This window comes from Lederbergia wuyishanensis (assembly GCF_022900255.1).
Classification (GTDB): domain Bacteria; phylum Bacillota; class Bacilli; order Bacillales; family Bacillaceae_C; genus Lederbergia; species Lederbergia wuyishanensis.
Genome location: NZ_JALIRM010000002.1, coordinates 173,014 through 229,033 on the forward strand (window position 1 = coordinate 173,014; position 56,020 = coordinate 229,033).

Annotated in this window: 68 protein-coding genes, 1 pseudogene and 1 riboswitch (2 of these 70 running past the window's edge); of the genes and pseudogenes, 30 read left to right on the forward strand and 39 right to left on the reverse strand. The window is 35.6% G+C overall.

The features are described from left to right. Positions 1–1,035, forward strand: partial view of a cytochrome P450 family protein gene (locus tag MT489_RS06980; protein ID WP_244680815.1) — the 3' portion only. The gene continues 153 nt to the left of window position 1, outside the view; only the last 1,035 of its 1,188 coding nucleotides appear in the window; the start codon falls outside the window, past its left edge; its stop codon occupies positions 1,033–1,035. Between the two features lie 211 nt (positions 1,036–1,246). On the opposite strand, the gene MT489_RS06985 is transcribed toward MT489_RS06980, so the two are convergent. From MT489_RS06985 to MT489_RS06995, 3 genes and pseudogenes are all read right to left on the reverse strand, one after another. Then, on the reverse strand, positions 1,247–1,948 hold the full coding sequence (locus tag MT489_RS06985; protein ID WP_244680816.1) for an MBL fold metallo-hydrolase: 702 nt from the start codon (positions 1,946–1,948) through the stop codon (positions 1,247–1,249). 103 nt (positions 1,949–2,051) lie between these two features. Continuing rightward, positions 2,052–2,585 (reverse strand): dihydrofolate reductase family protein, encoded by a 534-nt coding sequence (locus MT489_RS06990; RefSeq protein ID WP_244680817.1) that lies wholly within the window; start codon positions 2,583–2,585, stop codon positions 2,052–2,054. 103 nt (positions 2,586–2,688) lie between these two features. Then, positions 2,689–2,793, reverse strand: a pseudogene (locus tag MT489_RS06995) (GNAT family N-acetyltransferase); the annotation flags it as partial. Between the two features lie 417 nt (positions 2,794–3,210). Here MT489_RS06995 and MT489_RS07000 point away from each other — a divergent pair. Beyond that, positions 3,211–3,996: a TraX family protein gene (locus MT489_RS07000; RefSeq protein WP_244680818.1), complete on the forward strand. Its 786-nt coding sequence runs from the start codon at positions 3,211–3,213 to the stop codon at positions 3,994–3,996. Positions 3,997–4,006: 10 nt separating this feature from the next. Continuing rightward, positions 4,007–4,135, forward strand: coding sequence for a hypothetical protein (locus MT489_RS22130; protein ID WP_280518537.1), 129 nt, complete (start codon positions 4,007–4,009; stop codon positions 4,133–4,135). A 42-nt stretch (positions 4,136–4,177) separates the two neighbouring features. Here the strand turns inward: MT489_RS22130 and MT489_RS07005 are convergent, their stop codons facing one another. From MT489_RS07005 to MT489_RS07020, 4 genes are all read right to left on the reverse strand, one after another. Next, positions 4,178–4,372, reverse strand: a complete 195-nt coding sequence (locus MT489_RS07005; protein WP_244680819.1) for a hypothetical protein — start codon at positions 4,370–4,372, stop codon at positions 4,178–4,180. A 209-nt stretch (positions 4,373–4,581) separates the two neighbouring features. Beyond that, positions 4,582–5,043 carry a hypothetical protein gene (locus tag MT489_RS07010; RefSeq protein ID WP_244680820.1) on the reverse strand — a complete coding sequence of 154 codons (462 nt, stop codon included), beginning with the start codon at positions 5,041–5,043 and terminating at the stop codon, positions 4,582–4,584. A gap of 155 nt (positions 5,044–5,198) precedes the next feature. Beyond that, a complete protein-coding gene (locus MT489_RS07015; protein WP_244680821.1) occupies positions 5,199–5,384 on the reverse strand; it encodes a hypothetical protein in 186 nt (61 codons plus the stop codon). A 146-nt stretch (positions 5,385–5,530) separates the two neighbouring features. After that, positions 5,531–6,004, reverse strand: a complete 474-nt coding sequence (locus tag MT489_RS07020) for a GNAT family N-acetyltransferase (RefSeq protein ID WP_244680822.1) — start codon at positions 6,002–6,004, stop codon at positions 5,531–5,533. Between the two features lie 866 nt (positions 6,005–6,870). On the opposite strand from MT489_RS07020, the gene MT489_RS07025 reads away from it, so the two are divergent. After that, positions 6,871–7,293, forward strand: a complete 423-nt coding sequence (locus tag MT489_RS07025) for a collagen-like protein (RefSeq protein ID WP_244680823.1) — start codon at positions 6,871–6,873, stop codon at positions 7,291–7,293. A gap of 169 nt (positions 7,294–7,462) precedes the next feature. Here the strand turns inward: MT489_RS07025 and MT489_RS07030 are convergent, their stop codons facing one another. From MT489_RS07030 to MT489_RS07045, 4 genes are all read right to left on the reverse strand, one after another. Further along, positions 7,463–7,927 (reverse strand): GNAT family N-acetyltransferase, encoded by a 465-nt coding sequence (locus MT489_RS07030; protein ID WP_244680824.1) that lies wholly within the window; start codon positions 7,925–7,927, stop codon positions 7,463–7,465. 628 nt (positions 7,928–8,555) lie between these two features. Beyond that, a complete protein-coding gene (locus MT489_RS07035; protein ID WP_102345949.1) occupies positions 8,556–8,843 on the reverse strand; it encodes a hypothetical protein in 288 nt (95 codons plus the stop codon). Positions 8,844–9,830: 987 nt separating this feature from the next. Then, positions 9,831–10,139, reverse strand: coding sequence for a hypothetical protein (locus MT489_RS07040; protein ID WP_244680825.1), 309 nt, complete (start codon positions 10,137–10,139; stop codon positions 9,831–9,833). 134 nt (positions 10,140–10,273) lie between these two features. Continuing rightward, positions 10,274–10,765 carry a GyrI-like domain-containing protein gene (locus MT489_RS07045; protein WP_244680826.1) on the reverse strand — a complete coding sequence of 164 codons (492 nt, stop codon included), beginning with the start codon at positions 10,763–10,765 and terminating at the stop codon, positions 10,274–10,276. A gap of 412 nt (positions 10,766–11,177) precedes the next feature. Here MT489_RS07045 and MT489_RS07050 point away from each other — a divergent pair, with 412 nt between their 5' ends. After that, positions 11,178–11,312, forward strand: a complete 135-nt coding sequence (locus tag MT489_RS07050; RefSeq protein ID WP_244680827.1) for a YjcZ family sporulation protein — start codon at positions 11,178–11,180, stop codon at positions 11,310–11,312. Positions 11,313–11,601: 289 nt separating this feature from the next. On the opposite strand, the gene MT489_RS07055 is transcribed toward MT489_RS07050, so the two are convergent. The 4 genes from MT489_RS07055 to MT489_RS07070 all read right to left on the reverse strand — a co-directional run bounded on the left by MT489_RS07055 (position 11,602) and on the right by MT489_RS07070 (position 13,591). Beyond that, positions 11,602–11,925: a hypothetical protein gene (locus tag MT489_RS07055; protein WP_244680828.1), complete on the reverse strand. Its 324-nt coding sequence runs from the start codon at positions 11,923–11,925 to the stop codon at positions 11,602–11,604. Between the two features lie 298 nt (positions 11,926–12,223). Further along, complete coding sequence (locus tag MT489_RS07060) at positions 12,224–12,514, reverse strand: hypothetical protein (RefSeq protein ID WP_244680829.1); 291 nt, start codon at positions 12,512–12,514, stop codon at positions 12,224–12,226. 248 nt (positions 12,515–12,762) lie between these two features. After that, a complete protein-coding gene (locus tag MT489_RS07065; RefSeq protein WP_169099235.1) occupies positions 12,763–12,963 on the reverse strand; it encodes a cold-shock protein in 201 nt (66 codons plus the stop codon). A 208-nt stretch (positions 12,964–13,171) separates the two neighbouring features. Then, positions 13,172–13,591 (reverse strand): YhfM domain-containing protein, encoded by a 420-nt coding sequence (locus tag MT489_RS07070; protein WP_244680830.1) that lies wholly within the window; start codon positions 13,589–13,591, stop codon positions 13,172–13,174. A 433-nt stretch (positions 13,592–14,024) separates the two neighbouring features. Here MT489_RS07070 and MT489_RS07075 point away from each other — a divergent pair, with 433 nt between their 5' ends. Then, a complete protein-coding gene (locus tag MT489_RS07075) occupies positions 14,025–14,489 on the forward strand; it encodes a low molecular weight protein-tyrosine-phosphatase (RefSeq protein WP_244680831.1) in 465 nt (154 codons plus the stop codon). Between the two features lie 236 nt (positions 14,490–14,725). Here MT489_RS07075 and MT489_RS07080 read toward each other — a convergent pair whose 3' ends face one another. The 3 genes from MT489_RS07080 to MT489_RS07090 form a co-directional block, all read right to left on the reverse strand. Continuing rightward, a complete protein-coding gene (locus MT489_RS07080) occupies positions 14,726–15,115 on the reverse strand; it encodes a hypothetical protein (RefSeq protein WP_244680832.1) in 390 nt (129 codons plus the stop codon). Positions 15,116–15,158: 43 nt separating this feature from the next. Next, on the reverse strand, positions 15,159–15,815 hold the full coding sequence (locus MT489_RS07085) for an HAD family hydrolase (RefSeq protein ID WP_244680833.1): 657 nt from the start codon (positions 15,813–15,815) through the stop codon (positions 15,159–15,161). 121 nt (positions 15,816–15,936) lie between these two features. Then, the gene (locus MT489_RS07090; RefSeq protein ID WP_244680834.1) at positions 15,937–16,800 is read right to left on the reverse strand and encodes a hypothetical protein; all 864 of its coding nucleotides are present in this window, start codon (positions 16,798–16,800) and stop codon (positions 15,937–15,939) included. A gap of 299 nt (positions 16,801–17,099) precedes the next feature. On the opposite strand from MT489_RS07090, the gene MT489_RS07095 reads away from it, so the two are divergent. After that, positions 17,100–17,243 (forward strand): hypothetical protein, encoded by a 144-nt coding sequence (locus tag MT489_RS07095; protein ID WP_244680835.1) that lies wholly within the window; start codon positions 17,100–17,102, stop codon positions 17,241–17,243. A gap of 540 nt (positions 17,244–17,783) precedes the next feature. Here MT489_RS07095 and MT489_RS07100 read toward each other — a convergent pair. The 7 genes from MT489_RS07100 to MT489_RS07130 all read right to left on the reverse strand — a co-directional run bounded on the left by MT489_RS07100 (position 17,784) and on the right by MT489_RS07130 (position 22,319). Beyond that, positions 17,784–18,467: an ABC transporter permease gene (locus MT489_RS07100; RefSeq protein ID WP_244680836.1), complete on the reverse strand. Its 684-nt coding sequence runs from the start codon at positions 18,465–18,467 to the stop codon at positions 17,784–17,786. After that, positions 18,468–19,229 carry an ABC transporter ATP-binding protein gene (locus MT489_RS07105; protein WP_244680837.1) on the reverse strand — a complete coding sequence of 254 codons (762 nt, stop codon included), beginning with the start codon at positions 19,227–19,229 and terminating at the stop codon, positions 18,468–18,470. It abuts the gene before it with no gap. Between the two features lie 179 nt (positions 19,230–19,408). Beyond that, complete coding sequence (locus tag MT489_RS07110; RefSeq protein WP_244680838.1) at positions 19,409–19,750, reverse strand: DUF1048 domain-containing protein; 342 nt, start codon at positions 19,748–19,750, stop codon at positions 19,409–19,411. A gap of 71 nt (positions 19,751–19,821) precedes the next feature. Then, positions 19,822–20,142 (reverse strand): PadR family transcriptional regulator, encoded by a 321-nt coding sequence (locus tag MT489_RS07115; RefSeq protein WP_244680839.1) that lies wholly within the window; start codon positions 20,140–20,142, stop codon positions 19,822–19,824. A 430-nt stretch (positions 20,143–20,572) separates the two neighbouring features. Then, positions 20,573–21,121 carry a dihydrofolate reductase family protein gene (locus tag MT489_RS07120; RefSeq protein ID WP_244680840.1) on the reverse strand — a complete coding sequence of 183 codons (549 nt, stop codon included), beginning with the start codon at positions 21,119–21,121 and terminating at the stop codon, positions 20,573–20,575. A gap of 217 nt (positions 21,122–21,338) precedes the next feature. Next, on the reverse strand, positions 21,339–21,824 hold the full coding sequence (locus MT489_RS07125; protein ID WP_244680841.1) for a hypothetical protein: 486 nt from the start codon (positions 21,822–21,824) through the stop codon (positions 21,339–21,341). Between the two features lie 117 nt (positions 21,825–21,941). Next, a complete protein-coding gene (locus tag MT489_RS07130) occupies positions 21,942–22,319 on the reverse strand; it encodes a hypothetical protein (protein ID WP_244680842.1) in 378 nt (125 codons plus the stop codon). Between the two features lie 284 nt (positions 22,320–22,603). On the opposite strand from MT489_RS07130, the gene MT489_RS07140 reads away from it, so the two are divergent. From MT489_RS07140 to MT489_RS07145, 3 genes are all read left to right on the forward strand, one after another. After that, positions 22,604–23,902 carry an MFS transporter gene (locus tag MT489_RS07140; protein WP_244680843.1) on the forward strand — a complete coding sequence of 433 codons (1,299 nt, stop codon included), beginning with the start codon at positions 22,604–22,606 and terminating at the stop codon, positions 23,900–23,902. A 431-nt stretch (positions 23,903–24,333) separates the two neighbouring features. Beyond that, a complete protein-coding gene (locus MT489_RS22415; RefSeq protein WP_370876373.1) occupies positions 24,334–24,822 on the forward strand; it encodes an FUSC family protein in 489 nt (162 codons plus the stop codon). Between the two features lie 239 nt (positions 24,823–25,061). Then, entirely contained in the window at positions 25,062–25,205 is a 144-nt protein-coding gene (locus MT489_RS07145) for a hypothetical protein (protein ID WP_244680844.1), read from the forward strand. Between the two features lie 436 nt (positions 25,206–25,641). Here the strand turns inward: MT489_RS07145 and MT489_RS07150 are convergent, their stop codons facing one another. Then, on the reverse strand, positions 25,642–26,052 hold the full coding sequence (locus tag MT489_RS07150) for a hypothetical protein (RefSeq protein WP_244680845.1): 411 nt from the start codon (positions 26,050–26,052) through the stop codon (positions 25,642–25,644). A 630-nt stretch (positions 26,053–26,682) separates the two neighbouring features. Between MT489_RS07150 and MT489_RS07155 the strand changes: the two genes are divergently transcribed. Beyond that, positions 26,683–27,258: a dihydrofolate reductase family protein gene (locus MT489_RS07155; protein ID WP_244680846.1), complete on the forward strand. Its 576-nt coding sequence runs from the start codon at positions 26,683–26,685 to the stop codon at positions 27,256–27,258. Between the two features lie 344 nt (positions 27,259–27,602). Beyond that, positions 27,603–28,532, forward strand: a complete 930-nt coding sequence (locus MT489_RS07160) for a VanW family protein (RefSeq protein WP_244680847.1) — start codon at positions 27,603–27,605, stop codon at positions 28,530–28,532. A gap of 193 nt (positions 28,533–28,725) precedes the next feature. Here MT489_RS07160 and MT489_RS07165 read toward each other — a convergent pair whose 3' ends face one another. After that, positions 28,726–29,040: a DMT family transporter gene (locus MT489_RS07165; protein WP_244680848.1), complete on the reverse strand. Its 315-nt coding sequence runs from the start codon at positions 29,038–29,040 to the stop codon at positions 28,726–28,728. Next, positions 29,040–29,381 carry a DMT family transporter gene (locus MT489_RS07170; RefSeq protein ID WP_244680849.1) on the reverse strand — a complete coding sequence of 114 codons (342 nt, stop codon included), beginning with the start codon at positions 29,379–29,381 and terminating at the stop codon, positions 29,040–29,042. Before MT489_RS07170 ends, MT489_RS07165 begins: the two co-directional genes overlap by 1 nt. Before the next feature lie 69 nt (positions 29,382–29,450). Continuing rightward, positions 29,451–29,549: riboswitch (guanidine-I (ykkC/yxkD leader) on the reverse strand. Positions 29,550–29,723: 174 nt separating this feature from the next. Here MT489_RS07170 and MT489_RS07175 point away from each other — a divergent pair. From MT489_RS07175 to MT489_RS07205, 7 genes are all read left to right on the forward strand, one after another. Continuing rightward, entirely contained in the window at positions 29,724–30,050 is a 327-nt protein-coding gene (locus tag MT489_RS07175) for a YnfA family protein (RefSeq protein ID WP_244680850.1), read from the forward strand. Between the two features lie 189 nt (positions 30,051–30,239). Further along, on the forward strand, positions 30,240–30,785 hold the full coding sequence (locus tag MT489_RS07180) for a helicase (RefSeq protein WP_244680851.1): 546 nt from the start codon (positions 30,240–30,242) through the stop codon (positions 30,783–30,785). Between the two features lie 301 nt (positions 30,786–31,086). Continuing rightward, the gene (locus tag MT489_RS07185) at positions 31,087–32,067 is read left to right on the forward strand and encodes an NAD(P)-dependent alcohol dehydrogenase (protein WP_244680852.1); all 981 of its coding nucleotides are present in this window, start codon (positions 31,087–31,089) and stop codon (positions 32,065–32,067) included. Between the two features lie 134 nt (positions 32,068–32,201). Next, on the forward strand, positions 32,202–32,546 hold the full coding sequence (locus tag MT489_RS07190; protein ID WP_244680853.1) for a hypothetical protein: 345 nt from the start codon (positions 32,202–32,204) through the stop codon (positions 32,544–32,546). 312 nt (positions 32,547–32,858) lie between these two features. After that, on the forward strand, positions 32,859–33,602 hold the full coding sequence (locus MT489_RS07195) for an SDR family NAD(P)-dependent oxidoreductase (protein ID WP_244680854.1): 744 nt from the start codon (positions 32,859–32,861) through the stop codon (positions 33,600–33,602). Between the two features lie 452 nt (positions 33,603–34,054). Beyond that, positions 34,055–34,405 (forward strand): YciI family protein, encoded by a 351-nt coding sequence (locus MT489_RS07200; protein WP_244680855.1) that lies wholly within the window; start codon positions 34,055–34,057, stop codon positions 34,403–34,405. A 285-nt stretch (positions 34,406–34,690) separates the two neighbouring features. After that, positions 34,691–35,038 carry a VOC family protein gene (locus MT489_RS07205; RefSeq protein ID WP_244680856.1) on the forward strand — a complete coding sequence of 116 codons (348 nt, stop codon included), beginning with the start codon at positions 34,691–34,693 and terminating at the stop codon, positions 35,036–35,038. 799 nt (positions 35,039–35,837) lie between these two features. On the opposite strand, the gene MT489_RS07210 is transcribed toward MT489_RS07205, so the two are convergent. Together MT489_RS07210 and MT489_RS07215 are read right to left on the reverse strand one after the other, a co-directional pair. Next, entirely contained in the window at positions 35,838–36,350 is a 513-nt protein-coding gene (locus MT489_RS07210) for a DUF3231 family protein (protein WP_244681008.1), read from the reverse strand. Between the two features lie 607 nt (positions 36,351–36,957). Further along, positions 36,958–37,410, reverse strand: coding sequence for a MarR family winged helix-turn-helix transcriptional regulator (locus MT489_RS07215; protein ID WP_244680857.1), 453 nt, complete (start codon positions 37,408–37,410; stop codon positions 36,958–36,960). A 116-nt stretch (positions 37,411–37,526) separates the two neighbouring features. Between MT489_RS07215 and MT489_RS07220 the strand changes: the two genes are divergently transcribed. Then, a complete protein-coding gene (locus MT489_RS07220) occupies positions 37,527–38,792 on the forward strand; it encodes an FAD-dependent oxidoreductase (protein ID WP_244680858.1) in 1,266 nt (421 codons plus the stop codon). A 151-nt stretch (positions 38,793–38,943) separates the two neighbouring features. Here the strand turns inward: MT489_RS07220 and MT489_RS07225 are convergent, their stop codons facing one another. From MT489_RS07225 to MT489_RS07235, 3 genes are read right to left on the reverse strand one after another with little or no spacing between them, the layout of a single operon-like run. Then, complete coding sequence (locus tag MT489_RS07225; protein WP_244680859.1) at positions 38,944–39,615, reverse strand: GNAT family N-acetyltransferase; 672 nt, start codon at positions 39,613–39,615, stop codon at positions 38,944–38,946. A gap of 19 nt (positions 39,616–39,634) precedes the next feature. Then, positions 39,635–40,300, reverse strand: a complete 666-nt coding sequence (locus tag MT489_RS07230) for a GNAT family N-acetyltransferase (RefSeq protein ID WP_244680860.1) — start codon at positions 40,298–40,300, stop codon at positions 39,635–39,637. Positions 40,301–40,310: 10 nt separating this feature from the next. Further along, complete coding sequence (locus tag MT489_RS07235; protein ID WP_244680861.1) at positions 40,311–41,177, reverse strand: carbon-nitrogen hydrolase family protein; 867 nt, start codon at positions 41,175–41,177, stop codon at positions 40,311–40,313. Between the two features lie 255 nt (positions 41,178–41,432). Here MT489_RS07235 and MT489_RS07240 point away from each other — a divergent pair, with 255 nt between their 5' ends. Continuing rightward, entirely contained in the window at positions 41,433–42,065 is a 633-nt protein-coding gene (locus MT489_RS07240) for a LysE family translocator (protein ID WP_244680862.1), read from the forward strand. A 352-nt stretch (positions 42,066–42,417) separates the two neighbouring features. Here MT489_RS07240 and MT489_RS07245 read toward each other — a convergent pair whose 3' ends face one another. Both MT489_RS07245 and MT489_RS07250 read right to left on the reverse strand, forming a co-directional pair. Beyond that, positions 42,418–42,771: a VOC family protein gene (locus MT489_RS07245; protein ID WP_244680863.1), complete on the reverse strand. Its 354-nt coding sequence runs from the start codon at positions 42,769–42,771 to the stop codon at positions 42,418–42,420. Positions 42,772–42,945: 174 nt separating this feature from the next. Beyond that, positions 42,946–45,324, reverse strand: coding sequence for a polyprenyl synthetase family protein (locus MT489_RS07250; protein WP_244680864.1), 2,379 nt, complete (start codon positions 45,322–45,324; stop codon positions 42,946–42,948). A gap of 656 nt (positions 45,325–45,980) precedes the next feature. Between MT489_RS07250 and MT489_RS07255 the strand changes: the two genes are divergently transcribed. The 7 genes from MT489_RS07255 to MT489_RS07285 all read left to right on the forward strand — a co-directional run bounded on the left by MT489_RS07255 (position 45,981) and on the right by MT489_RS07285 (position 51,613). Continuing rightward, positions 45,981–46,430 (forward strand): hypothetical protein, encoded by a 450-nt coding sequence (locus MT489_RS07255; protein WP_244680865.1) that lies wholly within the window; start codon positions 45,981–45,983, stop codon positions 46,428–46,430. Next, a complete protein-coding gene (locus MT489_RS07260) occupies positions 46,418–46,708 on the forward strand; it encodes a YxcD family protein (RefSeq protein WP_244680866.1) in 291 nt (96 codons plus the stop codon). Before MT489_RS07255 ends, MT489_RS07260 begins: the two co-directional genes overlap by 13 nt. 321 nt (positions 46,709–47,029) lie before the next feature. Beyond that, a complete protein-coding gene (locus tag MT489_RS07265; protein WP_244680867.1) occupies positions 47,030–47,974 on the forward strand; it encodes an aldo/keto reductase family protein in 945 nt (314 codons plus the stop codon). A gap of 365 nt (positions 47,975–48,339) precedes the next feature. Continuing rightward, positions 48,340–49,938: a D-alanyl-D-alanine carboxypeptidase/D-alanyl-D-alanine endopeptidase gene (gene dacB / locus MT489_RS07270; RefSeq protein WP_244680868.1), complete on the forward strand. Its 1,599-nt coding sequence runs from the start codon at positions 48,340–48,342 to the stop codon at positions 49,936–49,938. Positions 49,939–50,151: 213 nt separating this feature from the next. Then, entirely contained in the window at positions 50,152–50,754 is a 603-nt protein-coding gene (locus MT489_RS07275; protein WP_244680869.1) for a hypothetical protein, read from the forward strand. 237 nt (positions 50,755–50,991) lie between these two features. Continuing rightward, entirely contained in the window at positions 50,992–51,258 is a 267-nt protein-coding gene (locus tag MT489_RS07280; RefSeq protein WP_244680870.1) for an adhesin, read from the forward strand. Between the two features lie 13 nt (positions 51,259–51,271). Further along, positions 51,272–51,613 carry a rhodanese-like domain-containing protein gene (locus MT489_RS07285; RefSeq protein WP_244680871.1) on the forward strand — a complete coding sequence of 114 codons (342 nt, stop codon included), beginning with the start codon at positions 51,272–51,274 and terminating at the stop codon, positions 51,611–51,613. A 247-nt stretch (positions 51,614–51,860) separates the two neighbouring features. Here the strand turns inward: MT489_RS07285 and MT489_RS07290 are convergent, their stop codons facing one another. Further along, entirely contained in the window at positions 51,861–52,052 is a 192-nt protein-coding gene (locus MT489_RS07290; protein ID WP_244680872.1) for a YwbE family protein, read from the reverse strand. Positions 52,053–52,274: 222 nt separating this feature from the next. Here MT489_RS07290 and MT489_RS07295 point away from each other — a divergent pair, with 222 nt between their 5' ends. Together MT489_RS07295 and MT489_RS07300 are read left to right on the forward strand one after the other, a co-directional pair. Further along, on the forward strand, positions 52,275–52,646 hold the full coding sequence (locus MT489_RS07295; protein ID WP_244680873.1) for a DUF6731 family protein: 372 nt from the start codon (positions 52,275–52,277) through the stop codon (positions 52,644–52,646). Beyond that, positions 52,636–53,076: a hypothetical protein gene (locus MT489_RS07300; protein WP_244680874.1), complete on the forward strand. Its 441-nt coding sequence runs from the start codon at positions 52,636–52,638 to the stop codon at positions 53,074–53,076. The genes MT489_RS07295 and MT489_RS07300 overlap by 11 nt, the downstream gene beginning before the upstream one ends. 361 nt (positions 53,077–53,437) lie before the next feature. On the opposite strand, the gene MT489_RS07305 is transcribed toward MT489_RS07300, so the two are convergent. The 3 genes in view from MT489_RS07305 to MT489_RS07315 are tightly spaced (each overlapping or abutting the next) and all read right to left on the reverse strand, a layout consistent with a single transcriptional unit that may run on beyond the window. Further along, positions 53,438–54,352 carry a PD-(D/E)XK motif protein gene (locus MT489_RS07305; RefSeq protein ID WP_244680875.1) on the reverse strand — a complete coding sequence of 305 codons (915 nt, stop codon included), beginning with the start codon at positions 54,350–54,352 and terminating at the stop codon, positions 53,438–53,440. Continuing rightward, a complete protein-coding gene (locus tag MT489_RS07310) occupies positions 54,349–55,710 on the reverse strand; it encodes a DNA cytosine methyltransferase (protein ID WP_244680876.1) in 1,362 nt (453 codons plus the stop codon). Before MT489_RS07310 ends, MT489_RS07305 begins: the two co-directional genes overlap by 4 nt. Next, positions 55,667–56,020 carry the 3' end of a DUF6339 family protein gene (locus tag MT489_RS07315; RefSeq protein WP_244680877.1) on the reverse strand. It continues 366 nt past the right edge of the window, so the window shows 354 of its 720 coding nt (coding positions 367–720); the start codon falls outside the window, past its right edge; it ends in the stop codon at positions 55,667–55,669. Before MT489_RS07315 ends, MT489_RS07310 begins: the two co-directional genes overlap by 44 nt.

The following is a 56,020-nucleotide window of genomic DNA, read 5'->3' on the forward strand; positions in this document are numbered from 1 at the left end:
GCGGTAGCCGTTTTAAAAGATCAGAGGTTTATAAAAGATATGCGGTCAGTCTTCCCTGACGTGACAGACGAAAATCTGCCGCCTATATCTCAAAGCATGCTTTTTGTTGACCCACCTGACCATCGCCGCCTGCGCAGCCTTGTACAAAGTGGCTTTACACCTAAAAGGATTGCGAGGTTAAGAGGGCGCATTGAGGAAATTGCAAGAGAACAGGCATGGCTCATGAGAAACAAAGGAACGGTTGACTTCATTGAAGAATATGCGTTTCCGATACCAATTAGAGTCATCTGTGAATTGCTTGGCATCCCGTCTGAAGATCGTCTTGATTTCCAGCGGTGGTCCAATGTAATGGTGGAGATGAGCGATAATTCTATATATGATGAGGCTATGATAGAATTTATGGCTTATCTGGAGAAAGTGATTGAAAAAAAGCGTGTATCTCCTAAAGAAGATTTGCTTTCTGATTTAATTCAGGCAGAAGAAGGAGGGGACCGTTTAACTGTAAGCGAATTGTATGGAGTCGTTATGCTTCTTATTGTGGCCGGACATGAAACAACTGTGAATCTAATTGCCAATGGTTTACTGGCGTTGCTTACACACCCAGCCCAACTTGCATTGCTAAAAGAAGATCATACCCTTGTGGCACTTGCCATTGAAGAATTGCTACGTTTTAATGGCCCAGTTGAGTTCAGTACAGACCGTTGGGCGAAAGAGTCTTTTACGTTTATGGGGCAGAAGGTTGAGAAAGGGGACCATGTTATTGTTTCTCTTGCATCAGCCGATCATGATCCCTCGGCGTTTACAGATCCTAGTATCCTCGACATTACAAGGGAAAAAAGTCCGCATCTTGCGTTTGGAAAAGGCATCCACTATTGTCTTGGCGCCCCACTTGCCCGGCTTGAAGGCGAAATAGCCTTACGCGTTTTGCTGGAAGAATACCCTTGTCTTAGCCTTGCAGTTGAACTAAACGAATTAGAATGGCGACAAAGCCTTATCATTCGCGGTTTGAAACAGTTGCCCATCAAGCTTTATTAAAGAAACACTTCAAGAAAACAATCAGCGATTGGAGCCATTTACATTTTCATGCCATTCCTTCTACAAAGGAAGATGACTTAAATTTTTATTGATTATGTATATTTAATATAAAGATATCAGTGGACTTTCCCATTTAACGGAAAATCCACTGCAGCTTTTGGAAGTGTTAATTAAGCCACAATATTTTAAGTTACTATTCATCGTGAATAATTCATTCATATTCGAGTAAATCCGAAATAAACCTATTTATATTTCCTTTTAAGATCACACCGTGTCCCGTGCATAAATAGTCAACATCAAATTTATTAATAGCTTTTAAACCTTCCATAAACAAATTAAAATTATGTTGCCTTTTCATTTCTTCGTTTTGAGACCAATCAGACACAAACTGTTTAATCTTTTCTCTTTCAAGAGTGCCTGTATATACAACTTTATTATCGTTTAAAGGTTCCGCAAAGAAACAAATATGGTCTCCACAAAATAACGCTTTGCTTTCACGATGATATAGTAAAACAGAACCTTTTGTATGGTGTCCAAGGAGGGCACATTCTAAATTACCAGCAGTTAAACCATGATCGGGGAGATTCATCTTTAGTTTGTGTCTAAGATTTTTGGGAATCAACTCTAAATCTTTATTATGAATAAATCCTTCTACATCTCCTAAGTATTGAATTCCTCCAATATGGTCCTTATGACCGTGTGTGGCAATAAAATGAGTTATATCACTATTTAAAATCCCTTTACTTTTTAATGCCGAGAATAGAAGGCTAGAATGTTCTTCTTTTCCTGAATCAATGAGTAAAATATCATTGTCTTCGAGCAACAAGTAGCAGTTATTAAATGAGCCCCAGGATTCATCCCAAACTAAAAATGCATACACACCTTTCGCTATTTCTTCGAGATACGTTTTCATTCTATTCCCCCTCTACTCTACAGTTTTAATAAGGGATATTCGTTCAATCCTTTGTCAATACCTTCTTCAATTAAACTGCCCGTTAGTTTTAGAGTATTTCTGTTCATTTTTTTACAATGTAATGTAATTCAACAAATTGATTAAAGGTTCTGGTTCCTTTTAGATATAGCTCTAGCTGATAATCGCCAACTTTAAATAAAGGAATTCCTTCTCCAATGATAGATGGAGCAATTGTTATAATCAGTTCATCGATTAATTTTTCTTTTAAAAACGTATGTAATAAGTCTCCACCACCAACTATCCAAATATTTTTTCCTTCTTCTTTTTTTAAGTTATTAGTAAAGTTAACAATGTCTTCATTTACAAATTTAACATCATTGGTATCTTCTAATTGAGACCTAGAAAATACGTAACAATCTTTATTTTTATATGGGAATTGACCTTTTTCCCGTTTCATTATCCAATCATATGTTCTTTTGCCAATTAAGATTGTGTCAATCGTTTCAAAAAATTCCGAATATCCATTGTCCCCTTCGCCCTCAACCTTAAATAACCAATCTAATGAATCTCCTTTTGTTGCAATATATCCATCCAGACTTTGAGCAATAAACACTACTAATTTCCGTTGATTCTTCATAACACGCCTCCTATTTACTGTACTTATAAGATATACGTTTTTTTAATCTAACATTAAATTACAGTTTTATTGAACTAACTGCCCGTTAGTCGAACAAGCAAAAAAGCTGTTGGTGCACAATTTCTCCGTCTCCAGTTTGAAGTGGTGCTCGAAGAATTAGCCTTTCTGTTTCTATTTGTAAAGGAATATTTAATAACAAAGGGTTCATTTGATTTTCCCTCTCCTTGATTATTTTAGATTAATAATCAAAAGCAGTGAAATAAAAAAACTCTCACTACCAAGAAATAATAGTTGATTGGTCACTTACAGAACAAGAAGTGCTTGATGCAGAATTATTATGATTAGTCATCACAAGAATCAAAGATCGGCTCTACGTTATTCAATTAAAGCCCCCGTTAGTTTAAGTGCAATACTTCACTTTCCCCCCATTTTTGTAATGTTTTTGTACTTTTTCAGGAAAATGGAAGGGTTTTATATTATTTTGTAGAAGAGTTATTAATGTGTAAATCTTTTAATTCTAAAATATTTTACGTTAAGTAATATGATATGAATCTAAAGGCTAAAAGTGTCCCGTAATGTAATTGATACTTTTAGCCTTTCAACATTAAATTCGGAGATCATTCAAATGACGACTACTTTCCTTAAACTAATAGCTGTAGCATCTATGCTTATAGATCATACGGGACAATTTATCCCTAATACCCCAGAATATTTAAGATATATTGGTAGGTTAGCTGCTCCCATATTCATCTATTTTGTAGGAATTGGATATAGAAAAACTTCTAATAAAAAGAAATACATAGTACGTTTGTATGTTTCATCCGTTGTGATGGCCTTTATTAATTTAATCATTAATAGTTTTTATAATAACTCAGGGGACTTTCTCAGAAACAATTTCTTTGCGACGTTATTTTTAATTGTTTTATGTATTCATATAATAGAAAAAAGACAGGTAAAACTTTATGTGTATTTTATTTTATGGCAAATTATCAGTTTCTTTCTATTAGTCCTTTTAGATTGGGAGTACATAGTGATTATTCAGCAGTCTTCTGAGATTACTACTCCTTTTTATGGTGATATTTCGGGAAATATTATCACTGTAGAAGGAGGGATTTTCTTTGTCATGTTCGGTGTGCTGCTTTATTACAGCAAAAATAAAATAAGGCTTACTATGACGTATAGCCTGTTTACTATATTCCTGTCTATTGGTACCAAAATATGGAGATGGCAGTGGGATAATCCTTTATCAATGTTTTTTCAATTTGCTGATTACCAATGGATGATGATTGCTGCATTGCCTCTATTGTTACTTTACAATGGAAAAAAAGGTGCTGGATTAAAATACTTCTTTTATTTCTTTTATCCCATTCATATTATTATTCTTTATTTTATTGGAGAAAATCTCCGTTGAGGAACTTTTAGTGGAATTTGCCAAGATTAACCGCAAATCCAAAAGAAAGCAAAGGGAATTAAAATCAGATGGATTCGGGAATGTTCTACCAGATCCCAAGAATCCAATTGACGGTGAATGGTACGAGAATGACCTATGACGATGACTTAATTGATCCATCGAGAAAAAATTATTTAAGTGTTTAATTATTTTTTTCAAATAAGACTGATAGTTTTTGATAAATTGCACAAAGAACACCTATAATGACCCCAAGAAAAATACAAATGATAAAATAAGGAGTCATAGATCCTTCTCCGTCAAAGATACTTGCCAAAAGTAAAAAAAATACTGAACTTAATATAGCACTAATGCAGATGTTTTTAATTAGTGACTTCAAATCTGTAACCCCCATTTTCTTTTAAAAAATTAACCGCGAAGCAATGTTATGTCTAATAGGAATTTACATCGCTAAGGAAGTTTTCACATAAAACAGCTGATTTTTAATTGAGGAATCGACTTTTAAATTTAGCCTGTTTCACTAAAGCAACCGTTCGTTTAAGTAACATACTTAATCACTAATTATATTTTGTATCCTAAATACCCCCTTTAGTGATAGTGGTTACCTTTCGCTACTATTGTTCTCAAAATTTTATAAACGAGAATAACAGCTAAAATACCCAATATTGAAAAAATAAAAACCTTAACTATCTCTCCAAAAACACTTCTAATTTCATATTCTCCTTCTCTATATGCTTTTATATTTCGACCACCAGATTCTTCAATAGCTATTGCTTCGTCTGTACTAACTCCTTCAATTGAATAGTATATAGTACCTTTCTTATAAGCATTAGAGAAGTTGCCAGAATACTGTTCCATATCCGAATGCCTTGTGACTTGACCAATTTTATCACCAATTTCTGTTACATATTCATCCTCACTTATCACATAAATATACCCATCCCAAACTACAAATGGATATGCCCAAGATGTTGCCATTGCCTTACTTGGAGCAAAAGAAGTTAATAAAACAAATAATACTATTATCAGAAGTAAATGCTTTTTTCTCAAACAATCCCCCCTTACTTGGATTTGAAGTTTATTTTTTGTATAAGTTTCAAAGATTGTCTTGTTTCACTAACCTGCCCGTTAGTTAATAACTTCAACAAAAAAAGCGTTAATCCTTCATCAATTAACGGAAGTTAGTTGATGAAAAACGTTTTAGTTTAGCCCTGTTTTGCATCACTATTTTTCTTTTCATTATTCTGATTATAAATCTTTTTTAATGTTGTGTTTATATTATTCAAACATAGCAAAATAAATCCTAACATAATAAAAGTAACTAATTCACTAGTAAAAAAAGAGACTACACCTATAATTAAAAAATAAAAACTATACCACCAATTATTCATTTTCCTGATTCTCCCCTTTGTAAATAAGACATCTTTCCCTAAGTTTTTTCGAATATTATTAATCTGCACGTTAGTACAATAATTTCAACAAAAAAAGCGTTAATCCTTCTTCGATTAACGCACCCGTTAGCATAACAAGAAAATTATTATTTTATTTTTTTTAGCATTTTAAAATTAGCCAACTTAACCCCCTTTTTTTCCACAGTTTGTGAACAAACAATTTTGTAACCTAGATGTTCAAAAAATGGCTTAGCTGTAATACTTGCTTCGGTATCAATTTCTAAAAGATTTAGTTTCTTTGCCTCAGATTCGAGCATATCAACTAAAGCTGTGGCTATACCTTGTCCTTGATAATCTTTATGAACGAATAGTCTGTCTAAGTATCCGGTATGCGTTAAATCGCTAAAACCAACAACTTTATCATTAACTTTAGCAACAAATGTTATATTTTGACGCAATGATTCCTTCCAAGAATTAATTTTAGATTCTTTTTCATCTCTTGGTGCCCAAGCATCCAATTGTACTTGGGAATAATCTTTTGAATTTACGGAATGAACTATTTCATAAAACAATGAAACAATCTCTTTTGTATCAGTTTCCTTAAACTTTATAATCTCCACTTTCTGTTATACCTCCCCTTATTAGGATAAGCATCCTAATATATTTATAATTATTTCACCAACTTCTTCTTGCACTATCCTGCCCGTTAGCTTAATAACTTCAACAACTCAATCTACAGTATCAGCATGGTTAGGAATTTGGAAGTAAATTTGCGAAACATGCTTATTCAACAATCGGGCAATACAATTAATTAAAAATACGTTTATTTATCAAGATTGTGAATTATTTCACTTAAACTATCGGTTGCGTTAAAATCGAGATGAAGGATTAACGCTTTTATTTTGAAGTTATTAAGCTCTCTCAGTTAGATTCAATAATCTCTCGAATGCTCACTAATTCTTTTCAACTCGTTAATCCATTGTAATAACTTTCTTACTAAGGAGCTCTGTTTTTTTCAAAACCGAAATATCACCATCTACAGGAATTTTAACTGAGCAGTTTAATTATAGAATATCTGAAGAAAAAAACATCCTTTTTACAAAAGATGCCTGCATTTAGTTTTTTCGTTTAGCTTTAACCTTTTTCTTTTGAAATTAATAGACTGCCACTCTATGATTTTTTCAATTACTAAAAGTGTCGTCTCTAAGTCATGCCCATTTATAATATAGACCGGCCCCAATTTCCTCTCTGAGTGTAATATATAGTGTAATGTCATATTAGCTTTGCAAGATTTTATTCATTTCCTTGCATATTTTCAGCCTTATTAAATTCAAAAAACATACTGCAACATTTTTTTAATTGCCAAATACCATATTTTTCAAAAGCAATAGGCAGTAATTTATACTGTGAATAAGCTTCACAAAAGGCCGTACAACATACTAATACTTTAGAGATTTATTTAAAATATAAGGTGGTGAACTTTTAAGTGAATAATCTAACAGTATACTCCAATATAAATTATGATCAGCAATTGGAGCGTCAATTTCCAAGTTTACCAGTGCCCTCGTTTCCGGGACCATCAGGTTTACCGGGGTTACCAGGACCAGGGTTTGCGGGACCATCAGGTTTTCCAGGTCTACCCGGATCACAAATTCCACCAGCTCCAACTGCTCCTCCTCCACCATTTATCCCTCAACAAGCAACTGCTTCACCATTTGCTGTTGATCCTGGAGCAATTAGGTTGTGCCTGTTTCGTAATACCTTTTTATGGCTCAGCAATGGTGAAGGATTTTGGTTTTATCCGATTTTCGTAGGTCCAAGATCTGTTGCTGGTTTCAGATGGAATGGTATATCCTGGTTCATTTTTGGTATTGATACAAGAAGAATTATTTCGTTTTCATGTTTTTAAAAACTATATGAACAAGAAAAGCTTTTAACTCGTAGATCTGTTAAGTGATGCCGTTAACTGGTATCACTTTTTATAATTCAACCAAAACATTGTGATGTTTTGCGAAGGCTGATGGTTTGATTTTTCATTGGCAATAATTAACCTGGGAGTATCATGAATACGGCTAAATTTACCGCATATTCTTTTCATAATTTATAAGTGTCAAGTACTGGTTTATTGGTTCCTGCCCTGTTTTTTTAAAGCCGAGTTTTTCATAAAAATGGCGATTTCGATGATCATCTTTTGGGGTATGAAGTGACCACTTTCGTACATGAGGGAATCGTCTTTCTAGCTCCTGTACTATTTTAGAACCCAAACCTTTGTTTTGAAATCGAGAGCTAAGAAAAATCGAAGACAAATAATAATGAGTATAGGTCTGTATGACAATGCAGATTCCGCCTGCAAGCTTATCTTCAACAAAAATAGAATAATGCAAAGAGTTTTGCATTTTAAATAAAAAATATTCCAATGATTCAGTTGCTGGATTTGTATCGTAATCCTTATATTTCATTAAATCGGAATAAAACGCTTCTCTTTGAATCTTTAACAATTCGTATGCTTCTGTATTTTTTGATGGTAAAATCTTAAATTTCATCTCCCTACCTCCTAAGCCATTTAGACGTTTTTGCATTACTTTGAACAATGTAATAAGAGGAAAATTCCGGTTTCCTCCTTCTTATTGGAGGTAAACAATTAGCTCAATCATATACCGTTTACAATAAAATATGCCTAAAAAGTTCCTTCTGGAAGGGTAAACTTTTTTTATTTAAGATAAATAAATGGCATAAAGTGAACAATACTACGATTTAAAAAGGATTGCTGTAATTAATCAAAATCCTTTTCGAAGTGATCGTTTGATAGTTAGACGTTAGAAAAAGTGCAGTTGATGTTAAAAGAAGTATATTTGATGTTTGAAAACGCATATATACCAAGGGCTTAATCCCCCCGGGAAAATGGGATACAGCGACTGTATATGGGATGAACGCTTCAGTGTGTTGATTTCAAGCCGGACGTACATTTGAGTAATAAAAAAGCTGATTTTCCTATTTGGAAGATCAGCTTTTTCTACTTTGTGAAGAAATGTACTTAAACTAAACTGCCCGTTAGTATGATAACTTCAACAAAAATAAGCAATAATCCTTCTTGGACTATCGCACCCTTTAGTTATACATAAAGACTTACACATTAATTGCATATTATATAAATGATGTGACAATAAGTAATTATTTCTTACCTTTTCGTTCTAAAAGTATAGGTGCTATATTTAGTAAGATAGAAACAATTGTCAAAAACCATAATGCCCTTTCCATACCAGGTACTACATCCATTAAAGCTGCCCAATCTTCAACTTCTACCCACACCGATACAAGACTGTATTCTGCACAAAGTGTTAATGCTGTAAATGATAATCCCATCGCCATAGCAAGCTTATAATCCTTTCCTGCTTTATACATATAAAGATTTATAAAAGTTGCTACTATTGCAATAACCCCAAATATCATAAATAACATTACTAACCTCCACATATTTTTATTTTGTCGTGTAAGTAATACTAATGTGTATCATTTCAATTTTTTGCATTATTTTTTTATTAGACATTAATACGTCAAATCTTATTTTATAGTAAATGCTCTTCCTTTTGTGATTTCTTATTGAACTAACATGCCCGTTAGCTTAAGTGCAATCTTTCATAAAAATATAATTGTTTGAGAGAATCCTGAAAAACTATTGGAACCATTCAAAAAGCATTGTTTTGGAATCTGTACTACGAGCTGCCTCAAATACTTCTTTTTCCGTACGGTTATTTTGATATATTTCATAAAAAAAGCTTACCGCAAAAAAAGCAGAACTCATTCCATCAATATAAAAAATGGCCTTTTACATAAAAAAAGACTTATTTTCAATGCCCTTGTTAGTCCTATCTTGACTAACTACTTCACCAAATGTTCGCTATTAAGCGAATTATCATTCTTGGTATAAACATTAAGATGTTCCATACCACTTCAGATATGGATTCAAATAAGGTATCTTTAAAAAAGCCGTCTCTATTTCTTTTTTTATTTTTCATCTTCTAACTCCCAATAAATTAGTGAATATCAACACAATTCCTTCATCCATAACACTTTTCTATAAATGACTTATACAACAATCTAGCCCGATTGTTGAACACAAGTTAAATATAAGTCTTAAACTAAACTGCCCGTTAGTAAAATAAATTCTACAAAAAAAGCGTCAATCCTCATCAATTGAGTATAATTGTTCATCATAATGCTAGCTCGCTCGGTCGCTCAAATGGTTGAAGCTGTCTAACTAATTTTGTCTAGCTTTATTGGTTCAAATCATTGGGAGTGCTTTTTTGTGTGTCAAATTTAATGCGAATTACATTCAATATGATTTTACTTTTTATACTTTTTAAAGTAGTATTTATGTTTTTGTACCTCTATACGGAACCCATTACAAAATATTGATTCGTCTTTTTTTATTTTAAACTAATAAAATTAAATATAGGCCAAGATAAAAGAAAGAATTAAGCTCAAGATTGAGCCAACCAAGAATGGTCCAACCCTTAGTGTTATTTTCTCATGTTTTGGTGTATATGCACCTGCCATTAATCTGAACACCCCCATCTCCGCCCGTTTTGTAAAAAAGTCGCCACTTGCACCAATCATAAAAGCAAAAAGTGCTAAGAAGGCTGATCCCAAAAACAAAATCGTTATAATATCAAATTCGAAATAACTTGAGATTCCCCATAAAATAGAAATTTCAATGATGGCAACAAATAAAACTTTACAAATATATGAAATCATAATTCCACTCCACCTTTTGAAGATTTCTTCAACTCTTCTGACTGTTTGGTTAATAACTTCAACAAAAAAAGCGTTAATCCTTCTTCGATTAACGCACCCGGTAGTTAACAGGCACCTTCTGTAAGCAGTGAATTTTATAGTATCTTTCGAATCGGAAAGTAAATATCGGTTATTGATTCTTCAGACTCAGGACCTTGATGTCGTTCATCGTAGATTTCAATATTATACAGTCCAGAAAGTTCATATCCACTTTGGTTTAACCACGTAGAGTATAAATAAGCGTGCACGGCTCCTGCATTTTCAAACGGACCTTTGAATGTAAATAAGACATAAGTATTTGCTGGAGTCTCTCTGTAAACCATTCCATCGGGAATATCGACATCTGAAGAAACTTCAACACCAATAAAGAATTCGAAATGGTCTGTTACAGGATTATAATTCTCAGGGTCTGTAGAAAGTCCAAATACTTCTCTTTCATTAATACAATTTTTAATTTCTGATCTTATTTCTTGAAAATTCGAAGCTAATTTAAGAGTTGTCTTGTTTTGTTGCACATCAAAAAGTGTAACTTTAGTAGCTAAACCAATTAATTTTATTGCTGACTTATCTACAATTACTGCTTCCATTATGAACCTCCAGTTCTATGTTATATTTCTTTAAACGCCTCTACTATACTTCAGAAACTTGAATCCATGCACTTAAATTAAACATGCAGGAATTAATAACATACGTGAGTGTTACAGCAAAACGCCATGGATTTACTATCATTAGTTCTAATCATGTCGAACGCAAAGCTATAACACTATTAAATTTCGTTATGAAAAAACAAATGAAAAACAAATGAAAAAATATTTGTTTAAGTGTTGCTTAATATCTACTACAACGTATTTTCTGTCTTTATCGTCACTCCACTACAACATCTAGTAAACAACCATTTTTCGCCTTGTCCGCTTATCACTAACGCATTTCATTAAAACTCACATAAACTGAACTAACCACCTTTCGAATGGCGATCAATATATACAAGGATGTGATATTATGAGATGCTGCGGAGGTTACGGTGGCTATGGTAGTGGCTATGGTGGCGGTATGGGATTCAATTTTGCGTTGATCGTTGTACTGTTCATTTTGTTAATCATTGTTGGTACAGCATTTGTGCATCACAATTATTAAAGCTATAAACCTACCAAAATTATCCGAAACGTATACTACTCACCTCACGAAGAGCGCTTAGCCCAGCGCTCTTTAACCATGCAAAAATTACCAGTTGAATATCCTCCTTAAAACAAGAATTTCTCTCACTTATTCGTTTTTTGTGTCGCTCTTTCAAGTCAATTGTGAAGTTAATAAACAACTTCTTCTTTAACTATCCTTCCCCGTTAGCTTAATAACTTCAACAAAAAGGTGCCTTAATCCTTCTTAGATTAAAGCACCCGTTAGTGAAAAATCACCATCGAGCAACTCATTTTTTAGTATGTATTTCATAAATGAAATAAGAATAAATTCTGTAACCTATTGGTAAGAGGGCTATGATTGAATACCATTTACTATCGGCAAAAAGTAACCATAAAAAAGCAATTATAATAGATAAAATAAATATGAGATTACCAGAAAATCCATTAAGAGGTTGATTATCTAAAAAGAACGATTTTACTCCTTTTAAGTCACTTGCATAACAACTCTCATGGTAAGGAACAACAGCAAATAATAATACCGCTGTTACTAAATCATCTCTATTTTTAATTACTCCTGCACACTTTTCACATATAACCATCTGTTCTGACATTACTATTCCCCCTACTGTATAAAGAATAAAATTACTTTTATATTAATTAAGAAGATTCCCAAAAATATTGTTAAAATACAACTGTTCTTCTTTATGAAACCTGCACCGTTCTTCATCCATAACGCTTTTCTTTAAATGATTTCTCCAACAATCTGGCCCGATTGTTGGACACAAGTTAAATATAAATCTTAAACTAATCTGCCCGTTAGTACAATTACTTCAACAAAAATAAGCGATAATCCTTCTTGGACTATCGCACCCATTACTTTAAGTACATTACTTCACAATCTTTCCTTGTTCATATCTTCTGCTGTGTCCAAATTTTATAGATAGTTTGGCCGTCTATTTTTGTTTTTTCTGTACAGATATCAACTTGTAAATTGTTATAATCAGTCCATTGAGGCAAAACAGATGCTAAATATTTCATTACTTTTTCATCTGGCGTTGCATATCCTACATTAATTTGATTACCTAAATAAGCAACAAAATCTGGATATAAAGCATCTGTCCATTCTTTAGCTTCATACTCCGAACCAAAAATACGGTTATCCTCTTTGTAGCCACCATTTATCCATTTAACATTATCCATTTGTAGAAACGCCCCCGTTTGTTTAAGTATAATCATTCACAATAATCACTTTTTCGTTGAATTCTATTTTAGAAGATACGTTTAGTTTAGGTGATGGAAATTAGGAATCCTACAAATTATATGTTACAATGTGTTAACCATTTGATGTACTGTTTTCATGCTCCCTACTCGTTAATGAGTGGGGATTTTTTTAAAGAGAAATAAAAAAAAGACTCTAAAAAAGAGTCTTTCTATTTTTGGCATTATAATTAAGCCTTTTGAACGTTAGCTGCTTGTGCTCCACGTTGACCTTGCTCAACATCAAAAGTCACTTCTTGACCTTCTTCTAATGTTTTGTAGCCTTCGCCTTGGATAGCTGAGAAATGTACGAATACGTCTTCTCCACCTTCACGTTCGATGAATCCGAAACCTTTTTCGCCATTAAACCATTTTACTTTACCTTTTTCCATATTTGTTGCCTCCTAGTGTGTTAGCACACCAATGTATTACTATCCTTGCTCTTAGTGATCATCAAGACGAAAAATTTTTACTAATACAATCCTTTACACCGAACAAAAATAATGTAATTTCAGAATAGCATCTTTTATTATTGTTTGCAAGGAACCTTAATACTGTTACTAAAGCCCCTATTAGTTGAAGAGTATAAGAAGATAGGTATTATTTTATTAATTCTTCTCCTGTTAAAATTTTATATAGGTCTGTTGACTCTTGTTTTTTTAATTTCACATATCTATCGCCATCGGTAACTATCTCCAGATTTTCACCATTTGAGCTAATCCATAGTAAATAAGATGCCATTTTGCCCTCGCTGCCGGTGTAATTCTTTGGTGGAAATTGAAATTGATAGTCAGCATAGCTTGCCATTTCTACTTTTTCATTTTCCCAATTAGCATTTTTAACTATATCTATCGCTTTTTTAACCTGTTTTCTTTTAGTGACTTCTTTAAAGTCTTCAAAAATATTTTCTTCACCAATTCGTTTCTGTATAGTTATTTTCTGCCCAATCATTTCATTCAAACAACCCGAAGTAACTAACAAAACACCTAGTAGAGATAAAAACAGTATTACTTTTTTCAATCTGTTCCCCCCCTTTTATCATTACTTTCTTAATTGAACTAAACTGCTCCGTTAGCTTAATAACTTCAACCAAAAAAGTGTTAATCCTTTTTCGATTATCGCACCCTCTTTAAACCCCTAAATAATGACGACTTTTCACAAAGACTTCTGGGAAACAGTCTCTAAAATTAGGACAGCCGCCCTTCCATATTTCTGTATTATACATATGTTGAAAATAAAAAAAGACAATAAAGGCTTTGTAAATGGCAGATGAAGTATAGATCATTTTATGTTTCTAATCTTAACCTCAGAGAGCAGCTTGGTATTAAAAGACTCTAATAATGGCTCGAGTGTGCAAAACAACACACGGTTCCATTCACTATTTTGTAAATACATAATTCATTACAATCAAGACTATTAAATGGAAAAAAATAAGTTATAAAAAGGAGCAATCATGATTAACGTTTTATTTGTGTGCCGGGGGAATATTTGCCGTTCACCGATGGCTGAAGCTTTGTTTCGTTACTTAGTCAAAAAAGAAAATTTAACAAACCAAATCGCAGTAGATTCTGCTGCAACCAGTCTATGGCAAATCGGCTTCCCTCCGCACGAAGGAACTCTTGATATTCTAAAGAAATACAAAATCTCTTCTGATAGACTTATTGGACGCCAACTAAAGAGAAAAGATTTTTGGAAGTTCGATTATATTATTGGGATGGACGAAAGCAACTTAAAAAACATTTACAGGATAACAGGCAAGCCTAATCACCCAAAGATTATTAGGCTACTCGACTTGACCAAATACAGGAAAGATATCCCCGATCCATTTTACACAGGTGATTTTGATGAGACGTATCGTCTTATTTCAGTTGGTTGCCGAGCATTACTCAATAAAATACGAAGCGAACAAAACTTATAACAACAAAGCGTCTATCTTAATGCACAGTCAAAACAATTATTTTGAAATGGTGATATCCGGTTAATAATCTTCACAGTTCATCATTTAAATATGGTTCCACCCCTCGGGATATACCGAGTTTTTTTATTAAAAGATTGTTAAGCATCAAATTTAGGAGGACTTATATATAACAGGATCAACAAGCCAAAAAACTATCACTGAAGAAGGAACTTTAATTCATCGTAAAAAGTCATATTTTAATCTACCAGACCGTTACCTATGTAATCGAAAGTATTCACATCCGCATAAACAATCATATTGTTTGGAATAGATTTACTTTTGGTGGGAAAATCAATCAAATACACTTCTTTTCCTTCATAGGATTTATCATCAAGCCCAGACATCATATTTTCATTCAGTGTTATTTTTGATACCACTCCATCTTTCCAATCACCATCAATCCAGTCTTTTTGTTCTGAAGACAATTGCTTCCATACTATTTCTCTCACATCATCATTTTTGTGAACCTTTTCGCCTTGCTCGTTGCTATTCTGGACATTATTACTTCCTTGTTTATTTAGGTTAGAACAAGCTGCTAGTCCTAAGAAAAGAACTGTAGAAAGCATAGTTAGAAGGATTTTTTTCATTCTTTACACCTCTTATTTAAATTGTGAAGTAGAACAACTTTGTTTATGTAATATAACTTAATAATCTATCAAAAGATCTGATCTCGGCATATGGTTTTACTTCGGTATCATTCTTGATCATATGAGGATTGAACCATATGCCCTTTATATTTGCATTTTGACAACCACCAATATCCTTTTCTATGTCATCGCCAACGAATATTGTGTCTTCCGGTTGCACATTAAGCTTATTTAGTGCTAATGCAAATATGCGTTTGTCAGGTTTACTAAATCCGACTTCTTCAGAAATAATGATTGTATCAAAACAACTATTTAAATTAGTGTTAATTATTTTTGCTTTCTGCCTCTGAGTTGAGCCGTTTGTTATAATTCCAACTTTAACTTGCATCTTTATAGCATTTACGATATTTATAGTATTTTGGTTTATAGAAAAACAATAAGGAAAATTATGATTCCAAAAATCTTGAATGTAATTACGTGGCAATCTATGTTTTGGTGGAAAATCATCAAAAAATGATTCCAAAACTTTTGTTTTATCACTATATCCATAGCTTTTATTATCATACTCTTTAAATTTTTGTAGCATTTCACTCTTTGCTGAATGTTTAACATCCTCATAACACTGTTCTAAAATAATTAAAAACATTTTATCTACTGCCTTATTCCTATCCAGTAAGGTATCATCTAAATCAAATAACATTGCTTTATAACCTCTCAAATAACTCCACAGCCTTTCTCACATTCTATAAATAATCCTCGTTTGCACCTTCAAACTTTTTGTTTACAAAGAAATGTTATCTACAACTAGCCTACCCGTTCTTTCAAGAAGAAATTCTTAATAGACTTAAAGCTTTGTCAATTACATTCTTATAATCCACCCCTGTTATAGCCCATATTCCTTTACTGCTTCTAACATAGAGGGTAATGCTCTGGTTATATTTAACCAGAATACAAGATTGCCCATTCAATACGACTTTTTCCATTGTAAGTGTTCCTTCATCCGCCACTGTATGTGCTAATTCTGGAACATCAGGCATTAATAACCAACCTAATCTGAAAGAACCATTGCAATCTTCTACCCATTTCCAACCATAGGAGTTCTCATAGATTATCCGATTATCACTTGTTGTTTCGCAAGGAATACCTTTAAGGGGAGGGCTATGTGCAGGGTGTCTTTCTAACTTGATAACATTTACTTTTAGATTTGTATTTTCTAGTGTACTTACAATCTCATAACCCATAAATCCACGAAGATTTTGAAAAGAAAATAACTCTTTTAGTGACGGAACATCCCATTTATGTCTTTCTTCATCTGTTGTATTTTGGTCTAATTGAGGGATTCGATAAACACCACCAAAAGGAATTACTTGATTACCATATTTAAGAGGTTTACCTTGACGCAATAACCACCTATCCATCGCTACAGCCGCTAACATTTTTGGTTGAAAACCTAATTTTATAGCTTTTACACTTAATTTGTATGCTTGCCACCAATCTTCTAATGCTTCACCATGTTGATAGATAATCGCTGCATGTATAAAATCAATTGCAACTGTAGCACCACCATTATCAAGAATAATTTCAACTTCATTTCGCCTTTCTCTATCACGTTCTATTCTATCGTGGGGCATTGTTCTAAGGTCATGTTGGTCCTCTTCGAATAATTGTTTTAATTTCACATTCAAATCTTGATTCTCCCTAAAATTAGTAATTACCTATATTAATCTATACATCAACAATGTCTACACATCTTCAACTATCTACCGTTTTGCTTAATAACTTCAACAAAAAAAGCCTTAATCCTTCTTCGATTAACGTCCACTTTCCCTTTATAAATGTCTATACACCGTCTGAAGTTCAATTTTTTTACTATCCTTCTATAGTCGTTCAAGCATCGATTTATTAATAACGTTAAAAAATATTATTTTACACCCTTTAATTTTCAAGTTAAAAGTTGGACATATTATCTGCAGGAGGTGATAAAGTGGCTGACAAAAAGAAAACTTCTAAACACATTGAAAAATACAGTAAATTAGACAGATACAAAAACGATCGACATAATGATAATGCCAGGGCAGCAGCAGCTTTTGAACCAGAAACCCCAAGAATTAATACAGATAATCTTTAACAGTAAATGTATTGTTTAAACAGTTGAAATAGCATACCGAGTAACAAACAATACAACACCTCTCAACGCTTGGGTTTAGTTCCAAGCTTACTAATTCTAATACGCTTTTATTTCACTCTAGCTCCGTTAGTTCAAAAAAATGAAACATAAAGGGAGAAAAATTCTCCCTTTTCGTGCTGCCATAAAATTTTTTACTTCAACGAAAAAAACTATGAATCACATTCCAACTGAAATGTAATCCATAGTTCCTTATGTTAATGGCATTGATTACCAAGTCATTTTGCTTCGGAATATACTCTTTTCCTGTCGATGATATCTCTGGGCTTTATTCTTTTCCTTCGAAAGAGCAATACTCGCTGTAAATTCTTCTATAGCATTAATGGCAAACCTCACGATCGAGCCGCCACCCATCACACCAATTTTGATAGTTTCCATGATTTCGTCGATGTTTGCCCTGGCATTTTTGAAACCCTCCAAGTGATAGCAAATGCATCATCGCAACGGCTGACTATTAATATGTCTAATCCCATAAAAGTGTACTTACCCTAACTGGCGCTTAAATTGTTTACTGGCAAAGAGGTAAGCGATGACCATGATGCCGAAGCACCAAGCAAGCGCGATCCAGATATCGGTGCCAACGGACCCGTCATTCAAGAGGGCACGAATCGCATTCACGATTGAAGTCACAGGCTGGTTCTCAGCGAACGCACGGACAATTTTAGGCATGGTTTCGGTGGGGACAAATGCCGAACTGATAAATGGCAAGAAAATCAGCGGGTATGAGTAAGCTGTCGCCCCTTCCATAGACCCCGCTGTCAAACCGGGAATGACCGCCAGCCATGTCAGCGCCAGCGTAAAGAGCACGAGTATCCCAGCTACCGCGAGCCAATGCAGGATATCAGCGCTGGAACGGAAGCCCATTAAGAGCGCTACGAAGATAACAACCACGACAGTAAACACATTGGAAACAAGCGAAGTCAACACATGAGCCCACAATATCGACGAGCGCTTGATAGGCATGGTAATGAAACGCGCCATCAGTAAGATTCCCGGCAATAAATAATTAACGTAGTTGTCCGTTCCTGTCTCTATGGCGCCGCCGAATACATAGACAAACAGCAGCATCATCATAATCGGTGTAATCGCCACCGTGATAATCGTATCCGGGCTTCGCATAATGTTGCGCATTAAACGTCCTTGTAATACCCTTGTTTTACTTTTCATTTACTTCTCCTCCTTTTTGCCTATAATCGCGAGGAAAATTTCCTCCAATGTCGGCTGCTTCTCGATGTACTCCACTTTCACTGGCGGGAACATTTCTTTGAGTTCGGTAAGGGTACCCGTCGTGATGATTTTTCCGCCCTGCAGGATGGCGATACGGTCTGCCAGTTGTTCGGCTTCCTCCAAGTACTGGGTCGTCAGCAAAATGGTCGTCCCGCTGCCGGCAAGCTCCTTAATGGTATCCCAGACTTCAATACGCGCTTCGGGGTCAAGCCCTGTCGTCGGTTCGTCGAGAAAAACGACTGCTGGCGTCCCAATCAGGCTCATGGCGATGTCGAGCCTGCGCTTCATCCCGCCGGAATATTTGTCTGCCCGGCGGTTGGCCGTGTCACGCAGGCTGAATCTTGCAAGCAGATTGTCGGCGACTTTGGCGGGATTGGAAACTCCCCGCAACTTTGCAATCATCATCAGGTTTTCCCGCCCAGTGAGCATGCCGTCTAAAGCTGAGAACTGCCCTGTTAGGCTGATGCTCTGACGAACATAATCCGGTTGATGCTGGACGTTAAAACCGCAAATACCTACTTCGCCACCATCAGGCTTCATCAGCGTAGAGAGGATGTTAACTGTCGTCGTCTTGCCCGCTCCATTTGAGCCAAGCAGCGCAAAAATTTCACCACGCTGCACCTCAAAATTGACTCCCTTCAAGACTTCCTTGTCTTTAAAAGATTTTTTTAACCCTTTTACAGAAATCGCTGTATTGTTCATACTTTTTTCCTCCTTATATAAAGCGTAACAATTACCAGTCGAGCGCCGTGTAGAGATAGATTGCCTCCACTATTTAGCATTACTGATAATCAGTATTACTTACTACTGAGTTAAAAATATAACTGAATAACATAAGTCATATTTGTTACTAGCTATTCAGTCAGTATTATCAATTGAATTTATTTTTTTCCAAATCTCTTCATGATACTCTGATTCAAATCTTCACGATACTTGGCGACATAGGTTCTAGCGTTTGCCACTAGTTCGTCGGCAAAGGACGCCACGTCATCCCCAGTGATTTCCAACACTTGTCTGCCTTCCACCGCACCGGCTTCGAACAAATCGATTAATTCATACTGCATGCGCAGCATATCCATCCCGTTACCTGCTGAGAAATTCCACATGTAGTTTTGAATTTTCTTAAATACAAACTGGTAGTCCTCTGGCAAAGCTTCAACTCGTGCCATCATCATTTTATATTCTTTTTTATCACCGATTATTTTTTTGAACAGTTCCATCATGTTATTTTCCTCCTTTTTTATAACGCTGAACAAGACCCTCCAAAAATATCGGATGGGATTATCATATGAAGTTAGTTTGACTTCAAGACATTAATTTTCGATGTTACAAAATCCCATTTTTTCCAAAACAATTCAAGTTCCTGTCGACCAGCCTCATTAAGTGAGTAAAACTTGCGGGGCGGCCCCATATCAGAAGGTTTCTTTACCATGTTTACCAGATTTTTCTTTTCCAATCGCACGAGGATGGTGTAGACAGTCCCTTCCACAACTTCGGTAAACCCAAGCTGATTCAGGCGGCGGGTAATCTCATAGCCATAGGTTTCATGACGGCTGATGATCTCAAGTACACAACCTTCCAACGAACCCTTTAGCATTTCAGTTAAATTTTCCATGTTAGGAGCCTCCTCTATTCTGTCTGACTTATAATCAGTATAACTTAGTAGCAAGGAAAATTTTTACTCAATAGCTTTTGGGAATCGCACTATTGAGTATTACTTATTACAGGTACATCGTAACACTGAGTAGCATGAGTGTCAACAGTTTTTCTTAAAAATATTTCAAACGACAATTAACGGCTATACAACACCTTCTAAAATTCATATGGTATCTATTTCATTTAAAGGAATAAATACAATGGTTTGACGCTACCCTAAGTTCAATAAAATGAAACATATGATTTCCTATTTTGCATTCTTCGTTGAAATTGTTGATAATAAGTAATCTGTGCAAGAAACAATTTTAAGTCTTTCTGTCTGTAATTCCATCTTCTTACTCCCCGTATACATAATAAGTAAGAGATTAATCAATACTTATTTTTCACCCTTATTGCTTAGAATAAATGATATTATACTTTGATTTAAGGACTCCGTTCGAATATTGTTTCATGTCAACTAATTCTAAATTCAAACGAGGTTTAACACTGCCAAATAGAGGTATCCCGGTGCCAATCATTACAGGGTTAATTTTTAAGACTAATTGATCAATAAGTTTATGTTGAATTAATGAACCAGCCATATTACCTCCCCCACAGAGCCACAACTTTCCATTTTCCTTATTTTTGAGATCTTTTATAAAGCTTACCGCGTTATTTTTAATTAATCTTACTTTATCATTCGATTCAAACTGCATTTTGTTTGAGAAAATATAATGCTTCAAATTATAAGGGCTAGGCTCACCCGGCTTAAGACCGAATTGAAAGCCGTATTCATATGTTTTCCCCCCCATTAATACCGCATCATATTGCTGAATATCGGATATGAAATCTGTAACATGGTCACCCTCATTTAAAAATATAGAATCGTCAGCTACTCCATTCAAATCTGCAATAAAATTGTCAAGTGTTATTGCAATATGATAAATCAATTTTGCCATTTAGAAATTCCTCCTTTTTTAAAAAAACATTCAAAAATATTCTATAAAACTTTTATAATTTCCTTTAAATTCTTGAGATAAGATTTTATTCTTCTTTCACTGCTCAGTAAGTTCATTAAACTTTAATCCCATTAAATTGCCCGATTGTTGAAATAAAGCTAATGGATTGTTCAACTAAACTGCTACGTTCGTATAATAAATGCTTTAGAATAAAAATTTACTCTATATAGTCAATTAAATTTGCTGGAACTGGTTCAAAAATATAAAGCTCAGGGTTATCAAAAGGCTTGTTTTTCAAAAACTCATCTAAAGTATTCATACTTGCCCAATATTGTTTCATTAAATCTTCCTTTGAAGGTACTCCTTCAACAAAACGCCCTCTGCCACCATCATACATATCTTCAATATAAGCAAACAAATCACTTGATATATCAAAGTTAAAAACTAAAATTTTATCACTAAACACAGGAAATCGATAGTAAGGTTTTTCATACCCTTCCAAATCCGCTCTGAAAGCAACTTTAAAATCTATCCATTTTGGTAAATTTTCAGGTCTGAAACGATCTGTTAATTCTGGAAATAAATTACCGCTATTTGAATACCATTTGGTTGCCGTAGTATGATTTAATCCTTTCTTTAAAACGGTTTGGGAACTTATATTTACATCGATATCATTGTGAATGACCATATGATATAAAAACAAACGAGTGCCTCCTTTCCTAAATAAAGATTTGTTACAAAATTCTTCAATTAAACTGCCCCGTTAGTACAATAAGCTACTGGTTTATTAATCAATCGATACCAATAGTTAAATAAGGCCCTAACCTTCAACCATTTTTAAATATGGTATCTCTTCACCATCAACAATTGCGATGTATGCTGGTGTATCTGTTTCGAATATCTTTGTTCCAACTGGCAATCTATTTGCTGTTCCATTTTCAAATTTAGATGCCTTTTCTGCTTGCTTTGTTATTTCGCTTACTTGCTTACCTAATTCATATTCCAGTTTGGTTACCCATTCAACATCTTGTGCATTTGAAAATACATACCCATCAAGTAGAAAAATATCAGCATTATCGTACTTTAAGTATTCTTTAGGCGTTGGATTACTGGTGGGACTACTTATGTAGTCATTTTTACAACCAACCAGAATTATCAGCAAGATACTAAGTGGAAGTAGAATTTTAGAAAAATTCATTATGATACCTCCTTATTAATAACAGACGAAATAATTTTGAAGTAGTTCCATTATTTTTTTATTAAACTACTCTTTTAGAGAAGAACAAAAAAGTTTCTGTCTGTGCGCCAAATACAATTGAAGAGCTTGAACGAGGATTGATAATCCTTAAACGTTTGCTAGATGAACTAACCTAATATTGTTTGCCATACAATAATAATATTGTGTGGCTTTTTTGCGCATGTTATGATGATTCAAATCTAGTTGGCGGTTTTATAGAGGTTTATAGAAAGGTAGGTTAGTCTATGTTACAAAAAGAAAGTGTAGAAGTATTAGACGTTCAAACGGCTTCATTACAAAGCTATATTCATTCTTCAAAAAAACAACAACAATTATATAAAAGAACATTAATTGTTGTTATCATATCCCAAATTTTCGGTGGAGCAGGACTTGCAGCGGGAGTAACAGTAGGTGCACTAATTGCCCAAGACATGTTAGGTACAGATAGTGTAACGGGAATTCCTACGTTACTATTTACTTTAGGGTCAGCAGGGGCGGCACTGTTTGTTGGAAGTCTTTCTCAGAGATTTGGGCGCCGTCCTGGACTTGCGGCAGGGTTTTTAGCTGGAGGTATCGGCGCTATTGGTGTAGTCATTTCTGCATTAACAAATAGCATTCTACTTTTATTTGCTTCACTGCTTATCTACGGGGCAGGATCGGCAACAAACTTACAAGCACGCTATGCAGGAACTGACTTGGCAAACTCAACACAAAGGGCAAAGGCAATTAGTCTGGCATTGGTTTCCACCACATTTGGTGCGGTTGCGGGTCCAAACTTGGTGGATGTAATGGGTGAGTTTGCGATATTCATAGGAATACCCGCTTTGGCAGGTCCATTTATATTAGCTGCTGCAGCTTATATATTTGCTGGTTTAGTAATATTTCTTTTACTTCGTCCTGATCCCTTTATTGTTGCAAAAGCAATATCAGCCTCACAAAGGTCAACCGATAATGTACATGTGGAGAAAAATTCAAATTCATTACCGATAAATAGACGAGGCATTTTTGCAGGAGCTACCGTAATGGTTCTTACCCAATTTGTGATGACGGCCATTATGACTATGACACCCATACATATGGGACACCACGGGCATGGTTTAAAAGAAGTAGGGCTTGTCATTGGATTTCATATTGGTGCTATGTTCTTGCCTTCTTTAATAACAGGTTATCTTGTTGATAAAATCGGCCGTGCTATTATGGCTATAGCTGCTGCTATTACGTTGCTTGCTTCTGGCATTTTAGCTGCTATGGGACCGGCTGATTCAATGGCAACACTAATTATAGCCCTTACTTTACTCGGGCTTGGCTGGAATTTTGGTTTAATTAGTGGCACTGCCATTCTTGTAGATTCAACCCACGCCTCTACTCGGGCAAAAACGCAAGGTTCTGTAGATGTTAGTATTGCTTTGTCAGGAGCATTAGGCGGAGGATTATCTGGAATGGTTGTAGCAGGTTCAAGTTATTCAACATTGTCACTTGTAGGAGGAGTTTTATCCTTATTACTGATTCCAGTATTAATGTGGTCTCGTGGTAGTAAGAAATGAAAATTTTTTGATTACTAAATCATTATTTTTTTGAAGTTACGAGAGCGATTATCCAAAAAAGGCAAGGGCTTTTTGCACTAAAGCAAGACTGATTCCAACTTTATTGTTCAACTACAGGGCCTTATACATTAAATTGATTATATATGTTAAAGATTATTGAAGGATTGTAATTAAATTACAATAAGAAAAGTCGGTTCCTTATTATTGAGGGGCCGACTTTTTTGATTGACATTATCTTTTGGGTTTGCACTTTCTAACTTTTGATTTACTAAAAAAATGTTATTTCTAACTATCGCCCACGTTCGTAAGTACATTTTCACAAAGTTAGCGCAAAATTATTGAAATGTGAATTATTATTAATTGAACTTTTATGAGTAAAAAACTTCATTCGTTACAAATTATAGTTAAAGTAAACTTGTTCTGAGGTGGATATGAAAACATTAAATACCAGTCATTCGAATGAAAACAAATCTTTATTAATATGGAAAATAGCAATAGGGTCAACCATATCGTGGGAAATAGCACAACTCTTGGGTTCTCATCATCCATACCTTGCTCCCTTATCTGTAATACTTTGTGTCCAATCAACTTTTAATAAATCGGTCCGCATATCAATAAAACGTATAGTTGGAACCGTAATAGGTATTTTCGTAACTGTACTAATTACCAGCCATGTAAAAATTACTGGTATAAACTTAGGACTGATAATATTATTGGGCTGTTATATTACAAAGTGGTTAAAATTTGATAAGATTGCCATTCATCATACAGCTATTACAATATTATTTGTCTTCGTATTTGAACACAAAACAAAGCATTATGCTATAGACAGAATGAGAGATACTCTTATTGGAATAGTGGTAATTGTTTTAATCCAATTAGTTTGGAGTCTAATAATGAAACGGAACAAATCACAATAAGTAAGATCTTAAATGTTATTTCAAGCATCGGAAAACCAAGCTTTCTTTAATCGTCGTCTTGTTTTATCCTCTTGATATTATTGATATTAATCACTTCCTCTTCAAAGGTCAGTCAAATATGATTGATCTTTTTACTTTGATGCGCATTAACGATTTGTTAATAACATTTAAAAATATTAATTTACACCATTTTATTTTCAAGGTAAAAGTTGGACATATTATCCGTAGGAGGTGATAAAGTGGCTGACAAAAAGAAAACTTCTAAACACATAGAAAAATACAGTAAATTAGACAGAAACAAAAACGACCGACATAATGATAATGCTAGGGCAGCAGCGGCTCTTGAACCAGAAACTCCTAGAATTAATACAGATAATCTTTAACAGTAAGTGTATTGTTCGAGCATTTGAAATAGCATAGCGAATAACAAACTAATACTACACCTATTAACGCTTGGGTTTAGTTCCAAGCGTTACTAATTCTAATACGCTTTTATTTCGTTCTAGCTCCTATTAGTTCAATAAAATGAAACAGATATAGGCAGAAATAAGAACTAAATAAATATTTACATACTTCTTTTTCTATTTTTCCTCCACATTTTTATTGTACAAAATATAATCATTTTGTCGTATGGATACTTATATTCACATTAGGAATATCGAGCCCATTCTGGTAAGTAGTTTACTACCTCTCGTCAGGTGTAGCATATCCAACATTAATCTCATTAAAAAAGCGTCTCCACTTATTGTAGAAACGCCTCCGTTAGTAAAAAAGCAACTGTTCTTATTAAAAAATCGCCACTAGTTGAATAATGCTTCGTTACCTTTTTATATTCATTAAATCATTAGAGGGCGTAAGATACTCTTTATCAGCTAAGTTAAAAGAGGTTTGCAAACGATTTATTTCTGCATACTGAACTACTTTGCCGTTATTTAGGAATATCAATAAATATATATCATCTCTTGAACTAATATTACTTGGGTCTTTGAAATTAACGCCTACTTGTTTTTCTATCTCTTCTTGTGGAGTATACGGATTTATTAAAAATGCCTTGTCCCATTCGAAATTTGCTAAGTCCTTTATATTTACTTCGCTTTCACTATTATCTGATACCATAATAATAGAAGAATTAATATCTTTTTCTAGTTCTGTGTTTCGTTTGATTTTGTTGCCATTGCATCCAATTAACAATAACAAAGAAAACAAAAAAATAACCATCCGCTTATTCAAATATTACATCTCCTATTTAATTCTGTTTTCCTTTAAAAATATGTATTTAATCTTGACTAATCCTCAATTTTAATATGTTCTATATTAATTATTGTTAATTTTTTTCGTTTCGAAGGCTTATTAAACTAGATTAAGTACAATCCGTCAAAATCAAATCAAATTCATTAAGAAGAGCGTATTTTTTGCTCCTGATAATAGAATAAACTACTGCATATTATATTTGTACTGCGTAGCAAAAAATCCTACTATAAAAAACTTTAACATATACACGTTTTAAGTCTTTTATGAGAAATATTAATTCTCTATCACTTCTTTTACTTCTTCTGACTCAGCAATCACTTCAATCGAAGGTTCTATCCCTGAAAAAACTCAAATTCCATTTCGTCGTATTTCATTTTTCCCTCTCTCGTGTACAGAGATAATAAAGTTGTTTAATTTACAATAAAGTCTTATAAAAAATACGAGTCGTTCTATTCAACAATCGGCCCATATTGTTGAATACGATATGTTAAAATATTGGTAAATTGACAGCAGAATTCACAGACAAGATGTTTTGTCAAAATCCTACAAGACGTTTACAAAAAGTACTATAGCAATGACTAACAAAAAGTATAGGAAAGAAGGTTCTCTATGGGAAAAGTAATGGCTGGTATGACCATGTCTTTGGATGGCTTTATTAATGACCGTAACGGAAGCGCAAGAAAACTGAGTACAGATTTTAAAGAACTTCTTGAGGCTCCTTCTTTTAAGGAAATGACTAAAGACACCGGCGCTGTTATTATGGGCAGGCGTGTGTATGAGATGGCAGACCCATTTTTGTGGGCTAACGATGATTATGAATTCCAAGTTCCCATTTTTGTCTTGACACATACACCTCCAGAAAAGTATCCCAAGGGAAATGACAAACTTAGCTTTACCTTTGTAACTGCTGGCATTGAGAGTGCTATTTCTCAGGCAAAGAAAGCAGCAGGTGATAAGATTGTTCAGGTAATAGGTGGTGCAAGCACCATTCAGCAGTGCCTTAATTCAGGGCTATGCGATGAATTACAGATAGATATTATGCCTGTTCTTCTTGGAAAAGGATTAAGCCTATTTCAAGGTATAGACACAGATAAGCTAGAGCTTGAAAGAACTAAAGTAGATGAAACTACCACTATTAGAACAAGCATTATATTTAAGGTTACGAATACGAGCCCTGGGGTATAGTTGAGCCCTCGGGAGTGCTCAAGAAAGCAGTCTAACCGGTTCTTGTCGCGTCTGAGCCCTGCCCCTGTTTCGAGCGCTGTTAAATAAACCTGGGATTTTTTTATGACTTTATTATTATATCTTTTAAGTATGAAGTATCTCACATCAAAAATTAAACAACTATATTTTTAACCCCGTCTTAAATTCAGAACGGGGTTATGCTTGTTTGGCTTTTAAATTAAATAACTTTATTGTTTGAATTTAAAGGACTACAGCCTCTCATGAAACTTAGGAAGTTTAAGTGTATATATACACATGAAAAGGTATCCAGATACCCATACTAACTTTGGGAGGTAGGCTATCTTATGAAATTCATCTGGTTGTCAGTATTATTATTGATAGGAAGTCAAAACAATCTTCCTGACAATTTAGTCGTTAGTCATGAAGGAAAAATAATTGCAAATGTTAATCGCGTCTATTTTTCAAACCCATTAATGGATATTCCGCTTATTGATCAAAAAAACTACAATGAATTTATTCAAAAACTAGATAAGACCATCTATAAACCGCCAACAAACGCTACTCTGGATAACAATGGTAATATTGTTTCAGAAAAAGTAGGGTATAAACTGGACCATGAGGCGTTCACACGTTTGTTTTATACATATTTTTTCAATAAAGGTTCCTCTTACGTAGAAGCTCCCATGCATACAATATTTCCAAACGTGGACAGCGAACTGCTCTCACATATAAAAGTAAATCGAATTGGACATTATGCTACCTATTTTAATTCAAATAACAGAGAGCGTTCTCATAATATTTTACTTGCAAGTGAAGCAATCAATAACCATGTTGTTTTTCCTGGAGAGACTTTTTCCTTTAATAAAGTAGTCGGAAAACGAACGAAGGAAAAGGGCTATAAGCGGGCACCTGTTATCGTAAAGGGTGAATTGTCGGAGGACATTGGTGGTGGAATATGCCAAATTTCTTCAACGTTGTACAATGCAGTAGATAAAGCGGGATTGACTATTACAGAACGATACTCCCATAGCAAACGGGTTGGCTATGTACCTTCAGGAAGAGACGCTACTGTTAGCTGGTATGGACCCGATTTCCGCTTTACGAACAATTACAACCAGCCTATATTGATTCGATCAAATGTTTACGGTGGAACCGTTAGAATATTGGTGTATTCTTCAGATACCATTAATAATGAGCCACGAAAAATTCCTAGCGCTTCGTATAAGCTTCCAGAAGAGGCACCTCTTGGATCAGAGGTGAATCAGAATCATTAAGTCTTTTCACAAAAACCAGACTAGTCATCTTGGTATCAAAGAAATTTAGATTATAAATTGAGAAGCGAATGAATTTTTGCACTTAAATAGTGCAGTTTAATAAGAAAAGCCTAAATCCCACATCACCATGCTGTGAAATTTAGGCTTCTTCTGTCTAACCTTACCTACATCAAAAGGCAATATAAAAGGAATATTATGAAACAAGTTTTAGTCCTACCGCTGCACCTAGAACCATAGCTATGAAGACCAACCTTTTCCAATCTTTTGATTCACCATATAAAAACATTCCCAGAATGGCTCCTCCAGATGCACCAATTCCTGTCCATATTGCATAAGCTGTCCCCATAGGGAGTGTTTTCATTGCATAAGACAGAAATATGAAGCTTGCCCCAAATCCAAGAACTAATAAAACAATTGATTTCCAATTACGATCCTTATGAAGTTTATTTATCATAGTAACGCCAAACATTTCAAACAATCCTGCTAAGATTAAAGAAACCCACGCCATCAGGAATCAGCCCCTTCTTTTACGTTCTCCTTTGTAACTATTTTCAAACCGATGACACCTATTAGTAATAGTAAAATCAAAAGAATTTTACTTAATTTGAATGGTTCATCAAAAAATATAATTTCAGAAATAACAGTTCCTGTCGTGCCTAATCCTACAAAAACTGCATAAACAGTTCCTACGGGAAGTTTTCGTCCCGCCATAATCATTAAATAGAAACTGATGATGATGGAAATAACTGTCCCAGTCCAAGTCCAAAAATCATTAGCATGTTTCAATCCAATTACCCAAAATACTTCAAAAAAAGCAGCCACAAATACCTTAATCCAGTTTGTATTCATCTAACTAACACCTCCGATTTTATTTTCCCCGGAAAACAAAAAAAGCCTGAGAGATAACTGTAATACAGTTTCTCCCAGGCTTTTATCCTTCCGTGGCACAGCTAAAGCTGTGAGTTTTCTCTCGGACCAGACCAACTTTTAAGTTGCGGAACCCTAGAAAACATTTAAATTATACATTTAACTTATATTTTACACGCAATTCACATCAATTCAAGAAAGAAGTTTTGGAAACAATGTTAGTGCTTGGGAGGTGTGAAGCTTGAACTTTAGGTAACGAGGATAGTTCAATATAGATATGTTATATTTACAATGTTGTTTAGGTTCTAGAAGGGTGTGTATGAATTGGTTTATGCAGTTGTCTTATTTGCCATTGCAGGTCTTGCTGAAATTGGTGGAGGTTATTTAATTTGGCTTTGGCTAAGAGAAGGTAAACCTTTTTATTGGGGTGTTTTTGGTGGGATAGCCTTAGCTTTATACGGTGTTGTTGCTACATTGCAAACATTTCCAACATTCGGCAGAGTTTATGCTGCTTACGGTGGTGTATTTATCGTTCTATCAGTTCTATGGGGCTGGGGCATTGATAAAAAAACGCCTGATTTATATGATTGGTTAGGTGCCGGTATATGCATAGTTGGTGTTACGGTAATGTTGTTTGCACCACGTCAATAACAAACTTTGGTACATTAGTTGATCGAGACCGCCTTTTGATGCCGGTCTTTTCTTTATTTTATTTAGTTATAAATAGACGTAACAGTCAAGTTAGCTCAACAAAGGAATTTAGGGGTAGTTGCAGAATGTTTTAATGTAATTAATTATCTTTTTTCAGTCTATATACCAATATGTAAGGAGTGATTACGATTGCGTTTTGAAAATAGAAAAATATACCCTGATTGCCCAGTTATTACGAGAGAAATAGAAGTTGGGGGATTCACGAAATCGCAGCTTATTAAGAAATTGGAACAAAACTCTATCATGATAAATGAGTATGGAGACAAGTTATTAGCTGATGATAAATTTATCACTACTGATACAAAGTACACTCTCCGGACTGTAGAACTAACCGTTGGTGACCTTGACTTTCCAGATGGAGCTACAACGGTTCAAATCTTTAAAAAAGCGAGCGAACTAGGTTTGGAATTGTGTCCACTTGAGCTGGGACCTTACCTAAGATTAGAATATCTGGATCAGCCTGAAGGTTTTTGGGGGAATCCTTTGCAACAAAATCAAGCCCCATCAGGCTCCATCACAATAGCGTCGGAGATATTGTATGAAGACGATGATTTTCCAAAAGGCTTTTATCTTAGACGAATTAATGGAGTTTTGTGGTTGCGAGGATATCGTGCAGATGATCTACACGTTTGGAATCCTGATGACCATTTTATCTTTTGTCAAACAAAGACCTAAAGCATTCCTATATTAAGTTTGACAACTGCTACTTTACTTCATTGAGGAGTAAAGTCTTTTTCTTTTCAACAGGCAAAATTATTGATGTTTATATCGAGGTTTTTGAAGGATTTATATTTCCTTTATTGAAGTAGTTATATTGAAGAATAGTCTTCCATATATATATTAGATTGATATTCATAAAGGTAGTCTAAAAATTTGAATACTCCAAAGAAGAGCACTCTTATAACTTCTTCGAAACCCCTTAAGTCAGCAGCAGAATAAAATTTTGTCAATACTCAAATCTGAAGGAGAACTCAGAATGAAAGCAATTGTATACAATAAATACGGAACAACTAACGTTCTTAATTTGAAAGAAATAGAAATACCTTTTCTAAAACAAAATGAAGTATTGGTAAAGATTCACGCTGTTTCTATAAATTCCTGGGACTGGGACCTTCTTAGAGGTAAACCATTCCTGGCTCGTCTCGGGGGTCTTCTAAAACCAAAATATAACATTCTCGGTGCTGATATAGCAGGAAGGGTTGAAGCAATTGGTAGCGAAGTAAATCATATCTCTGTAGGGGATGAAGTATTTGGAGACATATCCTGGTGTGGCTGGGGTGGATTTGCGGAATATGTAAGCGCTAATGAAGAGGCATTGACGTTAAAGCCAGCCAATATGACATTTGAGGAGGCAGCTGCGATACCACAAGCTGGAGTTCTAGCTCTGCAGGCACTTCGTGATAAAGGACAAATTCAAGAAGCAAAAAAGGTCTTAATTAATGGTGCTGGTGGAGGTGTTGGGACCTTTGCATTGCAAATTGCCAAATTATATGGGGCTGAAGTAACTTGTGTGGACAGTAAGAAAAAATTAGATACACTTAAATCCATTGGTGCAGACCATGTTATTGATTATACTGAAGAAGATTTTACACAAAAAGGACAGTTGTATGACTTGATTCTGGATGTTGTAGGAACTCGGTCTATCTTCGACTATAAGCGTGTATTAAATCCTAAAGGAACATATGTTATGATTGGAGGCTCCATGTCTCTAATCCTGCAACTATTGCTGCTTGGACCCATCATTTATAAAACTGAGGGTAAGAAAATGGCTATCCTTGTTCATAAACCAAACAAAAATGACCAGAATTATTTAAAAGAACTTTTCATTGCTGGTAAACTTGTACCAGTTATAGATAGACGATACTCATTAAGTCAGGTTGCAGATGCTATTCGTTATCTTGGGGAAGGACACGCCAAGGGTAAGGTGGTCGTCTGCTTGGAAAATAATCAGACTTAAACAAGAAGGGCATTAGTAAAAAAGTGACGATCGCTGCGGCGGTCATTTTTCTTTTTAGATAACGGGGCAGGATCATTGAAATGAAAAAGGCTTACTATTACTGGTGTAAAAATGAAAAACGGGAAGTGTAGAAGATGGATGATGTAATTGGTTACGTAGTGGTTGTATTTCTAATAATCGGCTGTATATACGGTTTAGTAAGACAAATTCAACATACCTTGACTATTCAAAAATCTAATAAAACATTTGTACCTAATGATAACAAGTCATTGTTCGGCAATTATCTAATTAGTGTGTCACTTTTGGGTTTTCTCATTTCTTATATATTAAACGTATTAGTTGCTATGCAAATAATCAAGTTAAGTATAATTACAGCTGATAATACCGCCATTAGTTGTTTTATCTTTCTTCTGGTTCTTTTAATTGCTAAATTTGGAGTTCTTCCTAAAAATCATAGAAAAAATGATTTATTAAATTGATAACAGATTAATTTAATCTTTTTTACTTATCAAGTAACGTATGCGTAATCCCAGAAGGATTAACGCTTTTTTTTGTTTATTAACTTAATATATTCTTCAACTATCGGGTGCAAGGGTTAAAAATTGGGATGGCTACGGCGATCTCTTTTTTTATTGAATCTGATAAATCAATTTAGAATATGATTGCAATCTTTCTACAAAGAACATCATTAGTCGGTTATATTATATTATTTTGTTCAAAATAATAACGTTAATCGTTATTTAATAAAACTGGTTAACTTTAACAAGGTATATTTCAGGAGGGCTTAAAATATGGGTAAATTGGATGGAAAAGTAGCAATTGTAACAGGTGGAGCAAGTGGAATTGGTTTAGCAACCGTAAAAGCTTTCACAGAAAAAGGAGCAAAAGTCGTTATCGGTGATTTCAATGAACAAGGAGGAAAAGCCGTTGAATCTGAATTAAAAACGAATGGATCAGATGTTTTATTTGTTCAACTGGATGCAGGTAATGAAGAATCTGTTAAGAACCTAGTGGCAAAAACAGTAGAACATTACGGTAAATTAGATATCATTGTGAACAACGCAGGCATCGGCAGTTTAGGGGAAGTACATGAGATGTCATATGATGACTATCATAAAATCATCAGAGTGAACCAAGACGGTGTCTTTTTCGGCACGAAATATGCTATTCAAGAGTTTTTAAAAACTGGCGGTGGCGTGGTACTGAACACAGCTTCTATTTTAGGAGTTGTAGGCGAGCCAGGTGCATTTCCGTATGCTGCATCAAAAGGGGCAGTAGTTCAAATGACAAAAGCCGCTGCTTTACAATATGCTACTCGAAACATCAGAGTGAACGCTGTAGCTCCTGGTTATATTGAAACAGCTCTTGTGAACAAGGAAGCCTTAGGAGAGTTCTATGATGGACTTGTAGCGAGACACCCTATCGGAAGACTTGGGAAACCTGAAGAAATCGCTCATGCATTTGTTTTCTTAGCTGAAAATGACTTTACAACTGGAGCGACTATACTTGTTGACGGTGGATATACCGCACAATAATCACCCCCATTTTAAAGAACCATTTTCGGATGGTTCTTTTTTCATTAGTGTTTGATTTAAGAAATCAATATTATACAGTCAACCTTTTTCTATTATGAAAATAATGATTGTGATAAAATGCACTTAAACTATAAGGTATATTAATCGAAGAAGGATTAACGCTGAAATTATTAAGCTAATATGATTATTCGCGCCTTAAAGGTCAGATTCAATTACAATTGGATCGAGTCTATTAAATAGTGCGTTAATCGAAGAATAATGATGATTAAAGGGCCAAATTCCTACCAATCTTTTAACAGTCCTTTTTAATATTCACATTTTCTAGCACTGATTTTTATAAAGTTCAAGATACTAAAGTTTTCTATTTTTATTAATGTGTCGATTTTCAAGATTCCAGTTCGTTGTATTTATAAAGAGGTCGATTTTTGCCTCTAAAAAAGGAGGAAATTTTTATGATGTTTATGTTGATTGTCAAAGCCTCGAAGAATTCGGAAGGCGCAAATCTCCCGGATCCAGAGCTCATGGAAGCCATGGATAAGTACAATGAGGAATTAGTTAAGGCAGGCGTGCGGGTTATGGCTAAAGGACTTCATCCAAGTTCAAATGGGATTCGCATTTCTTTTCCGAAACCAGGGGAAAAGCCGGTGGTTACGGATGGCCCATTTACAGAAACAAAAGAATTGATTGCCGGGTTCATTCTGATTGAGGTGAAGTCTAGGGAAGAAGCCATCGAATGGGCAATGCGGATGCCGGACCCGCAGGGATATGGGGAAGGTCAGATTGAATTGCGTCAAGTATTTTAGACGTCGGAGCTGACCGAGAATCCGGAAGATTGGCCAAGGAAGCATAATTACGCAAGAAATCCGAGAAGAATTAATGCACGCTCTTTTGATCAACAACTGAAGATAATTATTGGTTGCGGCTCTTGTTGCTTATTCCACTAACGGGAACGAGCAAAATGCAATATTGAGCTGCTTTTTCTTTTTTCAACTAAAGGGTTGAGGTTAAGAAGGAATTTGTTCTATATTTCTTGAATATCTAGTGTAATTGAAAAGTTAGTAATTAGAGAAGTGAGGGAGTTTGTTACGATGATAAAAGGTTTCGGGGGAATATTTTGGAGGACTAAAAATCTAGATGCAACAAGAAAATGGTACAGTAATGTGTTAAAGATTGAGATTGAAAATTGGAATGGGACTATTATTAAACCTCAATCAGGAAATGAAACGATCTTTTCTTTCTTTACTGAAGATGACAGTTATTTCCCCACAGAACAGCAAGTGATGTTAAATTTTCAAGTTGATAATCTTAACGAGACTATTGAGCATCTTGAAAAAATTGGTGTACCTCTTGCAAAAGAAAAAGAGATTAGTGAATATGGTAAGTTTATTTGGATTGAAGATCCTGATGGTAGACTGATTGAGCTATGGGAGAAATAACGCGTTGTAAATATTCTTAACTTGGTGAAAGAACTGGTGCTTAAGCGAAACAAGGAGCTGTAGTAGAGGCTACTTGTTTATGTTTAAGGTTATTTAAATAAGACGGGAGAGAAATGTTTGGAGAAGAAAGAAAGTGTTCATGTGGCTAATGAGGGTCATAAGTTGTTTTCTGCCTTTATAGACTACTCATTAGGAATTTTTATTAGTTTTGTTCTTGGGTTTATGTGGTCGAAGGTTTATCAAACATGGGCGATTGTTTATAGAGATAGTCAATATGACAATAATCAACTTAATTATTGGATTCCAGATTCTCCACCTACTTGGATAACTGCAACCGAAAGTCCTAATTCTTTTACAGTGTCTGTTATAATTTTCTTTCTTATAGTAGGTATCATATTTACCTTTTGTCTCAGAAAAAGATATAAGAGTACAACCAGGTGAAATATTTACGATTCCAGCTAATACAATGCATCGAACTCGTTCAAATGAACACTGATTTGAAAAAACAAGTAATGATATAAACGGATAAATAATTAGACAATAAACACATATTAATTTCACTAACAAGGCTGTTTCATTATCCTTGTTTTCTTAATTCTAATAAGAGTTGCTGTGGCGACTCTTTTTCCTATTCTACGAACTGGCCGGTTAATGAGTAAAAAAGGATAATACATCTATTTATGAAATATAAATAAGGAAGTATTACGAAAAAGCAAAATAGACAAAAAGTGCAAAATAAAAAAGCGTCACTTGGACGCTTCAAAAAATAGGGGATTTTATCTATAAACAAACTATTGTATTATTTTTCTTCAGGGTTATTAAGGTGTAAAGGAGGAGGAATTAACCACCCTTTTTCCTTATTCAATTTCAAAAACTTTCCACCCAATAGAGCCTTTGCTGTGTGAAATTGTCCAAACATCATTCCAATATCCTCACGAATGCTCTGTCCCATTAATTGACTACAAACAACTAGACCAGCTGCGATGTCCATAGATAATGCTGCGCTAATCTCTGGGTCCATAAATCTTGCCCCTGCTGGGATACTTTCAAGATCTGCTTGTGGTCGCTCAGGAGGTGCAGGTGGAGGAACAACACCATTAGCTTTTAATAATTCTTCGGTTTGATTAATTTCTTGTTTTAATCCCTGAATAGAGTCCTCTATGAGGCTTTTTAAATCGCTGTCACCAGTGTGATTTAACATAATTTGATATCCAACAAGATGACCTTTTGCAGCAAGTAAATAACTCCAGACACCAAATACTTCACCATAGTGCATTGGTTCATCTTGCGGATTTCCACTTAAAATTCCCATAATAGCACTCCTTATCATATTGATTTTCATAATTTTCTCCTTAACAAGGAAGTATTTCCATTGATTAGTGTGTGGCTTTTTGTCTGGAATATTCATTTGTTTTTAAAATTATTAGTGAATAATGCTGAGGCAATATACAGCAACCTTTGTGCTTTACTACAAATGTGTAGCAGCTTTTTTATATTGTCTACTTAATGACAAAAATATTTGTTTATTCTTATGAATCTTGTAGTGGGAATACTTGGAGGGAGATAAGGAAGAATTGTTTGAAGAACTGATTAGGGGTTCTGAATTTTTCTAGAAGTCTAAAGCAATTGCTAGCCAGTTAAGCTTTCAAATGGTTAAACTATGGGTCTGTTACCAATACAATTTACTGACGTGTTGAATCTCATTATCCCCTCCCTTCTACTTTTTCCTTGAACTTCTTTACACACCTACCTTCACCCTGATGATTCACCAATGTAAAAATAAAAAGCCGCTGTACATTGTAAACAGTGGCTCATCAATCATTATAAAGGCAGTAATTGAATTGTTTCTTTATTTTTAATATCTTCTTCCATTGCACCAATTCTTGAGGCTGAAATAATGACGATAGTCACCGTATCATTTAAGCATTTTTGTCCGTAAAATCTTTTAACAAACAATTACTTTGTTTAATAAAATTGAGAATGGTTTGAAGCTCTTTTTCATCATAACTCGATAACAATTGATTCAATTCCTTACCAAATGTTTGGAAGAGGGGTAAAATATCTTTTTCTGCCTTTTCTTGATTTAAGTGAATGATAACACGTCTTTTGTCTTGCGGATCTTTCACTCTAATAATGTATCCCACTTTCTCTAACCTATCTAATACTCCAGTGATAGCTCCTGTTGTTAATCCGGTTAACTCGGAAAGACGACCAGCAGTAATAGGTTGGTTCTTCAATATTACATCTAAACATTTGTGATCCGTAGGATTTAATCCTAACTTCGTACCAATCGATTGGTGAAACATAATCGTAGCTGTACTGTTATTTCGTAATTCTTCTGTAAGATTATTTATGATTTGATTTATTGACATTTATATATCCTCCATTTATTATTATCTTATCTCGCGAGATAAAATAATTTAGATGCATTATCATTTTATCAAAAATTAGTTGAAAATCAAAGAACAAAAAAGGGAGATGTTCAAAGATGTCAACGATTTCAGTAGCAATCTGTGGTGCTGGATTAAGCGGCTTGTGCCTGGCTCATTCATTACTTCGTGCTGGATTTGATGTGCAAGTTTATGAACGTGACTTGGCGCCACATGTTCGTCGCCAGGGGTATCGGATCACTATTGATGAATACGGCATCGCAGCACTTCAGCGATCTCTGCCTCCTCAATTATTTAAGCTGTTTCTTTCCACTACTTCACCTATTGATGAGACTAGTTACTTTCGGGTAACTAATCAGGAGCTTGGCGAGATATTCAGACTTACTTTTAAAGGAGATCCTAGTGGTACCGATTTAAAGACACCAAGGCAAATAGATCGCCAAACACTACGCACCATTATGCTGGAAGGGCTTCAAGATAGGGTTCATTTTGGTAAAGAGGCAGTTCGTGTTGAAACGACATCTGATGGAGCAACGCTTTATTTCATAGATGGAAGTAATGTCCATTCTTCGCTCGTAGTGGGTGCTGATGGCGTAAACTCAGTCCTTCGTAAGCAGTTTTTACCTGATTGTGAACCGGATGATATAAACAGTTGGGGTATCTATGGTCGCACGCTCCTTGTTCAAAACGAAGACTCACTAGTTCCTAGTTCACTGAAAACTAGTGGAGTATATGCAATGGGTCCATCGAATCTGGGATTTTTCTTTACTACAATGCGCTTCAGTGAGGCGCCGCAAATAGCTTTTTCCCGTTTCGGAGTGAATCAAATACCTCCAATTACTTATGATTATGTGATGTGGGGGCTTGTCTTGCCGAAGGAGGAATTTCCAGAGCCTCAAGGAAAACTTAGTTCCGAGATGTTGCTAAATTTTGCCCGGGAGATTACGAAAGACTTTCATCCAGTGCTACAACGTCTTGTGAAGCAAGCTGACGTTGATTACACTATGGCAGTAAAATTTAGAGCGGCAAGAAAGCCAAGTACATGGTCAGTCTCCCGAACAACATTTATGGGAGATGCTGTACACGTCATGCCTCCTACTGGATCACATGGAGGTAACACAGCTTTACGCGATGCAGCTCTTCTTGCTGAAAAGCTTGAAGCAACAGTGAATCAAAGCGAATCACTTGAGAAAGCAATTGGCTCCTACCAAGAGGAGATGAGCAAGTATGCATTCCGTGAAGTTGAAGCAGCGAAGGCGATGATGAAGCGATTCACATTTAAAAATTCCCTAATGCGTTGGGCAATGTTGCGTGCAATACCACGTATTCGTTCAATTACTAACAAACCACTAACGACTGAATGATATATTAAAACAACAACTAGTTATATTACTAAAAAAAAACACAAACAAGTAAGAGAATACGTTCCAATATTGAAATGCATTCTCTTATATGGAGGAAGTGCTGTCTTAGCACAAAAAAGCCGCTGTACATTGTAAACAGCGACTTCCATCTTTATAAAGGCAACAAAGAAATCGTTTCTCTATTTTTAATATCTTCCACCATTTGCACCCATTCGTGAGGCTTGTTAGATAAGACGGAGTAATAGGTTGTTAAAAAGTCGGCAACGAGCCCTGCTGAAATTTCGGATACATTCTCATCCGTTGGCATGAAGCAAAAATCCAGTCCCCTTACAGCTTCCCCGTTATTTTCCCAAGATGGATGAACATAAGATAAATCTAAACGTTTGTAACCAAGATGGGATAAAACTTCACGGCGTACAAATGGATTCATTGGTTTCACACCGCCAAAGTCATGGTCTTCAAGCTGATATGGATCATAAATTTCTGCAAACATACCGAATAGCTCTTTTCCATTTTCTTTAGCCAATGCTTGAAGATCCTTTTCACGATTTCGTGCTAAAAATCGACCAAGGCTTAAGCCAGGACGTCCAATAATTGTGAAGTCGGTCATGGCGATATTCCAATCAGGATAGTAGCGATATTCTGTAGTCCCGACAACTTCATCGTCGAGAACAGCAACAAACACTCTAATTCCAGGGTCTTCTAAAGGCTCTTTCCATAATGAAAATTCTAGGACTTCTTCAGGAGGAAAAACCTCTTTCATTAAATTGTGCATTTTTACAAACAAAGGGTCTTCAATACTCGTAATTCTTCTATATTCCATGAACTCTATTCTCCTCTCTCTACTTAAACGGATTCTTCCATTCCATTAAAACAGCATGATGAAGGGATTCTTCATCCTCTAAGTAATCTCCGATAATGGACACGGGTGTCCTGCCGCATTTCAAAAGGAAGGAAATAACAGGGTCCTTCATTTCTCCTTTTATGACGGCATCTATATATTGATTTGGTGTTAAATGATCTGCCACTTTGTGATATCCCGGCATTCTTCCACCGCCAAGCAAACGGTCAAGACGAAGCTGAATCACAACTTGATACATCGACTGCATCATGCATTTTCCAAGTCCGAGTTTCCGAAACTTTGGCCTTACACTAATATCCACAATATATAGCGTATTTCCTTGTCTATTATGATTGCGAATATAGCCATTATCCGTTATGTCTTCCCATGTATGCGATGGATAAGCAGGGTCAAAAAGTACGCAAACTCCTGTTATGGATCCTGCTAATTCACCACCCACTTCCACACATAAAGCACCTTCAGGAAACAATGTAACATGATTCGTCAATTGCTCTTTATTCCACCATAATTCAGATGGAAAAGGCGGCGGAAAACATTCTGCCTGAATTTGAATAAGCTCATCAAAATCTTCTTTTGTGTAATTCCGAATCACAATAGGGACTATTTTTTCTTGATCAAAAGCATAGAATTCGCTCCGATAAGCCATTGTCATCCCTCTACTCGCTCTTTTCCCAATCTGGGTATAAGTCGACACGACGATCACGCCAAGTTGTCACTGAACCTCTTTCGCGAACTTCATATAATAACGATAAATCGAGATCTGCAGTCACAATCATATCGTCATTAATTTCACCTTGTACCATAATCCCTTGCGGAGGAAATGGAACATCATTTGGAGTAATGACAGCTGCCTGTCCAAAATTCCCTCTCATGAAATCGACAGTTGGCAGAGAACCTACTGTACCCGTCAAGACAACATACACTTGATTCTCAATGGCACGTGCATGGCTCGTGTAGCGAACACGATGGAATCCATGACGATCATCTGTACAAGATGGGCAAAAAATAACGTCCGCCCCCTTCGCTTTCGCCATTCTGACGATTTCCGGAAATTCAATATCATAGCACGTCAACACAGCAATTCTACCTTTGTCTGTATCAAACACTTCAAGCCCATCGCCAGCTGACATATTCCATTCTTCAACCTCTGTAGGTGTTATGTGCAATTTAGCCTGCTCGGCAATTCGGCCATCCGGATAAAATAAATGGGCCACATTGTATAAACGATCATTCTTCTTAATCACATGCGTCCCAGCAATAATATGCATATTCGTTTCTTTAGCAAATTTCGTAAATAAACTTTTATATTGTTCTGTGAAGCTAGGAAGCTCATCAATTGATAAACTCTCCCCTTCTCCATTTCCAATCGACAATAGCTGCGTCGTAAAAAATTCGGGAAACAAAATAAACTCCGATCCAAATTCTTGCGCCGTTTTAATATAATGCTCACATTGCTTCGCAAACTCCTCAAACGATTGAATCGTATGCAAATGATACTGAACAGCTGAAACTCGTAACTTCAAATTGTCATCCCCCTTATCAATAATAATTGAGATGAGTATTCACTCAATCCTTTTGATTATTGAGCATTTTATAATAAATGACAATACTCTTTTGAAAAATTCACAAATTTCAATTTGAATAATAGGATTTCGCTAGAAGATGAAAGTTGTTATCATAAATACCTGATTTATTGCTACTAGATGATACATATTTTCCCTCTAAAAGTATGCTAAGATATATTAGTTATTTATATTTATAGAAACAAGGGGATTTTTATGGACTTATTCTTCACATATGTTTTAGCAGGATTAGCTATTGCAATGCCAGTGGGTGCCATCACGGTTGAAATGTCGAAACAAGGGCTGAAAAACGGTTTTATGCACGGTTGGGCTGTGGGCCTAGGTGGAATGACAATTGATTTAATTTTAATCATTGCTCTGTATTTAGGGTTGGCTTCGATTCTCCAAATTCCGTTTATTCAGGTACCTATGTGGTTGGTTGGGGCAGTATTTTTAATTTTAATAGGTTATGATTCCATTAAAAATGCTGATAAAGATATTACCCTATCAGGGGAGAAGCCCAATAAGTCATTTACTTCCTCTTATCGAAACGGGTTTCTTGTTGCACTTTCCCCCGGTAATATTGTTTTTTGGTTGAGCGTTTTTGGCACAGTATTAACCAACTCATATGATACTGCAGAACCAACACAGTTTTTAATTATTGCAGTGGGAGTATTAACGGGTATTTTACTTCATGATATTGGTCTGTTAACTTTTTTGGCTTATTCTAGAAAAATAATGAGTCGTACGATGATAAAGGCATTTTCTATTATTGCTGGGCTGGCGTTAATAGGTTTTGCAGGTTATTTTATTTATGAGTTTACTATTGGAATAAAGGAATTGATTTAATACATAAGGGGTATTCTGTATCTATCAATAAGTTGAAACTATCTTCCACAATCGTATAGAACTGGACTTAGTGAAAAGAGCTGTACGGTTGAATGATGAAAGCACTCGATTAATAATCTCTTCAATAAAGGGCGCAAATCCGTAATAAGGATTTGCGCCCGTTTCTGGCATAAAAAGATCTGCTAAAATTAGTAGGTTTACGTAAATAACATAAATCCACTTCTATTTTCCTAGATTCACCCAACCTGCTAGATAGTAATCAGCACAGCTAAAATCGAGGGAATATTTCTTGATTATCCCGCCTCTGGTTAGTTAATAAAACCTTTCATATCAATGTTCCCAGATTGCATATTTATTTCAAAGGTCCCCCAATACAGAAACGATACCCATCAATATCGTAGACAAGAACTTCTCGCATACCATATGACTGATTCACCGGTTCCGCCTCAAAAATGGCTCCTCTTGCCATAAAGTCTTCATACACTGTATCGACATCATCTACCCAAATGTATGCGTCCATAAATCCATTTACGGTATGGTTTGGACGAATAACTTCTTTATTATCTGCCTTTTTAATTAAAAAACTTACTCCATCCCGTTCAACAAACTGGCCATCAATCTTAAAGCCAAGTTGGTCTCTATAATAGTCTTGAGACTTTTTCACATCTGAAACAAGTAAACATTGAGACGCTTTGTTCAATCCCATAAAGCACACCCCCATTTTGAATAACTGTCACTAAATGTTATTCTCTTTCTACTATTTAACTCCTTCCTCATTTGCCAAATATTCTAGCTGATTAGTAAATAAATAGAGCCTCTTGTATGATAAACAAGGGGCTCAAATTTTTATCAGTTGTACGGTCAGTGGAATGACATTAGTCTAGTTGTCTCGGTTAACAATATAATTCAATAAATGTTTCAAATAGTTCGTATGATGTTGTACCTCTTTTAGTACTTCCATTGCAAGACAGTAATGTTCCCACATCGCTTTTCGAGCACCTTCAGCGCCAAGGATGGATACAAAAGTTGAATTGTTGTTTTCGACATCTTTTCCAGTTGGCTTTCCGAGTAATGCCTCATCCCCTTCTGCATCAAGCAAGTCATCCTTAATCTGAAAAGCAATGCCGGCATGATAGGCAAACTTTTTTAAAGCAGTCATTTCTAATTCCTGTTTACCTGCTAGAATTGCAGGCATGACGAGGGATGCTTCGAAGGCTATCCCTGTTTTATAAAAGCTAATCGTATTTAACTGTTCAAGTGTCAGTTGTTTTCCCTTGGAATCCAAGTCCATCGCTTGGCCTTTACACATATCCGCTGTCATTCTAGCAGAATATTGAATCAAGTGAAGAACCGTATTTGCATCAAACTGTACAAGGGATGCTTGTTCCTCAACTGCCTTTTGGGTCAGATACAGACCGGTTAATTCTGCTATCGCCGTATTATACACCTGATGTAGAGTTGGACGCCCCCTTCGAATTGGTGCATTATCCTGAGATGGAAGATCATCAAAGATCAATGAGGCAGTATGCATATATTCCAATGATTTTAGAAGTGGTATGATTGCTTCCTTATCTAATCCATATTCGTTGACGCCCATAAGCCAAGTCATGATTGCTCGGATTCGCTTTCCATCGCCCTCAAGACTGTAATTTGCAGCATCCGTGATTGGCTCTTTCATAAAAGATTGAAGATTGACTTTGGGGATATGTAAGATGTTATTGATCTGATTGCGTACCATTTCAATCGTATCTAAAAAGTCTTCTCGTTCCTTCCGTTCATTGTTAAAATTGGTAATCATATGGTCGCGAAGCAATTTATCAAAGAAATCTACGTTATTCGCTTTTCGAACCATATTTTGTATGAGTTTATTAAATTTCAGATTTCCCGGTGCAAATAACCCCATTACTTCGTTGTATCTCTTGTCTCCCATTCTTTCTTTAAAGCGTTTCAAACCATTTATCGCGCGATCCAGAATTACCTCAGAAACTTTGGTATCTGAGTGATATACGTTATGAATCAAATTGAAGATGACCGTCCAGTATAATTCAAAAGGGTTTATAAGATCCTTACGCTTATCATGATATTTTATATAATACGTATATGGCGTAACCGCGCCAGCCTCTAGGTCATCAAACATATCCGCAAAATCGTCAGCTAGCTGGTTGTATATGCCATAAAAGAAAGTATTGCTGTCAATATCCTCATCTTCTGACGCACTGATAACTGAACGGACAATCAATCGCGAAGAAGCTGATTTTAAAATAATCGGTATATAAAGATCCTCATTCGTATAATTGGCATTGGAAAGATCCTTAATGCGGTCCACTTCCTGTGAATGAAAAAACACATAGGATTGCTCGAAAAAACTATCTGTGGTCTTTGTTCGGAGATGTGCCTTAATATAATTGTAGGCGTTACTCAGTTCCGAATGAATATATCGGATCAAATCTTTGTTGTTTCCAGTCCATCCTTCTAATTCTGGAACAGTTCCGGTAATAAGGGTTGTGCGTATCAACTCGGAATATTGTTTTTTCTCACTATCTGATAAGACTTCTGAATCCAAAATGTCATCAATAAAGGGATATGTCAGGCCATAGGAATAGCCTAGCCTGATAGCTTCATCTAGCTTCTGTGTACGTTCTTCAGCTGATATCTCATCCCCCATCTCTTCAACCTGATGGATAACAACTCCAGCTATGATTTTAATAAGTTTGCGCTTGGCTTCGTCAGCATCCATCCCCTTTGGAATATAAGATGAAACAGTCTTAAGTTTGCCGATCAGCCAGATCATGGTTGATTCAACATCTTCCTCCTGGGCCATCCGGTACAACCATGCCATGCTGTACATCTCAGTTTTCCCACCGTCTGTAGTGGCCGAATGAGTTAGCTGTTTTTTCAAATTGATAACTACACGCTTAATCCTATCCTCTGTATCAGGAGAATTCAGGGATTTTCCCAAATCTCGCATGAAAATATATGAGATGCTTCGATCTAGATAATCATCTAATTTGCCTGTGTAATCTAGCCACTGAATATAATCGTGATATTCCTGATCATCGGGTTTTCCTTTTTTCCGATAAAAAAGAGATAATAACGAATGATGCTGAATATGATTCTGTTTCCAACTTTGTATATCTTTTGTTATCTCAGTAAAAGTCTTATTCTTGAGCTGCACAGAAAGCGATTTGAAATAATCAGCAGCCTTCTTCTCAGCCATTCGATAAGTTGTATCAGCTTTTTTAATTAACTCTTCATCCATACAACATTACCTCAACTTCACGTTCTCTTTTTTAGTTACTATATGTGCAAACAATCATTAATCATTCAAGTATTATCAATAGAAACAAAACAAAATTCATTAATCTTAAAGCGCATATTGTGAATGTTTATTTATAATTTTTTGAAGTTACAAAGTATTTTTATAAGCCAAAAAGGCTAAACATCAGGCTATAATTCTTATTTTAAATTAAAAAAGACTACACATACACCTGTTACTAAAAATAACAATCAAATGTAAGACTTTATTTTTATATGATAAGGGGTATGCTTTTGCAAATTTAGTTTTATCTTCATTAAATAGAATCAATCCAATGGAACTTAATCTAATTAGTTTCTCTCTATAATTTTCTCTTTCATAAAATCTATAATAAGACTGCCGTATGCAGCTTTCCGTATTAAATTAGGTTTCTTTCTAACATTTGCTACTACGTCTCATAAAACCCAACCATTCGACAAAAACCGAGTGGTGCAGACGCTTGTCGAAGCTGCAGCGTATATAGCTAAATTGTCATCTTAGAAATTGTAAGAAATTAGTCGCATAAAAAGTGAAACTTAAAATGCTTTACATCGTATAATTATGGATGGCAAAGTGAAGATACTCACTCATCTATGATACACACACGGAGGGAATTGTAATTGAAAAAACTACTAGCAGCTTTACTATCGACAGTGCTTCTATTATCACCTGTTGGAAGCTTCGTTTTCCAAGATCATTCAACAACTGTCGAGGCAAGAGGTTACAAGTCAGGTAAGAAAAGTTTTAATATGAATAATAGTAAGGTCAACAACAATTCGAATGTCCAGAAGAAAAAGCAAGAATCGGATACAACAAATAATAAATCTACGACAACTACCAATAACAAAGGCGGTTTGATGTCAGGTGGTCTTATGAAAGGCCTTATGATTGGTGGACTAGCTGGACTTTTATTTGGTGGTCTATTTGCAAACATGGGGGCATTAGGTTCAATTCTCGGATTTATCATCAATATTGCGGCCATTATGATTTTAATCTCAGTCATTCGTAAAATTTTCGTCTTTTTCAATGAAAAAAAGAAAAAAGAGGATATTAATCCATGGAGAGGTTAATCATTTCTGAGCAAGATATTATCAACTCCATATGCGTTTATGTTTCTCGTAAAAAGCAAGTCAAGCCTGAAGAGGTTGAAGTGGAACTGATGTATGACGACGATTACGGCTTTTCTGCGGAAGCTTTTGTAGACGGCCGAAAGCAAGTGCTCATCACAGCAAACTTAATCGAAGCTCTCCGGTTATGGCTTGATGAATTTATGAACGAAGACCCATTCGCCGGAATCGAGCTCAAGTTAGACGATGAAGAAGGAATTATAGCTTTAATAAATAACTAAATAAAAGCTTCCCAATATACGACTACATCCGAGGAGTGAGAGGCACGCCCTGAATGTTGACGTAATTAATGTCATTTTAGGCAGGTTTTGGGTTCGTTATTGTTCCATAATAAGAGGCTGTCCAAGTGTGAACTTTTGGACAGTCTCTTTTTTCTGCTTTTATCATACCAGCACGCCTTATTGAATAACGAATCATACACAAAACACTCCTCTCTTAGATAGATTTAAATTCGTAGATTGTAAGAGTGATTAGTTGACAGAAATTATGTTTTGTTTAATGATAGATACAAAATATTCAGAAATATGAAGGGAGTTAACGAAATGAAATATCGCAGATTAGGACGTTCAGGATTAAAAGTAAGCGAAATCAGTTTAGGCAGTTGGCTCACCTATGGTAAATCGGTTGAGGATAATACGGCCGAAAAGACAATCCATAAAGCGTATGAACTAGGAATAAACTTTTTTGATTCCGCCAACGTGTATGAGCGTGGTGAAGCTGAAAAGGTTATGGGTAAGGCTCTGAAGGAGTATCCGCGTGAATCTTACGTAATCACGACGAAAGCGTTTGGAGCAATGGGAGATGGACCTAATGACCGCGGTCTTTCCCGTAAACACATCTTCGAGCAAGTACATAACAGCCTCAAACGGTTAAATTTAGATTATGTCGATGTCTTTTATTGCCACAGATACGATCAAGAAACTCCTGTTGATGAAACATTGCGCGTCATTGACGACCTCATTCGCCAAGGAAAAATCCTTTATGCAGGAGTCAGTGAGTGGAGTGCAGCCCAAATTGAAGAAGCAGTTGGAATCGCGGATAAATATTTACTCGATCGCATCGTTGTGAATCAGCCACTATATAATATGTTAAGTCGCAATATCGAAAAGGAAGTCATTCCTGTTTCTGAAAAATACGGTATTTCCCAAGTTGTCTACTCACCGCTCGGTCAAGGAATGTTGACTGGAAAGTATAAGAGTGGAAATGTTCCAGAAGATAGCCGTGCTGCTAATGATGAAATCAATTCTTCTGTCACAAATTATTTTAGCAAAACCAATTTTACTAAAGTTGAAAAATTAGCAGCAATCGCAAAAGAAATCGACACAACCCTGCCTGCCTTAGCCCTCGCATGGGTATTGAGACAGCCGAACGTTGCAAGCGCACTTGTAGGAGCAAGCCGTCCAGAACAAATTGAAGCAAATGTTGAAGGCGCGAAGTTAGAACTTACAGCGGATGTTATTGAAAAAATAGATCAAATTTTAGCTTGAGTAGTTGAAGCTCCTGACTCTAGATAGAGACGGGAGCTTTTCTAATACCATTATTTGATGCGGATTAAATTCAGAAAATTTAGATGAAGATAAGTAATTTCTTGCAGACTTTGGTATTATACTTATAAAAGGCTATTTTCTTAAAGTTTGTGATTTGTAAAAGCCCAAGAGCCGGTTTTTACGCCGAATAAGGAAGTTTAGCGGTTCTTATTAAGCTGATAGCACTTTTCCCATTTTAATATCAATTCCATGGACAAAATCCATTTCTCATTTTTAGATTTACATCAAATAGCAACAAACTTTTGGAAAAGAGAGCCTTATAAAAAGATATCTCATAAAAAAATACATATAAACAGGGGTTCAATATGGAAGGATATTTTTCTAAAATCGCTATGAAAATTAGCATCTTAATTGCTGTTCTACTTTTAATGCCCGGAACTCAATCCATGGCAAAATCAAACACCCCGGTAGTCGCAAATAAGTTACCTGCATTACGGTTAATCACATTGAGTGAGAAAAGATTGGCGATTACTGCGGTTGTTTTGCCTGAAGAAGTGAAAGAGTCCATACCGCTATCAAAGAAAATCGAAAAGATTTTACAAGATCCTCGTCTTGAAGGGGCAGTCACGGGAGTTAGTATTAGAAAAGCAAGTGATGGAGAACTGATTTATTCCAATTTAGGTGATATACGTTTACGGCCGGCTTCTAATTTGAAAATGATAACAGCGGCGGTTGCATTGGAAACACTTGGGCCTGGGTATCAATTCAAAACAGAAGTATTAACCGATGGAAAAGTAAAGAATCGGGTGCTGGATGGAAATGTATATTTAAAAGGAAAAGGGGATCCGACCTTAAGAAAGTCAGACTTCGATCAGTTTGCCCGTGAGCTAAAAAGTAAAGGTATCGATCAAATCAATGGTGATTTAATTGGAGATGATCGGTGGTATGACGATGTGCGCCATTCATATGGGTTGAATGTGTCGAACGAAAATAATTATTACGGTGCGCAAATATCAGCACTTACCTTATCGCCGAACGATGATTTTGATGCAGGAACAATCCTTATCGAAATAGCGCCTGGGGATAAGAATGGTGCAAGTCCAAATGTGATTTTGAAACCAGAAACCGATTATATGGAAATCATTAATAAAGCGAAGACCGGAAATACGGGAGAAACGAATACGCTGACTGTTGATCGGATACATGGTACAAACCAAATCATCATTGAAGGAACGATTCCTCTTGAAGGAAAAAGCGCTGGGGAAATCCTTTCCGTATGGGAGCCGACTGGCTATGCACTGGATGTTTTTAAAAAGTCGTTAGAAGAACAAGGGATTAAATTAAGTGATTCCGTCAATATGAAGGTGGACGAAACACCTGAAGGCGCGCAAATATTAACTTCCAAAAAATCAATGACATTGGAAGAGTTATTATTACCTTTTTTGAAATTAAGCAATAATATCCACGGTGAAACACTTGTAAAAGAAATGGGGAAAGTGATTTACGGAGAAGGCAGTTGGGATGTTGGCCTGAAAGTAGTCGGTGAAACCATTGCAAAATTCGGTGTAAACCGGAATAATGTGAAAATTGAAGATGGATCAGGCTTATCTCATAGTAATTTGATTCCGCCTAATGAACTGACGAGGATGTTATATGAAATCCAAGAAAAAGATTGGTTTCCAATTTTCGAAAAATCTCAGCCAGCGGTCGGAGAATATGGTCGCTTCGGAAGCGGAACTCTAGGCTATCGAATGGCTGAGAGCGCAGCCAACGGAAAAGTGCACGCAAAAACGGGATCGTTAAACGGGGTAAGTACTCTGTCTGGATACGTCACAACAGAAGATGATGAAAAACTTGTTTTTTCAATCATGATGAATAATTTTATCAGAGGGTCGATGTCTGAAATCCAAAATCAAATTGTGGTGATATTGGCGGAGCATCGGTTTGATGGTAGTGGAGAATGAGGATATGCATATAAATGGGATTCACCTAATAGGGCGACTAGCAACAACAGATCTGTTGTCGCTAGTCTGTTTCTAGATGTTAATTTTGGTTAGAACGCCCTAGAGTTTTTCTTTTGGTCAGTTAACTATAATAAGGCATACTATCTGCATTTTTATTTCTGGTGATATACCTATTTTTAGGTGAATTACGTATAGATTGAAGGTGGGATTAATATGAGGTTGTTACAGCGAATTTCTGAAGACGAGGTCATAGCTGAGTTTTTGAAAGCAGAAATCAACTCAAGAAGATTCGGAGATAAAATTAAAAATGCTCTTGGAGGCGCTGAACCTGAGATCATTACTAACCCAGATATAACAGATGCTGCTCAAAATCAATTTAGGAAATTGTTACTTGGAAAAGTAAGAGGCTACGGTAATAACACTGAACTTTTTGAAGACTTCCCTCCCGAAGTCATTTGGCATAAAGCAATATTTTCCCGTAAGGACCTTTGTTCTGTTATGTATATTAATTATAGTTATTGGAATGAACTCTCAGGTAACTCCAGACTTCCAATGAATGCAGCCAAGAATATCCAAAATGGCGTTGAAGTCTTTGGCGTGAGTAATGATGGTTTCAAAGATATACATTTAGACATTAAGCAGGGGTATACCTTCCCAAAAATGATTTTTATATCTGCCAATGAAAAAGCAAGGATTGTTGTGTTGGAAGGTCATGCAAGGATTACTGCTTACTTCCTTGAAACAGAATATATTCCAGAGGAAATTGAAGTCATAATAGGATACTCGGAGGATTTCGTGAATTTGGATTTATATTGAAATTGGGCAACTTCAATATATTTCTTCCTTCCATGGCATGATTATAACCAATACAATCCATCTTTGATAAAATAAAATACAAACACCTATCTATAACAAATTTGTCCGCGACTGGATTCCGGAAATCCTTGAGGCTAATGGAAAGTCATTAACTACACGCAAACTGATTGAGATACATGCTTGGAACCCATAAAACGGATAAATGTTGTATTGTAGATGTTTTGGGAGGAGAAAATAATGTACATAACTGATGATGCAAAGCAATTATTGGAAAAATCGGGGGTAGTAGGAATTCGTTTATATACCGCTCCAAGTGCCAGTGCTGGACCCCAAATTGCTTTAGCAATAGATGAACCACATGAATTTGACCGCATTCAAACGATAAAAGGGATTCAAGTGGCGTTTGATCCTAGCGTAACAGGCACCGATATCTTAACATTGGATATAGAGAAAAATGAAAACGGGACAGGTTTAGTTTTAACTATTCCTGGAAGTTATTCTTAAGGAGGATGGTAACATGAATATTAAGCTGACTACACCCGAGGAATTATTTCAAAAAATGAGTGCGCACGAAAAGGTAATCCTTTTAGACGTAAGAGCTGAGGAAAAGTATCATGACTTTCATATAGATGGCCCCAATGTCGATAGTTACAATATACATAAAGAAGAAATCTTCAATCTTGAGAAGGCTGAAGATCTGGATAATGAATCCTTACCAAAAGACAAAGAAATCATCGTGACATGCACAACTGGAAATTCCGCCACAAAATGTGCGAACGTTTTATCTGAGCGCAACTACAATGTTACTGTCTTGGAAGGTGGCATTACGGCATGGAAGGAATATCTAAAAACGAAATGAGAAAAATGGTGGTACAAGCAATTGCAAATGTTGGAGTAATCACTTCGTCAAAGGCATAAATTTTACCCTTAAGTAAAAATCCCATATATAAAAAATGTCCTATAGAGTAGACCTTTAGAGAAAGTCTACCTATAGGGTAATGTCTTTTAAAATCAATAAAACTATTGCAAACTTAAGATAATGTAGGACTTCATATTTTGAGGATCATATTCCGTTCTATTTAAATCAGAAATATAGGGTTTAGCCCCTAGTATACTCTCTTAACTCTCCCTACCTGACCATCCTGTAGACGAACTTTGATGCCATGAGGGTGTGAAGCTGATTTTGTTAAAATATCTTTAACAATACCTTGAGTTAACTTGCCAGTTGATTGATCTATTTTCAATACAATATCCACTGTTTGTCCTACTTGGATATTCGATCTATTACTGCTCTTCATATTGACAATCTCCTTATTTCAAAATGGCCATTCCACGTTTTTACACCTACATAATAATGATTAAAGTTATGTATTAACATCATAACCCAAAATGGATTGCGAAGATAAGAATGTAACACCTCCGTCATTTCCTTTACTAACGATTGCCACCCAATTTACCACTGATCGCCATTTCATTTACCAATAATAAAAAAACGCTCTCCCTCGCAAGATGAAGAAATAGTGGGTTATGCTAAATCATCTAACATTTACAGAAGACCTAATGGTACTGAGTCGATAGAAATAACGTTTAATTCTAATTCTAGACGAGCAGTAGAAATTGATTCAGATTTTGCCGTTGAATTATTAGAAGAATATATTGATGACCCCGATGTTCAAAGATTAAGGATCAGATCAAGAGAACACGAGGAATCTGCTGTAGAACCAATTGATTTGATTAACCACAAATTAGAAGCTTCGACCACCTTTAATTTGGAAACTGATAGACAGTTAAACTCCATTAGAGTTTTTGAGGATATGGTAAATTTATACAACGTTGATGCACATGGAGGTTTTAGGTATAGAATATTAAGGATGAGAGGAAATGAGGCTTAGTTATCTTTTCATAATTATAACGCTTTTGATATCTATTACGATAGGTATATTAGTATTTTTATATTGTCCACTTTTTGAGTTACAGGGTTTTGATAAAGCTTTAGAAGGTGTTTTATTGCTAACTAGTATAAGTTTGGGTTTTTATGGTGCGTGCTTAAGTGTATTAGCTTCAATTTTTAATACCAAAATTGTGAAAGAAGTCATGGAAGACAGTCACTATAGAAAAGAGTTTATTGTTATTTCCTCTTTAGCATTAGTAATTGGTTTTTTAACAGTTATAACTACAATAATTTATCAAGTTATGTTGGCAAATGATTATGTATTGTTGGTTATCATGAAAATTATCAATGCGCTATGGAGTTCTTTACTGATCTTATTTTTTAGCTTTAGTACACTTTTTGTTTTGATTTCCTTTTTAATATTTTTTTAAATTCTGATGTTCAGAAAAAGAATGATATTGAACCAGGAAGAATAAAAAACCTGAATTTTTAATAATTATAATGTACTGTAATAGTCCATTGCCTCACGGAATTTGAATCAATTTAGTGAGATATGGACATTTCCAGTTGATATATAAGCCATCTGTAATGATGCTTGACTTTATGTCATATCTCACGTTTGAGGATACACTTACTGTCGATTGAAGTGAATTGTATTATAGTCAACCGAAAAAATAAAGGCTGTAGAGAGACTTTCTCGACAGCCTAATAATGATATTATGGTTTCCTTTAAGTGTCTAATCTTCTAGGCTATTATTTGTTGTTGGAGAGTTCTCTTCAAACAGACTTTCTTTAAATCAATGAAATGTGTAAATCATTATAGTCCAGACCATCGAGGTCTATTGTATAATTAATTTTGACTACGTTTTGCGGGATTCCATAGTCAGCGAACCTCTCTTTGATAATTGTCGGAAATCGTTCATTTACATCATAAAGACGCATTTCAAGTAACTTATACTTTCGGCTTCTCCCTGTAGAATACTTTTCATAGCCCCCACAAATCAACGATTCCTCTATCTTATTTCGGTCTACACCCGCCGTTACTAGCATTTCGGCAAGGTCGTCTATAGACTTTCCATGGGCCGACTCTTCAAATCTCAAGAAAAAGATTTTTATATCTTTTCCACCCTGCAACTGGAACTGGCTACTAATTTGAATCATTGAATCATATCGCATAGTTGTCGACTTTACTTCATAATCCGTATCGCGGCTCTCAAAGTCTACTGATCCGTTAATCTGACCAATCCAGTTTACAAGTTTTCCATTTGTAAATAAATAATAGTATGCAACCATTTCGCCTAAAACGTTATACGGTGAAGTATCAATATTTCTGTTACCCAAAAGCTCTTTCATCTGTTCCCACCACTTTAGGGGGGCTTTTTCTATTTTCTCTCTTTCCTTTCCTTTTTCGCCTGGATCAACAAATGCACCACAGATATTAGCAAACTCGTTCCTTAAATGTTCCATATCGCTTGAAAGATATAAAAAATTGGCTTGCCTGCCATCGATTTCATATTCTTCAGTAACATACCGTACATTCGAAAAACGCTCATTGATTTTAACGTCTGATGATACCTCGATAACAACTCCATAACTAGTGCCCATCCTAAGTACATAAGCAGGATAAGCGTCGACCTCCTTAAGAGGAAGAGCCTTTCCATTTCTTAAAGATGCAAATCCACGTCTAATTTCCTGTACAAGTCTCATCTAACAACCTCCTGTGCAATACTCAAATTTTCCCTCATTGCCTTTGCAATTGCTTTAGACATCAATGGAGGAACAGCATTTCCTATTTGCTTAAATGCATCACTCATCGTGCAATTAAATACAAAGTCGTCAGGGAAAGATTGGAGACGCGCTGCTTCTCTCACGGTTATACCGCGTGGTTCCCAAGGATGAATATGGCTATATGTATCTGTTCCTAGGTGAGCAACGACTGTATGTGAAGGTTTCCAGGGATCTAATTTACGCCATTTGCTAATAAATTTATCTGCTGAATAAGGAGGAACAAATTCTTTTTTGATCTTTTTGTATTCCTCGGGATGGTCTTTCTGGTTTACTCTCCGCTCTTTTAACGCTTTTTTGAAGTGGACATTAGCAATTTCAAGTGCATTTAGATAATTGTCACCCGGCGTCATATCATTAAATATCCTAAAATCCCGTAATGTCTTCCTAAAAGCATGTCCACTTACCTTGTCAGACATAGAACGCATTTGTTTTTGAAATTTATTTTGCGGTTCAAGTTTATATGGAAGCCTAACATTTAGTTTTATGGGAACGTACGGTTGGTCAGGATCAGAGAATACCGACGGCAAATCTGAGAATGCATCCCCTACTGTGACCCATTTAGGAGCATCATCAGCAGGCTTGTTCGGCTCTCTGAAAAATCTAGAACTCATAAAACTTGGTAACCTTGCTTCATTTTGTGTTCGATAATCACTGTGCCTGTTGTGTGTAGGAACTGGCATTTGCACAAGTCCCCCTCTGTCTTTTTTAACAGCCATCACGATTACCCTTTCCCTAATCTGAGGAACTCCATAATCCGCAGAATTAAGTATAGTCCAGACTGAATCATAGCCGTTTTTCTCGAGAATTTCGCATACTTTATGGGGGATATTCTCACCATTATAATTTACTGAATCAGGGACATTTTCCATCACAACTGCCTGTGCATCAAGTTCGAGGGCAAAACGTAGAAAATCTTGGTATAGTTGCCCCCTCGAATCAAGATGAAAAGAGCGATTCTCCCCGAGAGAATTTAGCTTAGCACGTCCAGCTATTGAATAAGCTTGGCAAGGTGGACCTCCAATCACTACGGGTCTAGTTTTTCTGTCAAACTTCAGGATATCAACTGGGCTTTTCGTAATATCTTCACAGAAGTGCTCATGATCAATCCCGTTTCTCCAAAAGAGATTGTAGGAAGCCGTAGTTGCGGCTGCCTGATCAATTTCAATCCCGCCATCAATTATAAACCCAGCATTTTGAAAACCAAGCGCCAATCCCCCGCACCCGGAAAATAAATCAAGTACTCTGTATTGCTCTGTATGTTTCATTGAAGTATTCAAAAAGCTCCTTTACATATTCTGTTTCCCCGCCATTTGTCAAGGCAGGCTCGATAACTTTAGTCCGAGCAGTGTTTAGGCGCATGACCTTACGAAACATCTCCGTTGTATGATTATCCGGGTCCTCTTCAGCTAAACGGCCAAAATGCTTCATCAGTGCTCTAGAAAGGGAGACTCGATATCCTCCAGTGCCCGGGCGTTCTACTAATTGGACAACGGTATCAGTCGTATTGTACTTTAGTGTTTCATAGGTATCATCAACGTTTCCTTGCCAAGATAAATGTATGTACCACCAAAGAACCTTTACCCAAAT

Excerpts from the sequence above, each read along its gene's own strand:
- MT489_RS06990 (WP_244680817.1), bottom strand. The coding sequence starts at position 2,585 with ATGAAGAATCAACGGAAATTAGTAGTGTTTATTGCTCAAAGTCTGGAT.
- MT489_RS07245 (WP_244680863.1), bottom strand. The coding sequence starts at position 42,771 with ATGGGATTGAACAAAGCGTCTCAATGTTTACTTGTTTCAGATGTGAAA.
- MT489_RS07305 (WP_244680875.1), bottom strand. The coding sequence starts at position 54,352 with ATGAGACTTGTACAGGAAATTAGACGTGGATTTGCATCTTTAAGAAAT.
- MT489_RS07205 (WP_244680856.1), top strand. The coding sequence starts at position 34,691 with ATGATAAAAGGTTTCGGGGGAATATTTTGGAGGACTAAAAATCTAGAT.
- MT489_RS22415 (WP_370876373.1), top strand. The coding sequence starts at position 24,334 with ATGAAAACATTAAATACCAGTCATTCGAATGAAAACAAATCTTTATTA.
- MT489_RS07100 (WP_244680836.1), bottom strand. The coding sequence starts at position 18,467 with ATGAAAAGTAAAACAAGGGTATTACAAGGACGTTTAATGCGCAACATT.
- MT489_RS07045 (WP_244680826.1), bottom strand. The coding sequence starts at position 10,765 with ATGGAAGCAGTAATTGTAGATAAGTCAGCAATAAAATTAATTGGTTTA.
- MT489_RS07240 (WP_244680862.1), top strand. The coding sequence starts at position 41,433 with ATGGACTTATTCTTCACATATGTTTTAGCAGGATTAGCTATTGCAATG.
- MT489_RS07060 (WP_244680829.1), bottom strand. The coding sequence starts at position 12,514 with ATGGATAATGTTAAATGGATAAATGGTGGCTACAAAGAGGATAACCGT.
- MT489_RS07085 (WP_244680833.1), bottom strand. The coding sequence starts at position 15,815 with ATGTTATTTGATTTAGATGATACCTTACTGGATAGGAATAAGGCAGTA.
- MT489_RS07080 (WP_244680832.1), bottom strand. The coding sequence starts at position 15,115 with ATGAAAAAAATCCTTCTAACTATGCTTTCTACAGTTCTTTTCTTAGGA.
- MT489_RS07290 (WP_244680872.1), bottom strand. The coding sequence starts at position 52,052 with ATGAAGAGCAGTAATAGATCGAATATCCAAGTAGGACAAACAGTGGAT.
- MT489_RS07215 (WP_244680857.1), bottom strand. The coding sequence starts at position 37,410 with ATGTCAATAAATCAAATCATAAATAATCTTACAGAAGAATTACGAAAT.
- MT489_RS07130 (WP_244680842.1), bottom strand. The coding sequence starts at position 22,319 with ATGAATTTTTCTAAAATTCTACTTCCACTTAGTATCTTGCTGATAATT.
- MT489_RS07065 (WP_169099235.1), bottom strand. The coding sequence starts at position 12,963 with ATGGAAAAAGGTAAAGTAAAATGGTTTAATGGCGAAAAAGGTTTCGGA.
- MT489_RS07190 (WP_244680853.1), top strand. The coding sequence starts at position 32,202 with ATGGATGATGTAATTGGTTACGTAGTGGTTGTATTTCTAATAATCGGC.
- MT489_RS07030 (WP_244680824.1), bottom strand. The coding sequence starts at position 7,927 with ATGAAATTTAAGATTTTACCATCAAAAAATACAGAAGCATACGAATTG.
- MT489_RS07250 (WP_244680864.1), bottom strand. The coding sequence starts at position 45,324 with ATGGATGAAGAGTTAATTAAAAAAGCTGATACAACTTATCGAATGGCT.
- MT489_RS07040 (WP_244680825.1), bottom strand. The coding sequence starts at position 10,139 with ATGATTTCATATATTTGTAAAGTTTTATTTGTTGCCATCATTGAAATT.
- MT489_RS07160 (WP_244680847.1), top strand. The coding sequence starts at position 27,603 with ATGAAATTCATCTGGTTGTCAGTATTATTATTGATAGGAAGTCAAAAC.
- MT489_RS07015 (WP_244680821.1), bottom strand. The coding sequence starts at position 5,384 with ATGAATAATTGGTGGTATAGTTTTTATTTTTTAATTATAGGTGTAGTC.
- MT489_RS07035 (WP_102345949.1), bottom strand. The coding sequence starts at position 8,843 with ATGTTATTTATGATATTTGGGGTTATTGCAATAGTAGCAACTTTTATA.
- MT489_RS07230 (WP_244680860.1), bottom strand. The coding sequence starts at position 40,300 with ATGGCTTATCGGAGCGAATTCTATGCTTTTGATCAAGAAAAAATAGTC.
- MT489_RS07265 (WP_244680867.1), top strand. The coding sequence starts at position 47,030 with ATGAAATATCGCAGATTAGGACGTTCAGGATTAAAAGTAAGCGAAATC.
- MT489_RS07050 (WP_244680827.1), top strand. The coding sequence starts at position 11,178 with ATGAGATGCTGCGGAGGTTACGGTGGCTATGGTAGTGGCTATGGTGGC.
- MT489_RS07170 (WP_244680849.1), bottom strand. The coding sequence starts at position 29,381 with ATGAATACAAACTGGATTAAGGTATTTGTGGCTGCTTTTTTTGAAGTA.
- MT489_RS07225 (WP_244680859.1), bottom strand. The coding sequence starts at position 39,615 with ATGGAATATAGAAGAATTACGAGTATTGAAGACCCTTTGTTTGTAAAA.
- MT489_RS07275 (WP_244680869.1), top strand. The coding sequence starts at position 50,152 with ATGAGGTTGTTACAGCGAATTTCTGAAGACGAGGTCATAGCTGAGTTT.
- MT489_RS07185 (WP_244680852.1), top strand. The coding sequence starts at position 31,087 with ATGAAAGCAATTGTATACAATAAATACGGAACAACTAACGTTCTTAAT.
- MT489_RS07220 (WP_244680858.1), top strand. The coding sequence starts at position 37,527 with ATGTCAACGATTTCAGTAGCAATCTGTGGTGCTGGATTAAGCGGCTTG.
- MT489_RS07105 (WP_244680837.1), bottom strand. The coding sequence starts at position 19,229 with ATGAACAATACAGCGATTTCTGTAAAAGGGTTAAAAAAATCTTTTAAA.
- MT489_RS07115 (WP_244680839.1), bottom strand. The coding sequence starts at position 20,142 with ATGGAAAATTTAACTGAAATGCTAAAGGGTTCGTTGGAAGGTTGTGTA.
- MT489_RS07155 (WP_244680846.1), top strand. The coding sequence starts at position 26,683 with ATGGGAAAAGTAATGGCTGGTATGACCATGTCTTTGGATGGCTTTATT.
- MT489_RS07165 (WP_244680848.1), bottom strand. The coding sequence starts at position 29,040 with ATGGCGTGGGTTTCTTTAATCTTAGCAGGATTGTTTGAAATGTTTGGC.
- MT489_RS07140 (WP_244680843.1), top strand. The coding sequence starts at position 22,604 with ATGTTACAAAAAGAAAGTGTAGAAGTATTAGACGTTCAAACGGCTTCA.
- MT489_RS07200 (WP_244680855.1), top strand. The coding sequence starts at position 34,055 with ATGATGTTTATGTTGATTGTCAAAGCCTCGAAGAATTCGGAAGGCGCA.
- MT489_RS07285 (WP_244680871.1), top strand. The coding sequence starts at position 51,272 with ATGAATATTAAGCTGACTACACCCGAGGAATTATTTCAAAAAATGAGT.
- MT489_RS07280 (WP_244680870.1), top strand. The coding sequence starts at position 50,992 with ATGTACATAACTGATGATGCAAAGCAATTATTGGAAAAATCGGGGGTA.
- MT489_RS07300 (WP_244680874.1), top strand. The coding sequence starts at position 52,636 with ATGAGGCTTAGTTATCTTTTCATAATTATAACGCTTTTGATATCTATT.
- MT489_RS07055 (WP_244680828.1), bottom strand. The coding sequence starts at position 11,925 with ATGTCAGAACAGATGGTTATATGTGAAAAGTGTGCAGGAGTAATTAAA.
- MT489_RS07120 (WP_244680840.1), bottom strand. The coding sequence starts at position 21,121 with ATGGCAAAATTGATTTATCATATTGCAATAACACTTGACAATTTTATT.
- MT489_RS07195 (WP_244680854.1), top strand. The coding sequence starts at position 32,859 with ATGGGTAAATTGGATGGAAAAGTAGCAATTGTAACAGGTGGAGCAAGT.
- MT489_RS07075 (WP_244680831.1), top strand. The coding sequence starts at position 14,025 with ATGATTAACGTTTTATTTGTGTGCCGGGGGAATATTTGCCGTTCACCG.
- MT489_RS07000 (WP_244680818.1), top strand. The coding sequence starts at position 3,211 with ATGACGACTACTTTCCTTAAACTAATAGCTGTAGCATCTATGCTTATA.
- MT489_RS07260 (WP_244680866.1), top strand. The coding sequence starts at position 46,418 with ATGGAGAGGTTAATCATTTCTGAGCAAGATATTATCAACTCCATATGC.
- dacB (WP_244680868.1), top strand. The coding sequence starts at position 48,340 with ATGGAAGGATATTTTTCTAAAATCGCTATGAAAATTAGCATCTTAATT.
- MT489_RS07210 (WP_244681008.1), bottom strand. The coding sequence starts at position 36,350 with ATGGGAATTTTAAGTGGAAATCCGCAAGATGAACCAATGCACTATGGT.
- MT489_RS07110 (WP_244680838.1), bottom strand. The coding sequence starts at position 19,750 with ATGATGGAACTGTTCAAAAAAATAATCGGTGATAAAAAAGAATATAAA.
- MT489_RS06985 (WP_244680816.1), bottom strand. The coding sequence starts at position 1,948 with ATGAAAACGTATCTCGAAGAAATAGCGAAAGGTGTGTATGCATTTTTA.